Source organism: Streptococcus sp. 27098_8_186 (assembly GCF_041432055.1).
GTDB classification, from domain to species: Bacteria; Bacillota; Bacilli; order Lactobacillales; family Streptococcaceae; genus Streptococcus; species Streptococcus dentalis.
On record NZ_JAPVYV010000002.1, the window covers coordinates 229,014 to 280,758 of the forward strand.

Genomic DNA, 51,745 nt, shown 5'->3' on the forward strand with positions numbered 1-51,745 from the left:
GCACCCGCAGCAATCGGACCTTATGTTCAAGGGAAAATCGTAGGCAATCTTCTCTTTGCAAGTGGACAAGTTCCCTTGTCACCTGAAACAGGCGAAATCATTGGCGAAACCATCCAAGAACAAACAGAGCAAGTCTTAAAGAATATTGGGGCTATTTTGGAAGAGGCTGGGACAGACTTTGACCATGTGGTGAAAACCACTTGTTTCTTAAGTGATATGAATGACTTTGTACCTTTTAATGAGGTCTATAAAACAGTCTTTACTACAGAGTTTCCAGCTCGTTCTGCTGTTGAAGTAGCACGCCTGCCACGTGATGTGAAGGTAGAAATTGAAGTTATTGCGGAAATCAAGGCCTAATAACCATTCAAAGACAAAAAGACAGAGTGGAGAGCAGGAAACTGTAGGCCACTCTGTTTTATTTATGGGAGGAAAAAATGACAGAAAGTAAGATTCAACTGGTCATGGTAACAGGGATGAGCGGTGCTGGTAAGACCGTCGCCATCCAATCGTTTGAGGATTTGGGTTACTTTACCATCGACAATATGCCACCGGCGCTCTTGCTGAAATTTATTGAGCTCATGCGCCACAGCCCAGATAACAGTAAATTGGCGATCGTAGTAGATATGAGGAGCCGTTCATTTTTCAATGAAATCCGTACCGTCTTGGATGAATTGGATAACCAAGAAGATCTAGATTTTAAGGTCTTGTTCTTAGATGCTACTGACAGTGAGTTGGTAGCACGATACAAAGAAACTCGTCGTAGCCACCCACTAGCAGCAGATGGTCGTGTTTTAGATGGGATTACCTTAGAGAGAGAACTCCTGTCTCCATTAAAAAATATTAGTCAAAATGTAGTGGATACCACTGAATTGACGCCTCGTAATTTAAGAAAAACCATAGCAGAACAATTTGCCAGTCAAGACAATCAGCCAGATTTTCGGGTTGAGGTCATGTCATTTGGCTTTAAATATGGCCTTCCGATCGACGCTGACCTCGTGTTTGACGTGCGTTTTCTTCCAAATCCTTACTATAAATTGGAGTTGAGGAATTTAACTGGTCAAGATCCAGCTGTCTATGATTATGTTATGGACCACCCTGAATCAGAAGACTTTTACCGTCATCTCCATGACTTGATTGTTCCTATTTTACCGTCTTATAAACGCGAGGGTAAATCCGTTCTCACCATCGCAATGGGCTGTACCGGTGGACAACACCGTTCGGTAGCCTTTGCAGAGCGCTTGGCTCATGATTTAGAAAGTCATTGGCAGGTCAATTGCAGTCATAGAGACAAGGACAGACGGAAAGAAACGGTGAATCGCTCATGAGAAAACCTAAAGTAACTGTTATTGGAGGAGGAACAGGGATTTCTGTTATTCTCGATAGTCTGAGAAAGAAACCAGTCGATATCACTGCTATTGTAACCGTTGCCGATGATGGCGGGAGTTCAGGTGAATTGCGGAAGAACATCCAAAAATTGACACCACCTGGGGATCTTCGAAATGTGCTGGTTGCCATGTCAGATATGCCTCGTTTTTATGAGAAGGTCTTTCAATACCGCTTTGCAGACGATGATGGCCCTTTGGCCGGACACCCTTTGGGAAACTTGATCATTGCAGGAATTTCAGAGATGCAAGGCTCGACCTATAATGCCATGCAGTTGTTAACCAAGTTCTTTCATACGACCGGCAAGATCTATCCTTCCAGTGATAGTCCCTTGACTCTTCATGCCGTCTTTCAAGATGGAAAAGAAGTGGTAGGAGAAAGCCACATTGCCAACTACACCGGCATGATTGATCATGTCTATGTGACCAATACCTTTGATAAAGAGCGTCCAAAGGCTAGTAAAAAAGTGGTGGAAGCTATTCTTGAAAGTGATATGGTCGTCTTGGGTCCTGGCTCTCTCTTTACCTCGATTCTTCCTAATTTGATGATTGACGAGATTGGATCAGCCATCCTTGAAACCAAAGCTCAGATATCCTATGTTTGCAACATTATGACCCAAAGAGGAGAAACCGAGCATTTTACAGATAGTGACCACGTTTCTGTGCTCCATAAACACTTGGGAGAAAAGTTCATCGATACTGTCCTTGTCAATATTAATCAGGTTCCTGCAGCTTATATGAACAGCAATAAATTTGATGAATACTTGGTGCAGGTAGAGCACGATTTTAAGGGCCTCCACTCGCAAGTTCCCCAAGTGATTTCTTCGGATTTCTTGAAGCTGGTCAATGGAGGAGCCTTTCATGATGGTGAAAAAGTAGTCGAAGAGCTGATGCGGATTGTGCAGGTGAGAAAATGAGTTTTACGGTTCGTGTCAAAGAAGAATTATTGTCTCTCAAGCGATTTGAAAAAAGTGAATTGGCTGCCATTATCAAGATGTCTGGAAGTCTTGGGATTTCAATGGGGGGCTTGACGCTTTCGGTAACGACAGAAAATGCCAAGATCGCTCGTCATATCTATGAATTGTTGCATCATTTCTATGAGGCAAAATCAGATATTCGCCACCACCAAAAAACTAACTTAAAAAAAAATCGTGTCTACACAGTATTCTTGGATGAGAAGGTGGAAGAGATTCTAGCTGACTTGCATTTGGCAGATGCCTTCTTTGGGATTGAGACAGGCATTGATGCCAGTGTTTTAGAAGATGAAGCAGCTAGTCGTGCTTATCTTCGGGGTGCTTTTCTGTCGAGCGGTTCGATTAAAGATCCTGAAAAAGGGAAGTACCAGCTGGAAATTCATTCTGTTTATACAGACCACGCGGAAGGAATTGCCCTTCTTATGCAAGGATTTTTACTAGATGCAAAAACCATCGAGCGTAAAAAGGGTGTCGTAACCTATTTGCAAAGAGCGGAAGATATTATTGATTTTCTAATTGTGGTAGAGGCCATGCAAGCCATGCAGGAATTTGAGTCCATCAAGGTCATGAGAGAGACGCGCAATGACCTCAATCGGGCCAATAATGCCGAAATGGCCAATATCCAGCGCACAGTCACAGCCAGTATGAAAACCATAAATAATATCAGCAAAATTGTGGATACGGTCGGTCTAGGGAGTTTACCAAGCGACCTGCAAGAAGTTGCCTATATCCGGATGAATCATCCAGATTATTCCATCCAGCAGATCGCAGATAGTTTGCAACAACCTATTTCAAAAAGCGGTGTCAATCACCGCTTGCGTAAGATCAATAAGATAGCAGACGATTTAGACAAATAAAAAAGGCCAAAGGCCTTTCATAATGAGGATAAAATCTTTTTAAAAACTTTCCTTAGGTGAGTACGGACGTCAGCGAACTTCATAGAAGTTCCATGACTTAGTTTTGAGCCTAATGTCTTAAAACACCCGAGTGTCTGAAACGTATTGTTTCAGGCACTTTTCTCACAGCGGAAAGTTTTTTTATTTTCTTGACTTGTTCTAAAAATAGGGACTCATTTTTACTTCTTTGCAGAATCAATTAACTTATTTTATTATAAACTAGTTGAGTGCGTTGGTTGGACTTTCTTATCTGGATAGATGTAGTTGATGGCATTGTTTACAGCCGTCGGGGCTTCCCCCAGACCTGTAGCGATGAGATCGATCTTTCCTTCATAGAAGCAGCAGTCTCCACAAGCATAAATTCCAGGAAGGCTAGTTTCTTGTTTCTGATTCACCTTGATTTTATGGCGTTGCAATTCTACACCCCATTCTTTCAGGTTTCCAATAGAAGATTTAAAGCCATAGTTGACAAATAAGTGATCAATCGGAATGAGTTCTGTTTCATCGGATTTGACTTTTGTGATTTCAAGGTGAGTGGCATGACCATTTTCGCCAATCAAACGACTAGGAATAAATGGTGTTTTGATGCTAACAGAAGATTGTTTGAGTTCTTCTACACTATGTTCTAAAGCACGGAAGTTGTCCCGACGATGAATGATCGTAGTTGGAGCAATCTTGTCAAAAGCAAGAGCCCAGTCTACAGCAGAGTCTCCACCACCAAGGACGGTCACCTGCTGTCCTTCATATTGTTGGATGTTCGAAACATGATAGTGGACGTTATCAAAGTCTTCAGCTCCCTCAATGTCAAGGGCGCGTGGCTTAAAGGCACCACCGCCCATGGCAATAATGACTGCTTTAGACTGATGCACTTGGCGAGAAGTAGTGATGGTGAAGAGGTCTCCTTCTTTTCGAATATCCTCTACAGTTTCATTAAGAAAGATCGGTGTATCAAACCGTTTAACTTGCTCGATCAAGCGGTTGCTCAATTCTTCACCAGTCAAATTGGTAAATCCGGGTACATCGAGGATACTTTTTTCTGGATAGAGAATGGCTGGTTGCCCTCCAAGTTGAGGTAAGGAATCAATCAGTTTAACTTTAACTTGGCGCATATTGCCATAAAAAGCAGCAAACAGACCAACTGGTCCGCCCCCAACAATGGTAATATCATAAATTTCTGACATGGTATCTCCTTCATGGTTTTCTTTGTTTCCATTGTATCATAAAAAAAGTGAATTGAAAAAGTGATCATTGAAAAAGAACAGTGGAGGGAAAGAATAGAAAACTGTTAAAAGATCTTGACAGCGCCTTTAAAGTGTGATAAAATGATTAAGATTTTAGGCTTGAAGGGAGTGAAAAACATGTCAAAAACAGTAGTACGTAAGAATGAATCTCTTGACGATGCTCTTCGTCGTTTCAAACGTGCGGTTACTAAAGCTGGTACTCTTCAAGAAACACGCAAACGTGAATTCTATGAAAAACCTTCTGTAAAACGTAAACGTAAATCAGAAGCAGCTCGTAAACGTAAAAAATTCTAATTGAATACAGAAACAGACTTCGGTCTGTTTTTTGTTTTTTCTCATCCATCAAAGACAAAAAAACCGACCTTCTGACTAGAAGATCGGATCTTTTTATCTGATTATTTGTTTGCAAGCAAGTCGCGGATTTCAGCAAGCAACTCTTCTTGAGTAGGAGCAGCAGCAGCTTCTTCAGCAGCTTCTTCTTTTTTACCAAGGTTTTGAGCTTTCTCAGCAGCTTTCACTACGAAGAAAAGAACAGTACCGATAACAAGGAAGTTGATTACAGCGCTCAAGAAGCTACCGTATGCGACACCGTTCCAAGTCAATTCAGCAATCTTTTCAACACCAGCAGCTTTCAAAGCTGGGTTCAAAATAAGTGGAGTGATGACGTCGTTTACAAATGATGTAACGATAGCTCCAAATGCAGCCCCGATGATTACTGCAACAGCAAGGTCAACAACGTTTCCACGAAGGAGGAAAGCTTTCAATTCTTTTAACATATCCTATATATGTCCTTTCATAATAATTTTTTACTATGATAGTATAACGGAAAATAAACTGGCTGACAAGAAATATGCCTAAATCTTTTTAAATTAGTGATAAAGGTTGAAAATCTTTTCTTTTATGTGTGAAATCAGTAGGAAAAAATTTACTTTTACTAACTTTTAGTATAAAATATAAAGTGATAATCTATGGTAAAATGGAGGCACTGTTTATGGTTGATAAAGAGCTGATTGCAGAAATTAAAAACAGTGTAAACATTGTTGAAGTCATTGGAGAAGTTGTTTCTTTGACCAAGGCTGGCCGTAACTTTTTAGGCCTTTGTCCTTTTCATGGTGAAAAGACTCCTTCCTTTAATGTCGTTGAAGACAAGCAGTTTTACCATTGCTTCGGATGTGGTCGATCAGGGGATGTCTTCAAATTTATTGAAGAATACCGTGGTGTTGCTTTTATGGATGCGGTCCAGATCGTAGCTGACAAGGCTGGTATTACGCTTCAGTACCAAGCAAGGCCGGCTCAATCCACGTCTACCAATCCGAACCAAGAACTTTATGAGATTCATCAGGAAGCTAGTAAGTTCTATCAGGCGATTCTGATGACGACAAAGATGGGGGAAAAAGCACGGAACTATCTGCATGAACGTGGATTGACCGATGAAGTGATCCGACATTTTCAATTGGGCTTAGCACCAGCAGAAGGAAATTACCTCTATCGTAATCTCTCTGAGAAATTCTCCGAGAAGGTCATTACCGATTCGGGTTTGTTTACGATCTCAGATACTGGGACAGTTTTCGATGCCTTTCAGGATCGGATTATGTTTCCCTTGACGGATGATAGTGGACGTGTTATTGCTTTTTCTGGTAGATTGTGGAAAATGACGGAGGATGGCAGTCATCAAGCCAAGTACAAGAATAGTCGCAGTACGCGATTGTTTAATAAAAGTTATGAACTCTATCATTTGGATCAAGCCAAGACGAGCGCCAAAAAGCAACATGAAATGTATATCATGGAAGGCTTTATGGATGTCATTGCGGCATATCGAGCTGGGATTGGAAATGCGGTCGCCTCTATGGGGACAGCCTTGACACCAGAGCATGTCCAGCACCTGTCTCATTTTACCAAAAAAGTCATCCTGACCTATGATGGGGATAAGGCAGGACTTGAAGCGACAGCTAAGGCCTTGGATGTCTTGCAGGATTTAGAGTTAGAGATCGTCCGTATCCCTGATCAGATGGATCCCGATGAGTATCTTAAAAAGACCACACCAGAAGATCTAGCAGGACTCTTGAAGAATTCTCGGATCAGTAAAGTCGAGTTCTTGATGCAGTACTGGAAGCCTCAATACATTGAAAATTTGCAAGCGCAAATCGAATTTGTTGAGAAATTGGCCCCCATTATCGCACAGACACGATCCATTACAGCGCAAAATACCTATATTTATAAGTTGGCGGATATATTGCCGGACTTCGATTACTTGCAGATTGAGCAGATTGTCAATAATAGCCGCCTGCACCAACGACAAGAAGCGCAACAAGGTGGGCGAGCAAAAACGTCGAATGTTTCCATCAATCTCTTGCCGAATCGTGGGATAACGCGCTTGATCAAGGCGGAAAATCATTTGTTAAGTAGGATGAAAGATTTTCCAATGGTCCTCAATGATTACCGGTTACGACCTGATTTTGCCTTCGACACACCGGAATTACAGATCTTGTATCAATTGCTCTGTCAAAATGGAGAAGTCACCTCTCAGGATTTATCCGAGCAACCTGAAGGGGTCCAGCACGCCTGGTACCGGATGTTAGAAGAAGATTTACCAGAAGAGATAGCAGATGGTGAGTTAGAAGAAGTAGAAGATACACGTAATCGTGAGCTTCTTCGCAAAGAAAGTCAACAAATTGGAAATAAAGTGAAGGAAGCTTCCTCTATAGGGGATACGGAAAAAGCTTTATTGGAACTCGAGCGCTTGATCGCTCAAAAAAGAAGAATGGAGTAGGAATGGCTAAAGAACAAAAAGATATTACAACATTGGACGTTCAAATTGCAGAATTTATTCGCAGCCACAAGAAAAGCGGAACTGCAACAGATGATGAAATTAATGACCAGTTGGTTATTCCATTCACACTAGATGCAGAGGGGATTGAAGATCTTTTGCAACGCATTCAAGATGCAGGGATTTCAATCACTGATAAAGACGGCAACCCAAGTGCGCGTGTGTTGAACAATGAGGAAGATCCAGAGTTGTCAGATGAGGAATTGCTTGGAAGCAACTCTGCTAAGGTCAATGACCCAGTACGGATGTACTTGAAAGAAATTGGGGTTGTTCCTCTTTTGACCAATGAAGAAGAACAAGAATTGGCTATCTTAGTGGAACAAGGTGATTTGGAAGCCAAACAACGTCTAGCAGAGGCCAACCTTCGTTTGGTTGTATCTATTGCGAAACGTTACGTTGGTCGTGGAATGCAATTTTTGGATTTGATCCAAGAAGGAAACATGGGCTTGATGAAGGCGGTTGATAAGTTTGACTATACCAAAGGATTCAAGTTTTCTACCTATGCTACTTGGTGGATCCGTCAGGCCATCACCCGTGCTATTGCAGACCAAGCGCGTACCATTCGGATTCCTGTCCACATGGTGGAAACCATTAACAAGTTGGTGCGTGAACAACGCAATCTCTTGCAAGAATTGGGACAAGACCCAACGCCTGAACAAATCGCTGAACGCATGGATATGACGCCAGACAAGGTGCGTGAAATCTTGAAGATTGCCCAAGAGCCTGTTTCTTTGGAAACGCCAATTGGGGAAGAAGATGATAGCCATTTGGGAGATTTTATCGAAGACGAAGTGATTGAAAATCCTGTAGACTACACCACTCGTGTGGTACTACGCGAACAATTGGATGAAGTCCTCGATACTTTGACTGATCGAGAAGAAAATGTTTTGCGTCTTCGTTTTGGTCTCGATGATGGGAAAATGCGGACCTTGGAAGATGTGGGCAAAGTCTTCAACGTGACCCGTGAACGGATCCGTCAGATCGAAGCCAAAGCCCTCCGCAAACTCCGCCACCCAAGCAGAAGCAAACCATTGCGTGACTTTATAGAGGATTAAAAAGATCCTGCGGATCTTTTTAACCCGAGCCGAAAAATTCGGAAGCGAGGAAGGTCCAGTGGTCATTTTTAACCCGAGCCAAGAAATTCTATCGAGAGTAAAATAGCAAAAAAGGAAGTCATATGGCATATACAACTGAGCAAATTGAAGCAATTAAAAATAAAATCTTAAATGCTTTGGAAGAGGTAATCGATCCTGAGCTTGGGATTGACATTGTCAATTTAGGTCTTGTCTACGAGATCCATTTTGACGGTGAAACTGGAGCAACCATCATTGATATGACCCTAACGACCATGGGATGTCCATTAGCAGATCTTCTGACAGATCAGATTCATGATGTTTTAGCAGAAGTAGAAGAAGTGACATCAGTGGATGTGAAGTTAGTCTGGTACCCTGCTTGGACGGTTGAAAAGATGAGCCGTTATGCACGGATCGCACTTGGAATTAGTTAAACATTCTATGCATCAAAATAAATCGGAGGTTAGGGCTTTCCTAACCTCCGATTTGTCTATCCCTATTTTTTTGAACAACCATTTACAAATTCTTAGCAAATTTTCAGATAAAGTTGCAATCATCAAGGGGACAAGGTATAATAGCATAAATAGAAAATAAAGGAGATTTACATGAATCAGTATCCTTTGGTCTACTTGGACCATGTGACAAAGAATTATGGGCATGAAGTTGCTCTCATGGATGTTAGTTTGAACATCCAACCTGGCCGCATTATTGGCCTTTTGGGTCCCAATGGTAGTGGGAAAACAACCATCATTAAATTGATTAATGGTTTGTTGCAACCAAGCCTTGGGAATATCTATATTCATGGGCAATTACCATCCCCAGCTTCTAAAAAAGTGGTTTCCTATTTGCCAGATACAACCTATCTGAATGAAAATATGAAAATTATCGATGCAATTCGCTATTTCCAAGATTTTTATTCAGATTTTAATGTCCAACGCGCTTACCAATTGCTCAACGATTTGCATTTGCAGCCAAATCAAAAATTGAACAGCCTTTCAAAAGGGAATAAGGAAAAAGTGCAATTGATTTTGGTGATGAGTCGTGAAGCTGACTTGTATGTTCTTGATGAGCCAATCGGTGGGGTTGATCCAGCAGCACGTGATTATATTTTGCGGACCATCATTCAAAACAGACGTCCAAACTCTTCTGTCTTGATTTCTACTCACCTGATTGCGGATATTGAGCAAGTTTTGGATGAAGCTATTTTCATCAACCAAGGAAGAATTCTCTTGCATGAAAATACGACTGTTTTGCGCAATCAACACGGAAAATCTATCGATGAAATCTTCCGTGATCAATTCCGTGTTTATTAGGAGGACCTCATGTTTGGTAAATTATTAAAATACGAATTTAAGTCAACAAGTAAATGGTATCTTTTGATTACTTTGATCGCACTAGGTTTGTCAGTGATTACAGGTGTTATCGGTGGAAGTGCTACAAACGGTTTTGTGAATATGGAAACCAATAGTATGCAAATGATTACGGGGACTCTTGGGATTCTCATTTTTGGAGGAGTCATCGGTCTTTATCTGAGCAACTATTATATTATTATCCGTCGTTTCTATTCCAACTTATACGGACGTGAAGGTTACTTGACTTGGACCCTTCCAGCTAGCCCACATGCGATCATTTTGTCTAAATTTGTGGGAGCTTTAGTAGCGAGTCTTTACTGCCTATTCCTTCTATTTTTGAGTGGTTTTATCACAATTATTGTGATGGGCGCTGTCATTGGACAAGATCTCTCTCCTGTATTTAGTATTATTTCTAAGGCTTTTAGTCATTCTATTGCTTATTGGATGATCATCTGGTGGATTTTTACCACAGCTTCCGGAATCTTATTATTTTATGTATCGATCGCACTTGGTCAACTGTTCCAAAATCGTCGTGGATTTAAGGCTATTTTGTTTGGTTTTCTCTTGTGCCTTGTTTTAAGTATCATTGGTACAGCAGTCAATCCATTTAAAGATTCATATGCTGTCGTGTATGCATTGGTTTATGGAAATATTGATGAATTTGGAGCAAACTTCATTCCAGGTCTCATTTATGAAGTCATTAAGATTGTTTCTATGTACTTCACCATTCACTATATCAGCAAGTACAAGTTGAATCTTCAATAATAACAGCAAATTGAACAAGGAGCTTCCCGGTGGAAGCCTTCTTGTTCAATTTTTTTCTTTTGCATTTTTGGCTACATTTTGATATACTAATTGTATTCGTTTTGGGGTCGTTACGGATTCGACAGGCATTATGAGGCATATTTTGCAACTCATCTAGCGGATGTAAAACGCCAGTTAAATATAACTGCAAAAAATAATAATTCTTACGCTCTAGCTGCCTAAACACCAGCAGGCGTGACCCGATTCGAATTGCTCGTGTTTGATGACAGGTCTTAATTTTAGCGAGATACGATCTAGCTTGGTCTAGGAGTTAGATAAGAGATTGATAGACTCGCAGGTACAGGGCTTGAGTTATGTGTCATGTAGCTGTTAAAAGAAGACATAACCTATGGTTGTAGACAAATATGCTGGCAGGTGTTTGGACGTGGGTTCGACTCCCACCGGCTCCATATATACTTTCTAAAACTTCTTAAAACTTCCCAAAACATTGATAATTCAATGTTTTTTATTTTTATACTTTCTATTCTTTCCCATACCTTTTTGAAATGAACAGACCCAAAAACAGACCCTTTTTTGAAAAGAGTCTGTCCTGATAGCTGATGGGTTTAAAAATCTATATAATTAGCAAATTTCTCACCAATATCATCCTTGGCTTGCTTGGTGATATGTGTGTAGACATTCATGGTTGTCTTGAGATCACTGTGTCCTAGTCGATGCTGGACCTGCTTCAATGTCATTCCGGCTTCAAAGCATAGGCTGGCATGCGTATGCCTAAAACCGTGAATCTTGATAGGTCTGACCTCAGTCCCTTTGACAATCTGCAAAAGCCATTTTCTTGGTAGTGAACTTGGAATTGGCTTTCCTTCAGGACTTTCAAAAATGAAAGTGGTAGTAGGATTCATTTTTCTGTACTCTGATAGCAGATCAATTGTCCTTTGATCAAGGCTAATCAGTCGGACACTACTCTTGTTTTTAGTAGCCCCCACAGATTCGCCCTCAAATCCTCTTGTAATGGCCTTATTTATGTTCAAGGTGTTATCTATCCAGTCAGTCCATTTGAGAGCTAAAATCTCCCCTTTTCTGGCCCCTGTGAACGCAAAAAGACGGAACATGACTTTCTTTTTCAGATCATCCGTATCATCCACTAATTTCATGAATGATTTTAGCTCATCTTTATCATAAAAATCACTAGAAGAATCACTCTCTTTTTTGACAAGTGTGGTCACGCTATCAACAGGATTGGCTGAAATATAGCCATAACGGATGGCATACTTAAAAATGTTATTCATCAGACCTTTCAACTTGCGCCCATACACTAATTTTCTAGACCATTCATTGACCTGTTCCTGTAATTGAAGAGGGGTGATGGAAGCTATTTTCTGACTGCCAAAGACAGGATAGATGTGATTTTTGATATTTCTTTCAGTCTTGATGTAAGTGCTATCCTGAACAGTATCAGCATACTCTTTGAGCCACTTCTTTGCAATTTCCTTAACTGTGATTTCTTTTTTTGCTTGCTCCCCGTTCTCTAAATCGTCCTGAAGTTGTAAGAGTGCTGACCGTGCCTTTGCTTTGGATGTGAAGCCTTGACGCTTTACATACTTATCTTTTCCATTTTCCTTGCCTACATAGATCCTAAATCCGTAAGCAGTCTCACCATTTTTCTTCTTATATGTTTTGATTTGCATTTCATTCTCCTTTTTTGTGGAGAGTTTTTTATTTTAACCTTTTTAAAAGTTCAATTATTTCCTCATTTTGTTTGATCAAAATTTGATTCTGTTGTATTTGCACCTTTTCCAATGCGCCCGGACCACTTGCATTCATAATTGCTATAGCTTTACTGTCCATGACATTCCCAATGTAGGAAGCCTGATCTGGGTATTTTTCTAAAATGTTCAGCATATTATTTTTTTCAAAATAAGGATAAGCATCATTGTAGTATTTCTGTTTTTGAGCAACTTCTTTTTCATCATTATTTTTCCCAAAAATAGCCATTATTTTTCTCCTTTTTCAACTAATTAGTGAATTATATTCGTCTTTGACCATCGTTTCACTAGCGATGGTCTTTAGACTGTATTTTTCCATAAAATGCAGATAGTTGAAATCTCTTACATCATCCATTGACTTCAATTCTTCTTCAAGCAAGTGATGAATCATGCTTCTATCTGCTTGTAATTCGCAAAGCTCCCTGTTCAATTCGTATTGAAAAGGAGTGTGTTCTTTGTGACCAAGTTCATGAAGAGCAACTTGTTTTTGTTCATCGTTAGACAAATTTATATCTAATGCCAAAATGTTCAAAACAGGATTGAAAAATCCGGGGCTGTGCCACTCACTGCCATCAAAATAGCACAAGTTCACTCCCTCATTAGCACAAAGTTCTTTCACAGTCATAAAATGCACCTCTATTTATTTTTCAAGTGTGCCTCCAGAACTGCTGTAATGAAATCTATGTCATCTTCTGTCAATGGTTTCCCATCAAATAACATTGATTGTGCAGCAATATCTCTGAGGTCCAATGGTGCAGAAGCATCACCATCTTTTGCAATATTTGGATTTTCCGTGCGCCCTAGTAAGTAGTCGATGGACACATCAAAATAATCTGCAATTTGTTGCAATCTTTCAGCAGATGGCTGATTTCTTTTCAAGCCATACAAAGAATTTTTTCCAATCCCTAGTTTTTCTTCTAATTGATTTAGAGAAATTCCCCGCTTTTTAGCCAATTCTTTAATAATTTCAAATGTCGAAAACATTGAATTATCAACCTTTCTAATGAATTGACAAAAAATATTTAGTAAATACGCAAAAAAATGCTTGACAAATTCTTGCGTATACGCTAAAATAGTTTTTGTAAAGTTAAAGAGTTAGTTAAACAACATATAAAACACTTCTAAAAAAGATAGCTTTGGCGAGCGGTATCGTTTAGAAAGAAAATGTTTTTAAATATGTCTTTTTACTATGCCTTCATTTTAGCAGATACACTAAAACAAGTCAAGTAAATGCACAAAATAATTAACTAATTCTTTAACTGTTACAAAAAACAGAAAGGAGTTAGGCAGCATGAGCCAACAACACAAAAAATGGAATGAACTTGTAGAAGAAGAACTCCACAAGCGTGGATGGACTCGTTCTGATCTTGCAACTGTGGTCGGGGTTAGCCCAGCAATGATCACACAGATGTTCAAGAATGGAAAAGGCAGTGATGATTTGAAATTGCGAATAAATAAGAAATTGCGAATTTCTGAATCATGGGAAAAATTTGAGGAAAGATAGATGGTGTTGGAACTATTTGGCCCAGAGTTCAAAGATAAACTATTTGAAGAGCTGGTTCAATTAAATATCAAAGCATTAGATGAAGCTAAAAAAAGAACATCAAGACAGATCACATGGGTCTCCATTAAAGAACTTCAAGCGTCCACTGGTTGGGGAAGAACAAAACTTGAAGAATGGAGAGACCAAGGGAAATTTCAATTCCAACAATCCGGGAAAGGTGGGAAATACCTTTACAATCTGGAAGATGTTCAGCGGTTTTGTCGGTCAATGCAAAAATAAAAAGCACCCGAAAGAAATCAGGCGCTTAACAAAATTACTAAAACAATTATAACACAAGGAGGACGCACATGGCAATATCTAGAGATATGACAGCCACAGAAGCAAATATCCTTAACTACATCAAAAAATACGCAACAAACGAAATGCCAGTTACAGCAGTTCAGCTCAGAAAAAAATTCCACTGTGGCAAGAGAACGATAGAAAATATCATTGAAAGCTTGCGTGTAAATTTTGGGCATCCCATAGTTGCAAAGAAGAGAAAAACCCAATGGGTATTACCTTCCTAAAAATGATGAAGAACGGAATGAGGGATTGGCACCATATAAGCGCCAAATCTTGACAGAACAAAAGAACCTGGCAGCAATCATGGCTGTCAACTTGAACGAATACTGGAGGAATTAAAAATGTTACTAGAAATTATTATTGCTTTACTCATCATGGTGATCTTGCTTCAAATGATTATCATCAGCGCAATTAGTGAGCGATGCAAAGAATCAAAACGTGAACTCAAAAAAATGATTGAAGAACAACAACGGATCCAAGAGGCACGAGAAGCAATGCGCTTCGGTTATCGCAGATAGGAGCTATTAAATGGCAGAAAATATGAATGTACTGCCTCATGATCTATTAGCTGAACAAGCTGTGTTAGGTTCCATTTTTCTTGATCCTGATAAGATTCACATTGCTTCTGAATATCTAACTAAAGATAGTTTCTTCAAGCTATCTCATGGGATGCTCTTCAACATCATGCAAGAGTTATCAGACAAAGGGGACCCAATTGATCCTGTATCTGTAAAATCTGCCCTTGACTCTATTGGGCAATTTGAACAAATTGGGGGGATGCCATTTCTGGCAAGTCTGATCAACTCAGTCCCCACAAGCGCCCATATCGAACACTATTCAAAAGTAGTTGCTGAAAAATCAAGGGCCAGAAAGGTCATTGAAGATCTGAGCCATAGCATTTCAAGCGTTTATGATGGCCAGAAAGACTTGAATGAGATCCTTTCTCAAACTGAGCAGAATTTATCAACAATTTCAAACGAGGCGAAAAAAGGATTCAGGCCCATCATTGATGTGATTGATTCAACACAGTCTATTCTAGATGAACGCTCTCAGAAAGTTGGTGATGTGACCGGAACTTCAACAGGCTTCACTGATTTTGACCAAATCACAACAGGTCTTCATGAAGATAACTTGATCATTATTGCTGCAAGGCCTGCAATGGGGAAGACAGCATTCGCCCTGAACATCGCTCAGAACGTGGCCAAAAGTTCAGATAAAGCAGTAGCAATCTTCTCACTTGAGATGGGAGCAGAAAGTTTGGTGGAGCGTATGCTGTCAGCAGAAGGCTTTATTCCATCGTATCATGTCAGAACAGGGAATCTCTCTGAGAGCGAATGGCGCAGAATGATTTCAGCACAGGAACGACTAGCAAAAGGGAAGATCTTCATTGATGATACAGCAGGAATCAGAATTTCAGAAATTAGATCAAAGGCCAAAAGACTAGCTCAAGAGAATGGCGGTTTAGGATTGATTGTGATCGACTATCTTCAACTGATCGAAGGAAGAGGAAGAGAAAACAGACAACAGGAAGTCTCTGAAATTTCAAGACAATTGAAGATCATAGCCAAAGAATTGAAAGTCCCTGTCATCGCTCTCAGTCAGTTATCTCGTGGAGTTGATCAACGGAATGACAAGAGACCTATACTGTCAGACTTGAGGGAATCTGGATCAATTGAGCAGGATGCTGATATAGTAGCTTTTCTTTACAGAGAAGCTTACTACAAGCGTGATGAACAAGAAGAACCAGACAATGTGACAGAACTCATCCTTGAGAAGAACAGGCATGGAACCCTTGGGACTGTCCAGCTATACTTTCTCAAAGAATATGCAAAATTTGCAAACAAGGAGGCCTAATGGATGGTAACTGAGAACCGTAGATATTACTGGTTACAATTAAAAGATGACTTCTTCAATTCCAAAGAAATGAAGTTGATGAGAAAGCTTCCCGGTGGAGAAGAGATCACAATCATCTACTTGAAGATGATGCTTGCAAGTCTAGCTGAACAAGGGAAGCTGTATTTTGAAGGATTAGCTGAAGATCTAGCTGAAGAATTATCACTCATCATTGATGAGGATCCGGAAGCAATTAGATTGACATTGATGTTCTTAACTAAGAAGAAATTGTTGACAACATCAGACAATTACCAGTTCAATCTTGAACAAGTTCCTGAGATGGTAGGCAGTGAAACAGCAAGCACCCGTAGATCTCGTAAGCATCGGGAAACGCAAAAAGCGTTGCAATGCAACACCACTGCAACAAAAGGCAACGGAGATATAGATATAGATATAGATATAGATATAGATATAGATATAGATAAGGGGCAGAAGCCCCAATCAGATGTCTATGGAGAAATTATCAAATATCTGAATGAGAAAACTGGTTCACATTTTAAACCAACTAGCAAGTCAACTCAAAGGCTGATCAATGGAAGATTAAGTGAGAACTACACAATTGAAGACTTCAAATATGTGATTGATGTTAAGACAAACGAATGGAAGGACAACACAAAGATGTCTAAATACTTAACACCAGATACACTCTTCAATGCTAGTAAGTTTGAAAAATACCGCAATCAGCAAATGCCTAAACAGCCAAATGTTCAGAAGCAAGATGAAAGGTTGGGATTCTAATGAATGAAGAAATTGCATCTTGTGAAAAACATGGCTGTCAGATCCAGCATGCAAAAGTAAAGATCAGTGGATCAGAACAAATCATTGCAATTTGTCCTGAATGTGAAAAAGAAGAAATCCTGAAGATGGAATCTCTTTTGAGGCAGGAAGCGAAAATCAAAGCTCTCTTGTCTCATACTTATAAAGTATTTGAAAGAGAAAGCATCTATTCCCAAGAGTTGAGCGATAAGACATTAGAGAATTATACAGCAGACAATTCAACTAATGAGCAAGCTCTCAACTTCATAAAACGGATGCTGAGAGATTATCTGAAGTTTGAAACAGGGAATGTGATCCTAAGTGGACCGCCTGGAATCGGAAAGAGTCATCTGTCTATTGGATTAGCAAAAGCATTGAATGAGCAATCAAAAGAATGTGAGAATCCAAAAAGTGTGATCTTCATCTCAACATCAGCTCTCTTCAATAAGATTGAAGAAAGCTTCAATGGTCGAGGAGACTTCACAGAGAGCTACGCTGTTGACCTACTCAGCAAAGTTGACTTTCTCTTCTTGGACGATTTGGGGAAAGAAAGTAGCATGAGCGCCAATCTAAAAGAAGCGAATGAATGGAGACAGAGAGTGCTGTTTAAAATTTTAGACAACAGGCAAACAACATTCTTCAACACTAACTTGTCAAGTAATGACATCAAAAAAATCTACAATCAAGCACTTGCTGACCGAATCTTCAAGGGAGCAAGCAAGCACATTTATAAATTTCCTGAAAGCATGGAAAGTCGGAGGTATTAACGAATGGATAACAACAAACTAAAGGATCTAATTTCAAAAGTTCAAAAATGGTTTTATGACCGCAACTTACACACTCAAGAACCCAATAAGCAATTCCTGAAGCTCTATGAAGAAATCGGTGAGCTGTCGAGAGGAATTGCTGAAAAAGATGAAGAAGTGACTAAAGATAGTATTGGAGACATCACTGTTGTATTGATCGGCTTGACTCTTCAACTTGGAATCAACACAAAAGAAATTTTCCCAGAACAAGAGAAATTCATTTTCTCAGAAGCTGCAAAAACAGAAGATTATTTTGTATTGATGGTTGATCAAGCACTGGCATCTTATTTTAACCGTCAAGGCTACCAACTCAAAAGCGTAGTACATGAATTGATGCGAATTTCTCAAATGCTGAACTATGATTTTGTGGAGTGCTTAAATAAAGCCTATGAAGAAATCAAGGACCGCAAAGGAAAATTGGTTGACGGTATTTGGATTAAGGAGGAAAGACTAAAATGAAAGAACGGTCATTTGAACAAATTCTAGAAGAAATGAATGATTCAGTGAATAAGCCAAATCACTATTGTGGTGAATATGGTCTGGAATCCATTGATGTCATCCGGAACTTTGCAGGAAATCTGAAAGGGGTTCAGGGATTCTATTGGGGAAATGCTATCAAGTATCTATGTAGATTCCAGAAGAAGAATGGGCTTGAAGATTTGGATAAGGCTAAGAAATATCTTGAATGGCTCATTGAGGATTTGAAAAAAAGTCATGAACAGGAGTGACAGCATGAGAGATTACACGAGAAATCAGATGGATCACTTTCGTCAACAATTGCAATTGTTGATCCTTGGTAAAGGACTAACACGCAAAGAGCTGTCAATGAAATTGAATAGAAATCCAAATACAATTCAACAATGGATCACAAACAAAAATATAAAACCAGCTCATGTCCAAGAATTATGTAAATTCTTCAACATTGACGAGAAGGCACTGATGGGAGATCCAGAAGAATTGACAGATTATAGATTCTTTGATCAAGGAAAATACATCTGTACTGCTCCGATCAAAGAACTAAGCAAGATCACTGGCAAAGATGTGTCAATTCTCAAGTATTATATACACTTGAATGAACAAGGAAGAGAAGCTGGCCAGTATAGAATAGAAAGGGTAGTTGAAGATGAAAAGTAAAATCAATTGGCTGATTATCAATTTGATCTCATTGGCAGTTATTTCACTAGTCATTGCTATCAATCTCAATTCTAGATTAGTAGATCAAGAAAATAAGATCAAAGATATGGAATGGACTATTCAGGAGCATGAATTGAGCATTCAAAGAATGGCAGAACACAACACTGCAGAAGATGTCATCTTGAATAAATTAAATCAAGAATATCAAATGCAGGAACGAAAGAAAGCAGAAGCGCTCAAGGAAGCTGCTGAAATGAATAATGTCGGAGGATAATAATGATTAACAATGTGACTCTTATTGGTCGATTGACCAGAGATGCAGAACTACGCTATACATCTAGCAACATTGCAACTGCTCAATTCAATATTGCATGCAATCGCAATTTCAAGAATGCAAATGATGAGTATGATGCAGATTTTATCAATTGTGTGATGTGGCGAGAACAAGCAGAACGTTTCTGTAATTGGACGAAAAAAGGAATGCTTGTGGGAATTGTTGGACGAATCCAAACAAGAAATTACGAGAACCAGCAAGGACAACGTGTATATGTGACTGAAGTTGTCGCAGAAAGTTTTCAAGTTCTTGAAAAGCGTGACAATACCGCAAATCAAAACAGCATGACGGAACAGATGCCACCAAGTTTTGCAAGCCCAATGGACATCACAGATGACAAATTGCCATTCTAAAGAAATCAAATATTGAAGAGGAGGATTTATAAAATGGAGGATTGTACTAAAGTTTTAGTTTATGGTAGCTTTGACGGGTTTGCTTATTCTACAGATGATTCAATAGCAATTAGTGTAGTTCTTGACAGTGGCGAAAAAGTAGAAATACCAGAAGAGTTTATTGTAAGCGCAGATCAAATGATCAATAAATATAAAATTAAACTAAAAGATGTCATCGAACGAATTGAAAAGTTTGATATTGGAACTAAAGCAGTATGAATCAATGAAATTTTGAATAAACTTGGAAGTGAATATGGGTTTCATAAATATTGTGCAGGTTACAAGCAAGGTAAGTTTGATGGTGCTATGGAACGTGAGAGAGTCACAGTACCGCAGTATGTGGCTGATTTTATCACAGAACATAAAAAGCTAGGCCATACACTATCCTACTCAATAGATGCATGCATGTCTGATAGAGTTGCAGAATGGTATTGGGACAATTCCGAACTCTTTGCACGAGCTTGGCTTGACGGCTACGAGGTCGAGAAAGAAAAGCAGTATTATGTAAGATTTAAAGGGATGGAAAGTGATGATTTTAATTACTTAAACTTTATCAAATCTCAACAGGCTTGGGTATTATCGTCAATAAAACTAGATAAAAAATTTCGTACAGAACACACTCGCAAACAGCTTGAAGAAGCTGGATTTGGTTGGGTGTTTGATTGTGAGGGAATTGAGATTGAGGAGGTGGAATGATGATTATTAAAAATTATAAATACGATAATTCGAAAGATGGTATTCATTATACAGTCGACGTGGACGGTTACGAATTTGAAGTAAATCACACAAAAACAGATTACGGAAGTGTGCAACATGAAGATATAGATTGTTATTTGGACGAGATCGGAGAATATGACATTCAAGAAGCTGAGTTGATTGAAGACTTTGTGAGATTCCAAAGCTACCTGTTGATATATGGTATTGGATTTTCTCTTAAAAATGTTGAAGAGGTGGGAGAATGAACAATGAGGTATATGAAGAACTGGAAAAACTTATGAGCTTCTTTCCTGATTCATTTATAAATAGACAACTGGAACTAATTCTTATTCCAAAAACTAACACCTTCTTTTCTTTAAAAGACTGTTTTACCAAGAAAGATATCATCTCAAAAGTGTTGATGTGGTGTACTAGGGATATAGCTAAAGCCAGACCATATCAGCAACAAAAAAGGAATATTGCATTTTACGTAGACAATCGTATGCGTTTGGAAAAATATTTAGGTGCAGACATCAATGTAGATGTAGTTTATCATTGTCTAGGAAATGGGATTAACAAAGAATTGACACACAAGTTTATTGATAGTGGATTCAACATGGAAATTCTATATTTAGAAGTTTAGGAGGTAATAGAATGACACGGCCAAACCTATACCCTTACACAAAGAATCAATGGGAAAAAGAAATAACACTGGTATATTTTGGTGTTAACACTAGTTTAAAATTGAGAGCAGAAAGAAATAGAATCACAAAGGAGACAAGACATGTCATTGAATAAAGCGAGAAAACGACTGATTAGAAAGTACCGTGGATATTACAATGGCCGTCTTTTGGGATTAAAAATAAAAACGGCTGATGATAAGAAATGGACAATACTTTCTCCAACTGTCGAAGATTTTGATCCAGATAGTATGGTTATGGAAGCAGGGGTTATTGATGCCAGTGTACTAGTTAGTGGCGACATCACTTTAGCGAATAAGGAAATAACAGTCAGTTTTAATCTGCCCAAGAAAAGCGATAAAAAACTGAGAAAAATTTTGAGGTAGTGGGATGGACTTTCAAAACTTTATCTATTTACTATTCGCACTGGTCTGGCTCTCTGGTCTGATCTGGGCTAGCGTGATAGCTTTTAAAAGCAGGAGAAAGAAATGAAGATGCATGTTGTAAGAAAGTATCACGGTCATGCAAGCTGGATTGATCCTAAGCATTTAGCTGAATACACTGAAGCTGAATTTGAAACAAGACATGAAGCACTTGCTCACTGTGAGAAATTAAAAGGTAAGGGGATAGTTGAAATCTATCAAAGAGAGGTTACTGAATGAAAAAATTAAACAACAGAGAATTGTTTAACCTTGATCAAGAATTATTCAATTTTCGTGGAATTGACCGGGCAATTTGGACACGCAAAGCAGAATTGATGGCAAAGAACGGTGATGACCTTGTTGGGGGTGGTAAGTCTGGCATCAGCAAGCCAACAGAAAACACAGTGATGAAATTTGCTACAGATGTGACTCTGAAGAATCTTGAGCTGTTCAAAGAGACTGTTGAATCCTTCAAGAGACAATTGACAGGAGAACAGCTTGACATCTTCTATTTGAGATGGGGGCAAGCCAATCTAGATTGGGAAGAAATTGCAGAAAAGCAATTTGTCAGCAATGCTACAATTTACCGCAAGCGTGCTGGCATCTTGGAAACGTATGCCAGAATGAAAGGTGTACTATAAATTGAGAATATAAGTTATTGTATTCTCACACAAAATAAAATACTATAATCTTGTTCATGATAATCATATCATGGATGAGAGGGTCTCCTAATAGTGGTTAGGGAGTTAGCTCAAAAGGTTAGAGCATGCTGGCGGAAAACAGCAGATGCAGGTTCAATTCCTGTACTCCCAATTCCTTATGAAAATCAATTTTAATATAGAGAGAGGGAACCGTATGGAAGAGGTCTCACCCATTAAAGACACGGATGACATTCAAGCGATGAAAGACTATCTGAGAGAATGGAATGAAATGTATTACATGCTATTCATAACTGGTCTCAATACAGGCTTGCGTGTTGGTGATATCCTCACACTAAAAGTCAAAGATGTTCAGGGATGGCACATCAAGCTACGAGAAAGAAAAACTGGCAAACAGATTTCCCGTAGAATGACAAAAGAGTTGAAACGAGAAATGAGGAAGTATGTCGAAGGGAAGCCATTCCATCATTTCTTATTCAAGAGCAGGCAAGGAGGAAACAAGGCCATCACTCGTGAACGAGCCTACCAGATCATCCATGAAGCTGCTGAAGAATTGGGCATTGATAACGTGGGGACTCACACAATGCGCAAAACATTTGGATATAAATATTACAACAAAACAAAGGATGTAGGCACATTACAGAAGATGTTCAATCATTCATCTCCAGCCATAACGCTGAGATATATTGGAATTGAACAAGCTGAACTAGATGATGCCTTGAGAAACTTTGTTATTTAATTTTATAATTTTGACATTAACATAATGAGTTAGGCATAAGCTAAGAAAAGAGAAACGAATGAAACCCATATCCTAAAAGGATTTCAGAAATAAGGCGAGCTTAACAAAATATAAGATATGTGAAAGTGAGGAGGAAAAATGGCTACTGCAAAAAGGACATCAGACATAACTGTGGCACTTTATGAATGGAATAAATTGACAACCAGAGACATCTATGAAGACGATAAAGAAATATTCGGGGATGGATTTGATTCTGTTTGGGATGGTAAAACTCCAGAAATTGACGAGGAAGTTCTTGTATACAATCCAAAGACCCAAGAGATAACCACTGATATCTGGATTGATTTTGGGAACGGTGTTGGATTTGAAAACACTTATGAAGATACAGTGTTCTGGATGAGTTATCCAAAACCATCAAAGGAGACGGAAGAATGATTCTAAATTTTCAAGCATGGGACAAAAATGAACGATGTATAAAAGAGGTTTGTTTAGCTCCAAAAAATATTTCATTGGACGATATAGAACTTATGCAGTCAACAGGACTTGAAGATGCAAACGGTAATGAAATATTTGAAGCAGATATTTCGAGAAACAACGCACAAGGATATATTTTTCTTGTGAGATATGATCATGATAATTGCAGATGGTTTGGTGAAGGTATTACAATAAATACCAGAATAGACATAACAAGAAACATTCTCCAATACTACTCAAAGATTGGGAACCGTTGGGAAAGTCCTGAATTGTTAATAAAAGAGAAACGCTACAAAGTGAAAATAAAAGCATCCGGTCAATACATCATGAGAGATCCTGATGAAGATGCAATTTATTTTTACAGTAGTAAAGCTTATTCAAAACTTACAAAGAAGAAATTGGAACAAGCTGGATTTGGTTGGGTCTTTGATTGTGAAGGAATTGAAATAGAGGAGGTAGTGGAATGATTCCAAAATATAGAGCGTGGGATAGCGTAGAAAAGAAATTCGTAGAACATTTTTTTATCACAGATAACGGCTTGATTTGTAACATGGAAAAACCAACATCGGGCTACAACTCTCCTGTTCCTATCGAAAAGTCAGAATTGATCCTCATGCAATCAACAGGCCTAGTTGATAAGAATGGTAAAGAAATCTTTGAGGGGGATATCATCCGAACAAGTGCTTATGGCTGTATTGTAGGATTTGGGGAATATACATACTTTGAAGATGAAAACACACCAACAACAGAAATCGGATTTCACTTATCATTCCTAAACGTGACTCCTGCTACTTATGCGCCTTTTGATAAGTATTATTGGGATACTTGCGAAGTGATAGGAAATATTTATGAGAATGAATTGGATCTGATAATGTACGAAGTCTATAAATATAATAAAGAAACGAGTGAGGATAAATAATGACACGACCAAACAGATACCCATACACTAGAAGTCAGTGGGAAGAAGAATTCACATTGGTGTATTCTGGTGAAAGTTGTTGTTTTAAAATTAGAGTTGAAAGAAATCGAATTACAAACGAGGTGAAAAAAATGAGAAAATAAGCTCTTGTTTTCTCACATAAAATAAAATATTATGATAGCATAGCTTCAAGTATGAGAGGGACAGACCAAAGAGATTGGCTGTCCTTTTTGCATGAGGAGAATATATGTATAACAAAATAGTTAGACCATCCTTGAAGACAAGGAAGTGGGAGAAGTTCAGGGATAAGATTCTAAGGAAATATAATTATCTATGTCAAGAGAGTTTGAGATATGGAATATCAGAACCGGCTGAAATGGTTCATCATATTTTTCCAGTGTCCGAATATCCTGAACTAGAATTCCAAGAATGGAATTGTTTGCCTCTTACTAACAAGCGACACAATACTTTTCATGACAGAACCAATGATAAAGTTATTGGTCAAGGAATTTTTTGGCAAAAGAAACGAAAAAAGGAATTTTTGAATTTTTACAAAAAACGAAAAAACGAAATTTTGTAAAAATCAAATTTTTCATTTTTTAAATTTTTGAATTTTTTTGATTATCCCCCCCATCGAAAAAATTTTTTTTCGAGCGTCTGGGAACCGGTGAAGGGAACTTTTTCCAAGTCGGAGGTCTCCAGACAAAAAGGGGATAAAAACTAAAGGGATTTTGGGAAGGAGGCCTAGTTTTTGGCAAAACCAGTCACAGCTAAGTCAATCAAGTCAAAAGTCATCAAACAGATGAAAGAGCTTGGGACTTATCGCAAAGAATTTGACATGATCATTGACATCTTTTCAGGAATGCTATTTCAGTATCAGAAACTTGCTCAGGATTATGCTGATATGGGCTATCCTGTAACAGATGTCTACGTTAACAAGGCAGGAGCTGAGAATGAACGTAAGGTCCCCATCCTAACAGCGATGGAAATCCTACGGAAAGACATACTCAGTTATTCTAATCAATTGATGATGAATCCTAAGTCATTGGGTGAAGTTGTAGAGCAAGATAATGGATCAGTTCTCACAGAGGTTCTAAAGTTTAAGAATGAACTGAAAAAGAGGCGAGTGAAAGATGGATAAAGACTTTGAAAAACGTTTTGCCGATTTTCGCCACGCTACAACCAATCTTGGAAAAGCTAATGCCTATGTTGATTATGTCCTGAGCTATCAAGAGGAACATAACGAAGAACGGATTTTGGCTGCTGAACGCTTTTTGAGGGACTTAGAAAATCCAGCATATGAGCTTGATGAGGATATAGTTGATTTTGCAGTTCACTTCATTGAGAACTCTATTGTTCATCAGCAAGGAGATGACATGTTTGCTATGTCTATCCGTAATAAGCCTTTGATTTTGCAACCGTGGCAACATTTCACAGTTGTAAATCTCTTTGGGTTCTATCACGCTGGTACGAATGAGCGTAGGTTCAAGGAAGCCTTGATAATGCTGGCACGGAAAAACGGCAAGACCAGTTTTACTGCCGCTATTGCTCTGCTTTATCAGATTTTGGATGCCGATAGTGGTTCAAAATGCTATATCGTAGCCAACTCCGTCAAGCAAGCGCTGGAAGCCTTTAATTTTATCAAGTTCAACGTGGAACGATGGAATGACAAATCTATCCGTATCAAAGACAATAACCAAGAACACTCTATCACAGCTAATTTTGGAGATGATGGGTCATTCTATATTCAGGCTTTGGCCAACGATGAGAGCCGTTTGGACTCTCTCAATGGCAATGTCACGGTCATTGATGAAGCTCACACGATGAGGAATAGTAAGAAGTATGGTCTTATGAAGAAAACAATGTCAGCATACCGAAACAGTATGCTTTTTGTTATCTCAACGGCTGGTGATATTCCTACTGGATTTCTTGCAAACCGCTTGAAATACTGTCAGAAAGTGCTTAAGCAGTTGGTGCAGGATGAGGCTTTATTTATCTTTATTTGTAAAGCTAATCAGACAACGGATGGCGATGTTGGTGACTATCTTGATGATAATGTTTTGAAGATGGCAAATCCGTCTTGGGGTGTCACGGTGTCCATGCCTGCTTTGAGAGCTGAGGCAGAACAGGCCTTGAATGACCCACAGACCAGAAATGAGTTTTTCAACAAGACACTGAATGTCTTTACTAACTCAATGAACGCTTACTTCAATCCAGATGAGTTCATTGCCAGTGATGACTGCTACGACTGGACTATTGAGGAGCTTGCAAAACTTCCTATCCGATGGTATGGAGGAGCTGACCTTTCAAGACTGCATGACTTGACCGCTGCTGCTCTCTATGGTGTATATAACGATGGTGAAAAAGATGTTGATATCTGTATCACACACGCTTTCTTCCCTCGTGTCAATGCTCAGAAGAAAGCCAATGATGATGGCATCCCATTGTTTGGATGGCAATCAGATGGATGGCTGACAATGAGCAACACTCCAACCGTCCTTTATGATGACATTGTTAAATGGTTCATAGAAATGCGACAGAAAGGCTTCAAAATTGCTGCTGTCGGTATGGATAGGAAATTTGGTAGAGAGTTCATGCTCAAAATGAAACAAGCCAAATTCAAAATGATTGACCAACCTCAGCTATTCTATTTGAAATCAGAGGGATTCAGAAGAATTGAATTGAAAGTGAAGAATAAAGAATTTTATTATGTACATTCGGACGCTTATGAATACTGTGTCAGCAATGTCAGAGCCATCGAGAAAGTAGATGATGCTGTCCAGTATGAGAAATTGGACGGGGATGGCGGGACAGCAAGAATTGACTTGTTTGATGCGAGCGTTTTTGCTTGTATACAGGCACTTGCTAACCTCGGTAAGAATAAGAATGTGATGGCTTACTTTGATTAGATAGAAAGGAGGTGAGAAATATGGGAATCTTTGACAAATTATTCAAGCGTGGAAAGTCGCAGACGATGTTCACAAGCTTTGGGAATTCAGATCTTGGCATCATGTATGACGGTGATGGCTATATTCCACTGGCAAGAAATCCAGATGTGATCATGGCTGTCAATAAAATTGCTGATATGGTTTCAAACATGACGATCCAGCTCATGGAGAATACAGAATCCGGTGATGTACGAATCAAGGATGGGTTAGCCCGTAAGATCGACATCAATCCTTGCGATCACATGACAAGAAAATCATGGATCTTCAAGATCGTAAGGGACTTGCTCCTGTTTGGTGATGGGAATTCTGTGCTACATGTGGAATATGATCCAATGACTGACTATATCAGCAATCTCAGACCATTCCCAATGTCGGAAGTGTCGTTCATAAGCAATGATCTGACATACATGATCCATTTTAGGGACACTGATTTCAATCCAGATGAAGTGGTCCACTTCGCCATCAATCCTGATCCAGACCGGCCTTATATTGGGACCGGTTTTAGATTGGCCTTGAAAGACATTGTACGCAATTTGAACATGGCTACACAGACCAAGAAGGGCTTCATGAACGGAAAGAACGTTCCAAGCCTCATTGTGAAAGTGGACTCATCCAGTGAAGAGCTTGGAACTGTTGAGGGGCGGGAAAAAATCGCTAAGAAATACTTGACAACAAGCCAGTCAGGGGAACCTTGGATTGTTCCTGATGCCTTGATGGAAGTGGAACAAGTGAAGCCATTAAGTTTGAATGACATAGCTTTGAATGAGTCAGTAGAAATTGATAAGAAGACAGTAGCTGGAATGTTAGGTGTTCCGGCTTTTGTGTTAGGTGTGGGAGATTTCAACAAAGAAGAATACAACAACTTTGTGAATACCACAATAATGAGCATCGCAACAACGATTACTCAGACACTTACAAGAGATCTACTGACTTCAACAACACGCTACTTCAAATTCAATCCACGTTCACTGTATTCTTACGACATTACAGAGCTTTCAACTGTGGCCCAACAAATGACCAACAGTGCTGCAATGCGTAGAAACGAGTGGAGAGATTGGGTTGGTATGACTCCGGATCCTGAAATGGATGAAATTATTGTTCTTGAAAACTATCTGCCACAAGGCGAGTTAGGCAATCAGAGCAAACTAAATAAGGAAGGAGGAAATGCCAGTGAAGAAACGTAATTCCTACATCGCTACTCAATTTGAGACACGAGAAGAACAAGAATCTGGTGACTTGATTCTGAGTGGCTACTTCATCCGGTTCGATGAAGAAACTGAGCTGTGGCCAGGCTATTTTGAAGTGATTAAACGTGCAGGAGTGGAAGAAGCCATCAAAAATGCTGATATCCGTGCATTGTTTAACCACGATCATAACCTAGTTTTAGGGCGCACAGGGAACAGCACAGTGAGTCTCAAAGTTGATGACAAAGGTCTATATGGTGACATTATCATCAACAGGAATGATCCAGACGCTATGGGAGCTTATGCCCGTGTACAGCGTGGGGATATTGTTGGATGCAGTTTTGGATTTATGCCCATTAAGGTGGATACCATTGAGCGTGAAGATGGTTCCTATCTTGACACCGTGCTAGAGCTTGAAATCTTTGAGGTCAGTCCTTGCACATTCCCAGCATATCCACAGACTGAAATTGCTGCACGGAAGAAAGACTTTGAATGTCTGAAACGTGCCAATATTGAAGCGTTAAACAAACGCAAAATGAAAATTAAGGAGAAATACAATTTATGAACAAAGCATTGATTCTGGGCGCACGTATGCGCACAAAAGCAAATAAAGTTGTTGAATTGGAAGAAGCAATTGAAGAATTGAACAACCGTTCTGCAATCGAAGCAGAAAAATTGGACCGTGCTGAAACTGAAGAAGAAGTTTCAACGGTTGAAAAGAGCCTTGAAGAACTTCAAAAAGAATTAGAAGAGAAACAAGCAGAAAAAGCAAAACTTGAAGAAGAAATTGAAGATCTTCAAAAGCAAGTTGACGAACAAAATCGGAAAGCCCCAACATTCAAAGATGTTGAGCAACGTGGAGGAAAGAAATTGGAAGAACGTGACGCAATTGCTAAATTCATTCGTACTGGTCAAACTCGTGGCATTGAAGGTCTTAAAACAACTGACTCTGGAAGCGCTGCTTTGATCCCAACTGAAGTGTTAAAACCTCACTTCCTTGAAAAGACACGCAATCCACTCTTGGATCTTGTCCAACGTGTCAAAGTAAATAGTGGTTCTGGTAAATATCCAGTTATCAAGAAGACAGACAGCAAAATGGCTTCAACTGAAGAATTGAAAGCCAATCCTGAACTTGGAAAACCAAGCATCAGCGAAATTGATTACTCAATCAAGACTTACCGTGGGTACATTCCTGTATCTCAAGAAATGATTGATGATGCAGACTACGATATCATGTCAATCGTAGAAGATGAAGTATTCAATCAAGGTGAAAACACTGAATTGTCATTGGTCGCTACCATCCTCAAATCAGCAACTCAAGCAGATGCTGCTGGATTCGATGGCATCAAGGATATCTACAACAAGAAACTTAAATCAATCTACAAAGCAAGTATTGTTGTAACTCAATCAATGTTTGCAGCACTTGACAAAGTGAAAGACAAAAATGGTCGCTACATGCTCCAAACGGATGTTGCATCACCTACAGGCTACTCATTTGGCGGCAAAACAATCTATCCAGTAGATGATACAGTCTTTGGAGCTGAAGGAGACATGAAGTTCTTTATTGGCGATGTTTCAGAATTTGTAAAACTCTTTGACCGTTCTCAAGTATCTGTTAAATGGGTTAACAATGACATCTATGGCCAACTGCTTGGACTCTTCATCCGTTTGGATGTTAAGAAAGTAGATGCTGCTGCTGGATTCTTTGGCACATACACTGATGTTGTAGCATAAGGAGGTATCACATGCCCTATACAGTAATCCGTCCATTCAAGGACATGCGTGATGAAGAACAACATGAATATCAAATTGATGATGTCTTTCCACGCAAAGGCTATGAACCTGATCAAGAGTTTGTTAAAGGACTCTTGACAGGCTTTAATTCAGCAGGTTCAATCTTCATCACTGATGAAGTGGTAAAGAAAGCTACTAAGAAAGCAGAAGAGGTTGCTGAAGAGGTGGAAACAACTACTGAGGAAGTAGAAGAAACCTCTGAAGAGGTGAAAACAACTACTGAAGAAGTAGAAGAAGCCACTGAAGAGAAACCAAAGCGCAAGAAAGCAACTAAGAAAGAGGAAGAATAGCATGGACACTGGTCAGTTAGTGGAATTACTTAAAATCAAATTAGGAATTGCTTCAAATTTGCGAGATAAAACACTGGAGAAGATTGTCTCAAGCGTCATCAGCGAATTAACAAACAATCTGGGTGTTGAATTGGTTCCAGATCGTGCTGACCATGAAATGTTCATTGTTGACTTTGCTGCTTATCGCTATGAAGGTGGTGTTGATTTACCACGTCACCTTCAATGGCGCTTGCACAATCTGCAAATCTCTTCCAAGAAAGAGGTGTGAGATGTGGAATGATGAAATCACATTGATAGGTTTTAAAATTACAGGTAAGGACAAGCTCAAGCAAGATCTGACTGAGAAAGTAAAGACTACAATTTTTTGTAAAAAGAAATCTATTACACGGTCCGAATTTTACCAAGCCAATCAGGCCGGCATCCGGCCAAATCTGATTGTTGACATTCACAGTTTTGAATACAACAATCAGGAATTTGCTGAATTTGGCGGTAAAGAGTACCGGATTTTGAAGACATATCCAATCAACCTCAACATCCTTGAATTGACTTTAGTGGAGAAGATGACATGAGCCAAGATCTAGCCAGTCAAATTGCTAAAGCATTAGCAGAGTATTCCACTGAAGTTGAAGAAGAAGTGGATAAGATATCAGAAGAAACAGCAGAAGAGGCCGTCCAAGAATTAAAAACCACAAGTCCAAAAAGTCCAAGGGCGAAAGGTGGTAAGTATGCCAAATCGTGGAAAAAAACAAAAATGGGGAAAGGTAATTTTGTGGTGCATAACACAAATTATCGCCTCCCACATTTGCTTGAATTTGGCCACTTAAAGAGGAACGGGGGACGGGTTTCCGGCATCGTACACATCAAGCCGGCAGAAGATCATGCTATTGAGAATTTTGAAAAGAAATTGAAGGAGCTTGGAAGATGAAGCTGTCAGAGTTTGCAGATATTTTGGATCAGGCTGGCTTGCCAGTCACCTATAAGGCATTCAGGGAAGGAAATGTTCCCACGCTGCCTTATCTTGTCTATTTTGAAAGCTTGCCATCTATCACAGGGACAGACAATCAAGCATCATACAAGATCCGTTCTGTCACTGTAGAATTGGCCTTTGAAAGAAAAGATGAGGAACTAGAAGAACGATTAGAAGAGCTGTGGAATGGCCACAAGCTCTTTTATGATGTTCAGGAAGAAAATTTTATTGAATCAGAAAGACTATTTGTGAAGTCTTATGAAGTCTATCTATATTAAGGAGGAAAGAAATGACTGAAAACAAAGTTACATTTGGGCTTGAAAATGTCCATGTGGCACCAATCCAATCAATCAGCGAAGCAGGAGTGATCACTTATGGTCAAGTATTCCGCTTCCCTGGAGCGATGGAATTGACGCTGGACCCTAAAGGGGATTCAGGATCAGTGAAAGCTGATAACATTGATTATTACTTCGTCAACTCAAACGAAGGTTACGAAGGTAAATTCAAAGTCCCACACATCATTGAAGCATTCGCAACAAAAATTTTGGGCGACATCAAAGACTCTACAACAGGAGTGGTCACAGAAAAAGCAGATGCGAAGACAACCAACTTCGCACTTATGTTTGAATTTGCTGGCGATGCTAACAAGACACGCCATGTCATGTATTACTGTTCAGCAAGTCGCCCATCGAGCGGATCAGCTACCAAGAACGGAACCAACGTGAATGAACGTGAATTGAGCTTCAATGCCAGCCCTCGTCCCGGTGACCAAGTTGTGAAACGTTCCATCACATCAGCGGATGATCAAGAAGTTTATAAGAAATGGTTCGAAAAGGTCTATGAACCTAATCAAGCTTTGTAATTAAGGAGGCCTTAAATGCGTAAGAGTGTGACCATTAGTGAAAAGGAGTATGAGCTTGTAACCAATGCTTACACTCCTATCGCTTATAAGAGTGAGTTTGGGAAAGATTTCTTCCAAGATCTATTTGGAATGATCTCAAACCAGAATATCATGCAAATGGCTGAGAATGGCAACAATGAAGTTGACATCAACATGTTGGCTAATTTTGACATGACCTTCTTCAATCGCTTGTTTTGGGTGTTCACCAAATCAGGGAACCCACATATCAAGCCTTATGAACAATTTTTCATGGAAATGGAAGAATTTCCTTTGCAGGACATTGCTCCAATTCTAATGGAAATGATCAATGATACGATGACATCAAAAAAAAACCAGATGAGTCAGAATCAGCCAGTGATGAAATCTTTACAGTAGAATCTTATCTTTCTTGCTGTAAAGAAACTGGGCTTACAATTGATGATCTGAAGCACATTTCAATTGGAATGGCTCTGGACTATCAAACAGATTATGTGAATTTGCGTACTGAAAACAAATCAGAAACACGCAAGGCCACACAGTCAGATTTTGACTCATTCTAGTCTGAAATAGAGTGCTGAGAGGAAGAATCTGAGGTCAAGTTCATCGAATGAATGGACGATTGATCACAAGAATCCTTTAGGCGCTCTTTATATTTTTATGTGAAAGGAGGAAACATGGCCGGTAATATTAAAGGGATAAAAATTGAAATTGGCGGTGACACACAACCCCTTCAAAACGCCCTGAAAAAAGTAAATTCTGCCTCTATTGAAGCAGCAAAAGAATTGAAGAGCATTGACAAGGCTCTGAAATTTGACACAGGGAACGTGACCCTATTGGCTCAAAAGCAAGAAGTCCTTCAAAAGCAAGTCTCAACTACCAAGGAAAAACTGGAAACATTGAGACAGGCACAAGCACAAGTTGAAGCTCAATTCAAAAGTGGTGACATTGGAGCTGATCAATACCGTGCATTTCAACGGGAAGTGGTCCAGACAGAGAACATCCTGAAGGGCTATGAGAATAAGCTTGAGAATGTAAATAAGGCATTAGATGGAAATGGGAATGCTACCAAGTCCAACCGTGAACAACTGAAAGAGCTTCAAAACGAGCAACAGCGCCTTGCAAGTGAAGGTGACAAAGTTGTCAGCTCATTCAAGCTGCAAGAAAGCCAAATGGGTTCCAATGCTAGTGAAGCAGATAAGCTGGCACTTGCTGAACAGAAAATTGGGAAGCAAAGCGAGATTGTCGCCCAACAGGTTGAGAATCTTGAGAAACAGCTTGCTCTTGCAAAACAAGAGTATGGTGAGAACTCGACAGAAGTCAATAAGCTAGAAACTCAACTGAATGAGTCCAAGGCTGCCTTCAACGGGCTTTCCAATGAAATGGAGAATCTTGGTGAGTCAGGGAAGAAAGCTAGTAGCGGTCTTGAAGAGACAAATAAGCTTCTGAAAGCTGAATTGCTGAATCAATTCTCTGAGAAGTTATCTGAAATCAGTCAAAAGTTGGTTGATTTTGGGAAAAGCGCTCTGGACGCATTCCGGGAAATTGATGAAGGAATGGACACTATTGTCACCAAGACTGGTGCAAGTGGAAAGTCCCTTGAGCAGATGCAAGGAATTGCCAATGGCATAGCCACTGAAATGCCTACTGATTTCAGCAAAATCGGGAATGCAGTCGGTGAAGTTAACACCCAATTCGGCCTAACAGGGGATGCGCTCAAAACCACATCTGTTGACATGCTCAAGTTTGCAGAAATCAACGGATCTGACATCACGAATGCAACAATTCAGTCCAAGCAAGCCTTGGAAGCCTACGGATATTCTGTTGATTACCTATCTGATGTACTGGATAGCACCACTTATGTGGCACAATCCACAGGGGTTTCTGTTGATGACTTGATGAAGAAAGCAACAGATGGAGCGCCACAAATCAAGATGCTTGGTCTTGAATTTGATGAAGCTGTCACATTGATTGGTCAACTTGAACAGCATGGGGTTGATTCATCAGCAGCATTGTCAGGAATGACAAAGGCAGCAGGGGTCTACACCAAGCAAGGAAAGACCATGAAAGAAGGTCTCAAAGAGACCATTGAAGCAATCAAGAACAGTAAATCAGAGACTGAAGCAATGGGGATCGCTATGGAGATCTTTGGTGCCAAAAAGGCTCCTCAAATGGTCGATGCCATCAAGCGTGGAGCTTTGAGCTTTGATGAACTTGGAAAAACATCTAAAGAGTCAGCAGGGTTAGTTTCACAAACTTATGAAAGCACTCTAGATCCTATTGATAAATTCACGACAGCACAAAATGGCTTGAAAATTGTCATGGCTGAGGTCGGTGGAGCAATCGCTGAAACATTCGCTCCCGCCCTTGACATCATTGTGGATGTCTTCAAGAAAGTGGCAGAATGGATCAACAACTTACCTGGGCCCATCAAAAACTTTGTTGTAGTCTTTGGAACAATTGTAACAGTGGCCGGTGTACTTGCCCCAATCTTCCTCGCCCTTCAGGCGGCTGCTGTTGCTGTAGGAGCAAGTATAGGAGGGCTGATAGCTGCTGCATTGCCAATCATTGGAGTGATAGCCGCTGTTATTGCAGCAGTCACAGGAATAGTCTTGGTTATCAAGCACTTGTGGGAAACCAATGAGGGATTCAGGACCGCTGTTGAAACAGTCTGGAATGCTATCATGTCAGTCATCAACACTGTTGTCCAAGCCATTTCAAGCTTTGTTATGGAGATTTGGGGGACATTGACAACATGGTGGAATGATAATCAACAACTGATCAGACAGACAGCAGAGACCGTCTGGAATGCCATTTCAGCAGTAGTAACGACAGTCATGAATGTTCTTGGACCATTCATTGAGACTGCTTGGAACAATATTTCAACCATTGTTTCTACAGTATGGGACACCATCAAAACTGTTGTTGAAACAGCCATCAACGTGGTTTTAGGCATCATCAAGACTGTGATGCAGATCATCAACGGGGATTGGTCTGGGGCTTGGGAGACCATCAAGGGTATTGGTGAAAATATCTGGAACGGGATCAAAAGTATCTGTGAATCTGTATTCAATGCAATGGCTCAAATTTTATCTGGAATTTGGGACACAATTTCCGGTACGGCTTCAACTGTTTGGAACGGGATCAGCTCAACTCTATCTGGGATTTGGGATGGAATCACAGGAACAGTTTCAACTGTATTCAATGGGATTTCTAGCACAATTTCAGGAGTTTGGAATGATATCAGCTCAACCGCTTCAAGCATTTGGAATGGGATCAAAGACACAATTGACACAGCTATCAATGGAGCAAAAGATCTCGTAGGAAGAGCCATTGACGGAATTAAAGGTTTCTTCAATTTCCAATTCAAATGGCCACACATCCCATTACCTCACTTCAAGGCCAGCGGATCGCTGAATCCGATGGACTGGCTGAAAGGTAAAGGGATTCCAAGTATTGGAATTGACTGGTATGCCAAAGGTGGGATCTTAACCAAGCCCACAGCATTTGGCATGAACGGGAATAGCCTGATGGTTGGTGGGGAAGCTGGAAAAGAAGCAGTCCTACCACTGAATGAACGTAACTTGAGCGCCATTGGTCGGGGCATTGCCCAAACAATGGACCCACAAGGAACCGTGATCAATATCAACATCTCTGACAATATCATCAGAGAAGAAGCTGACATTGAGAAGATCGCTAATAAGGTATCTCAGAAGATAGCTGCTGAATTGAGAAGACAGAAAGAATTGAGAGGAGCGCCTGCATGGTAAAATACAACGAATTGATCATTGATGGAGTTGGAACTTCATCATTTCCATTTGATGTGATTGTGCTGGAAGGTCCTACAATTCAAGTTGGTCTCTCAAAGGATAAGCTGTTGAGCCATGATGGAGTTAGTGGATATATTGTTCAGTCGAATCCTCACAGAGAAGCGTTTGAAAAGAAATACACTCTTCAACTCATCAACCCAACAGAATTGCAAGTCCTTGAATTTGTCCAATTCCTTTCCAAAAGAAACTTCTGGCTTGAGAATCAACAGAACAAGCTCACAAGATGGTTCTGTTATCAGACAAAGGTGTCTGACACTCAGAGAGATAAAACTAAAATGTATTCTTTAGAGGTGACATTCATTTGTCACCCTACAAAATACATGAAGAACAACGATGTTCAAACTCTTACCTCAAATGGTGTTCTCAGGCTGCAAGGTAGCTCACTTGCGTTCCCTAAAATCACAATTAGAGGGACCAGCTCATCTGAGACTAGCTTCACGGTTGGGAAACAAACCATCAAGCTTGAGCAACTATCTGATAGCGCTGTGATGGTGAATGATCCACAGAATCCAAGTTTCCTTGACAAGAAAGGGAATCTGGTGAAGTGGTCAGGAGACTTCATCACAATTGACGCTAACCAAGGCCAGAAGACTGTTGGTGTGGTTTTAGGGCCAGGTATTCAATCACTTGTCTTCGAAACTAATTGGGGGTGGTTATAATTCTATATCTATTAGACAGAAATGTTCAAACAGTGAAATGGAATGGGCAACCACTCCATGAAGCAACAAAAGCAGAAGTTGAAGAAGTAACCAATGAGAGCTACACACTCAAGGTTGACTATCCAATCACAGACACTGAAATTTATAAGAAATTTCAGGAAGACATGCTCATCATCGCCCCAACTCCTGTCACTGGCCGGCAATTGTTCCGGATCAAGGAAATCAGCGAGCAAGATGACACAGTGAACCTGACTTGCCAGCACATCACAGAAGACATCTTCAAGCGCTCTGTTCGTCCTATCAAGGTTTCAAACTCAACCTGTCAAATCGCCTTGAATGCTATGATTTCAGCAGTCAAGACACCACTTGGAAAATTTTCATTCACAAGTAACATTATGGACAATAGAACCTTCAACACCACAGAGGATGAAACGCTCTATAAGATCCTGATGGATGGAAAACATTCCATTGTAGGTGCTTGGGAAGGTGAGATGATCCGTGACAACTTCCTGATTGACATTCCAAAGAGTCGGGGAATTGATCGTGGTGTGGTTATTACTACGCATCAAAACTTGAAGCAGTATGAACGGAATAAGAGCAGTTCAAGCATCATCACAAGACTGCATCTGAAATCAACCTTCAAGCCAGAGGGAGCAGAAGAAGACACGGTTCTGAAAGTCACTGTGGACAGCCCCCTCATTGGCAATTATCCTTATATCAATGAAGCTGAGTATGAGAACAATGATCTTACTACAGAGGAAGAATTGAGAAAATGGGGTGAAGCCAAATTCAAGAATGGTGACATTGACAAGTCCACTGATCAGATCAAAGTTGAAGCTTATGAGCTAGATGGTCAAACTGTGCATCTTGGTGACACAGTGACCATCATGAGCTTGAAGCATGATGTCATGTTGAAGAAAAAAGCTGTGGGCTATGTCTTTGATGCTCTGTCAGAAGAGTATATCTCTCTTACATTCGATGACAAGGCTGGCCACGGTGGAGGCATGTCAGGCTCAAATGGAATTTCTGATGTAGCATCTGAAATCCTTGATACAGTCCAAAAAACTCAAGAGGATGATGAATACTACAAGAAATTGAAAGTATTGGTTGATAATGCCAACAGGGTCTTTGAAGACAAAGCAGGAGCCTTGAAACAAGAGATCACAGATGGCATTGAGGAAGCCAAGGCTCAGGCTGAAGTAGTCAAAGAAGAAATCTCAGCGCAAGTCACTGAGAAGATCAATGCTGCTAACCAGAAGAACAAAACTGAAATTGTAGAAGAGTTCAAAGCTCAATACAATGGCATTGAAGTGACGATGGAAGGCTTAAAGACTACAACTGAAAAGCTCATTGAAAAAGATGTTGAAGTCAAAGAGCTAGTTGATAAATTCAAACAGTCTACAGAAAGCCAATTCACTGACTTAAAAGGCGCACAATCACGCTTTGAGCAGACAACTGAAAAAGCTATCTCTGACCTGACCAATGTCACAGCTGGCAAAGCAGATCGCTCTTATGTCGAGCAGACAGTAAATGGTATCAAAGAAGAGTTCACAAGTCTGAAAGTAGGTTCAAGAAACTACGCTGAAGACTATGATTTCACTCGTGGTTTGTGGTTTTTTGCTCACGGTGATTCAAGTGATTCAACTGGTACATCAGAGAATGGTGTTTATACCATCACAGGCAATACAAACACTTGGAAGCAAGCGCAGCTATTCTCTAGCACTGCACCAAGTTGGGCTACTTCAAAAACAACTGCTCTGGATTATCTAGAAAAAGGTGAGCCTTACACGCTTTCGTTCTATGCTAAAAGAAATAGTGGATCTGGAACAATGTGGGCTTCCTTGCGTGAGAATAGAAAAGCTGGCGACAATCCAGAAAGAATCTATGCCCAATTTCAATTGACTGATGAATGGAAATTGTACAAAGTTTCTGTTCCAGCGCTAGAAAAAAGCGATGAGTTTGATTTCTGGCGCATCATTATTGGCTATAGTGAAGCAGGCTCAATTTCATTCAAGAGGGTAGAGCTAACACAAAGCAATACCAGAACAGATGCAGGACCTGCTCCAGAAGATCAAGAAGCTATTGTCACAAACGCTTCAGCATCATTTGAACGTACCGCAAAAGGACTTAAAACACAAATCACAGCACTTGAACAGTACACTGGAGAGAGTGGAATCCTTGAATCTAGGCTAAAACGCTATACAGAAGAGCAAACAAGCAATACCCTGAAGACAATTCGTGAGAATCTATCTGAGAATTACATTTCTAAGAATAAGTACACAGAAGATTCTGAGGGGATCACAAGAAGGATCGAAGCTCTAGGAAGTCAGATTGACCAAGAAAACCTTGTGAAATTAGCTGACAGCTTAACTGAATATACAGCACCCAACAATGGCACAACCAGAATTACGTCCGTAGAAAACGGGATTTTCAAAATGAAAGTTTCCGGATCTCCTGCAAATTCTTATACATTTGCAGGTCCAACATTCCCACTGTATATCAATAAGATGACTCAAGGTGAATACTATTCATTAGGTTTTGAATATCAAGTGAGAAGTGATGTTGAATGTGATAAAGGAATAGCAGTTACACTCAAACGACATTCAAATAATAAGCAAGTATTTGGGAAGAGTTTTGCAGATAAAACAACAGCAAAAAACACATGGCTGAAAGCTGAGTTCACATTCCTAGCAACTGATTTTGAATTTGATACCTCTGGAAGTTTTCCACTATACTTCTATGCAGTCAACAATGCACACTTTTGGATTCGCAAACCAATATTGGTCAAAGGGCCAAAAGTACCTCCATACAAGCCTAACAGCTTGGACACAATCAACTCACGAATTGAGAGCAAACTTGCTGAATACAAGCAGACTGTTGATGGTCAATTCTCAACATTCTCAACTGAGTTTGGGAATAATCTGAGATATGCAACAGAAGGTCTAAACAATAAGCTTGCAACTCAGGAACAGTCACTTACAACCAAAATTGAAGAGCAAGCACACTCAACAGATGTCAAACTGGCAACTCAAGCAGATGAGACAAACAAGAAATTATCTAGTCAAAATTCTGTCCTCAATGACAAGTTAGATGATTTCAAGGACAGCATCAACGGGCGCTTTGCTAACTATCAGCAAACAGTCAACGGGCAAATATCAACAATTGTCAGCCAATTCGATGGAGTTCTCAAGAAAACAGACATTAATATCACAGATGGTCAAATTTCGTTTGGTACAGGTAAGAGCATCAACGGAAGGACCATCAGTTCATTGCTTGTACAAGAACCAGAAGCCATTGCCTTGATCGCTCAATTGATCAAGGTTAAAGGTGACATGGTAGTTGATGGATCCATCACAAGCAGGCATCTGGCTTCTCAGAGCGTCCGAACTGGTCACATGGAATCTGGATCAGTAACCACTCAAATTCTGGCCAGCAATGCAGTCACAGCAGATAAGTTGTTAGTAGATTCAGCCATGATCAACAAATTTGTATCAAATCAAGCTTTTATTAGAGAACTGATTTCACAACAGGCTTTTATTACTGAGTTGAATTCCATCAAGATTGCTGCTGAAAGAATTCAAGGTGGACGATTGAGTGCCAACAACGGGGCTACAGTATTTGACTTAGATAACGGGACTATCAATCTATTTTCAAATACTGGCACAATTCGAAGAATCGATGATACAAGCTCCTCACAATTTATCAAATTTAACCAAGTTGGTCTTATTGGTGAGTATCTAAGAGACAATAAGGCTGCCAGAATCGTCATAGGAACAAATCAAGACAAAACTGAAAATACAGAAAATGGAACATTTGCTGGGATGCGCTTGTGGTCAGGAGCGAAGAATGATGTAAAAGAATCTTTGTACGAACTTGTTGGTGATCGAATCATATTCTATGCAAATGGTCAGTATAGAAGTCCTTGGATTATTCACAATAATACTAAAGATGGAAATAGCTATTTGATTCCAATGAATGAAAAAGGCGTTAAACATAATTTAGGGCGTGGCGATAAACATTTTAGCAAAGCTTATATAGATGATCTATTTATTGGGAAAGGATCACAAAATGTAGGAGGCTATCTATGGGATATCTTGACTTGTTTTGGTATTCTCGCTCGTTATGGTTGGGATCTAAAAAATGGAGCTGTTCAAAATCATATAAAATCAAATCTCATCAATAAATATGGCTTTAAATAGAAAGGAAATTAACATGAACGAAAATATTCTACTAGCTATGATTGCTGAATTAAACAAGCAATTAGGCGACAAAACACTCGGAGAGATTGAGTTTAAAGCTCGATGTACTTACCTACAAGAAAAACTAGATCAGCTCACACAAGAGCTAGAAATCTATCGCTCTGTCCTAGAATCTGACAAAGATTTGAAGGACCTATTTGAAGAAGTTAAGAATAAAAATGAGGTAAATGCTTAATGAATTATAAAGTACAGTTCAAATCCTATGATCCAGTAGCTAATGCCACAAAGGTTTCCATCAAGCAAGATTACCCTTACCGGGTATTTGAAGAATCCCTTCCAAATAACCGCATGGGAGATGAAGAATCAACCCTTGTGGAAGCTGTTCTAAACCTTGTACGGATGGAACTAGACCCTTCCGGAGCTATCGTGGCACTCAAGAAAGAGCTTGACAAGTCTGTTGATGCCAATAAGAACGCTATTCAGAAGATTCAAGAACTCACTCAAGAGAACGAAAAGAAAGATGTCCTAATTCAAAATAACAAAGCTCTTGCTGATTGGTCTGTCCTTGTAGCTGTGACCAATCAAGACAATCCACTTGATCCAACTCTCTACAAGCGAGCGCTTGAGCTTGTGGAAGCTGCTCAAGTAGGCAAGACCTACAAGCAACATGACATCTTCACCTTGATTGATCCAGACCACACTGAAAAATTCAGTGAAGGGAAACGTGTTCTTGTTCAAGTCAACTATGATTTCACCTACAATGGCGAATCCATCAAAGACTTGAAAGGCCCACTTCTCCAAAATGGGAAACTGGCAATCTACAATTGGGAAGTTCCCAAAGAAGAGAAGCAAAACAAGCCATCAGGAGACCTTGAGACTCAACCAGTAGCACAGCCTGAATCTTAATTGATAGGAGTGTGATTGATGTATCAAGAACCAGATGGAATCTTTGGAATTATTGAAGTAGTACGTGATTTTTATGATCACGGAATTGATGAACACATGATTGTATTTCTCTTGATGGCCATTGTGGCTCTAGATATCGTTTTAGGTGTAGCTAGAGCATGGGCCTATCATGAGTTCTCAAGTAGAAAATGGAGGAAAGGGCTAGTAAGTCACACAGCTATGATTTTAATTACAGCCATTGGATATCCATTCGCTTTATATATGAATCTTGGCCCTGTAGTTGATGCCTTCATTGTCGCAATGATGGCAGCATACGGTTCCAGCATTCTTGCCAGCCTTTCAGCTTTAGGGGTTGAAATACCTGGTCTAGATCGTCTTGTGAAACAAAATATTGATCATGAGAAATTTCAGTTAAAAGATGGCTTGGAAGAGCCTAGTAAGCTAATCAAAAAAGGAGAAAAGAAAAATGAATCAAATCACTGATATTGTAACAAGTAGCGCAATGAGCATTCTTGTAATTTTGGTCGGAATTGTTGTTCAGGCAATCAAGAAGTATCTCTTAACTCGTGGAGGAAAGAAAGCTCTTGAAGTTGCTGAAATCCTTGCAAATAACGCTGTGAATGCCACTGAACAAGTTGCAGGAACATTGGACATTCATGGCAAGGACAAGATGGAGCATGCTAAAACTAGCTTGATTGAGGGACTAGAAGCATATAACATCAATTTGACTAATGACCAATTAAACACATTCATTGAGGCTGCTGTCAAAAAAGCAAATGAACAATGGAAGAAATGAGGTTCTAAAATGGCAACACTAAATGACATTCTAAATTATGCAGAATCTTTGGCAAATCAAGGTGTGGGAGCTGATGCAGATGGTGCATACGGAACCCAATGTGTGGACCTACCAAATTCAATTTCTATCAACTTCTTTGGGAAAGCTCTCTGGGGCAATGCTATTGACCTACTTAATTCAGCCGCTGGGTTAGGATATGAAGTAGTATACGATGCAATAGGAGTCAACCCACGAGCAGGAGCCATCTTTGTCATGGATACAACTTACCTATATGGCCATCCTTATGGTCACACAGGAATTGTAATTGAGGACAGCGATGGAGTCACTATGAAAACCATTGAACAGAACATTGATGGAAATGCTGACTCTCTGTATGTAGGAGGTCCAGCCCGATACAACACACGCAATTTTGATGGAATTGTTGGATGGTTCTATTTCCCAACTGATGACACATCTGTGACATTTGAACAACCAGAGCCATCAGAACCATTGACAATTGAATCAAATGGATTCAATCCAGAAACAGGAACATTCACTGTTGAAGTATCTGCTCTAAATGTGCGAGCTGAAGCCGGCCTTGGAGCTGAGATTGTAGCTGTGTATAGTGTAGGTCAAGAAATCAATTATGATGGATGGATTGACAATGATGGCTACATTTGGATCTCTTACATTGGCGGTTCCGGAAATCGTAGATATGTAGCTGTAGGACAATCCGAAAACGGGCAACGCATCACAGACTTTGGATCTTTTAAATAGATCTCTGTGATTTGTAGAATAAGAGGATTTAGATGATCGGAAAAAATTCAACTAATCTGAAACAGACAAAAGGTGGGGAAGTCATCAAACAAGGTGACTCCTCATCTATATTTGAATATGAATTATTAGACTACGGTGGCAACAAAGTCAACTCTCTTGATGGTAAAAATGCTAAGATAAAAATAGCAAACGCAAAAGGGAAAAAGACAATTGATGCTGTTGTAGAAAAATTCTAAAATTCAGTTCAAACTTGAAAAAATTCTACCAGCCGGCATCTATCAAGTTGAGGTTGAATGTGATGGCTTTATTTTCCCTAGTGACAAGAGCGCTAAAATAGATATAATTCAATCAATTGAAAATTATCAAGTAAGCAACATTATTGAAATTGATAAAGTCAACATTCAGGAAGAAATAGCTAAATACATGGCTACACATCAAATTCAACCAACCAACGACAGCCAAATCATCAAGAGAATTGAAGCACTAGAAAACAGGCCTCAAACACATTCAGGGACGGTTGACCTAACTAATTATTTGACATCAGATCAATCGTATCAAACATTTGTGACTTATAGTGCCCTTCAATCTCAGATGACAACTAACATCAAGGATAAACATCTAGAACTTGGAATTGATGACCTGATAGATGAAAAACTAAAAAATGGCGGTGATTCATTCATCACTGGCCATCAAGCAGAAAATATTTTCGCTTCAAAAGAAGAGCTTGCAGCTATCGTTTCACGAGTTCAAGCGCTAGAAAATAAAGCATAGTTTTCACCCTCCAAAATGGAGGGTTTTTTCTGTTATAACAGACATTTCAAATATTGTCTGTTATAACCTCAAACAACTATCAAAAAAATCTTTTCCTATTAAATGACTTCCTTTTATGTCTAAGATGAAAAATAAAACTTGAACTTTCTTGGAAGCTATGCTAAACTAACAATGTGAGAAATGAACTTGTGGAGTTTTAGAAGTCAGTACCTAAAACAGACCCTAAAACCTAAAAAAAGCTATATAATTGAGTTTTAGAAACTCCCACCGGCTCCATATTTTTTATTCATGGAAGATTACTCAAGAGGCTTAAGAGGCCGTGTTGGAAACGCGGTAGGCGTGTAAAAGCGTGCGTGGGTTCGAATCCCATGTCTTCCGTTGTTGAGACATCATTGTGTAGCAGTGGTGTTTTTTTGTACAAAAAGAGTCCCAAAAATAGACAAGTGAGGGAGGAGAAAAAGTGATTGCACAGCTAGATACCAAATCAGTCTATACTTTTATGGAAAGCCTTGTGACCATAAAAGACTATGTCCAAGTGGCTAAAAGTATGGGTTATGACGTATTGGGAATCATGGATGTAGATAATTTGTATGGTGCTTATGAATTTATCGAAGCCTGTCAGGCCCACAAGCTCAGCCCCTTGGTCGGTTTAGAAATTGGACTAGAGGTAGACAATGAAACAATTCCGTTTCGGATGATCGCCTTGTCAACGAAGGGCTACCAAAATCTGATGAAGATGTCGACCGTCAAAATGATGGGGAAGAGCAATTGGGAAGATGTGAAGCACCTTACAGAAGGAGTAGCAGTCATTGTCCCAGCTCCTTTTGCTAGTGGAGACTTTTCTCTTGGTCTAGATTACTTCATCGGAGTTTTTGCGGATACGCCGGTCCAAGAGTTTAGCCACCCTGTGCTCCCTCTTCATACTGTACGTTTTTTTGAGGCTGGGGATGTGGAAGCCATGCAGATGCTGGCAGCCATCAAGGACAATCAAAGCTTGACAGAAACAGGGCAAATTGATCCTACAACAGTTCTAAAAACTCCTCAGGATTTAAAGAATGATTTTGCAGAGCGATTTCCGCAAGCCATCACAAATCTGGAAAAACTTGTCCAAGGGATTCAATATGATATTGACACCCAGTTGAAATTGCCTCGCTTCAATCCCCAGAAACCAGCTGTTGAGGAACTGAAAGAATTAGCTCAAGCGGGTCTCCTTCGAAAGAACTTGACCAGTCCGGTCTATCAAGAACGTCTGGAGCATGAATTAGACATTATTCACCAAATGGGCTTTGATGATTATTTCTTGATTGTCTGGGACCTTCTTCGTTTCGGACGGAGTCAAGGCTATTATATGGGAATGGGACGTGGGTCTGCTGTAGGCTCACTGGTAGCCTATGCCCTAGGAATTACAGGTATTGATCCTGTGGAGAAGAACCTCCTCTTTGAGCGCTTTTTAAATGTGGAGCGCTACACCATGCCGGATATTGATATTGATATTCCTGATATCTATCGTCCAGAATTTATCCGCTATGTGCGAGACCGTTACGGGAGTTATCATGCAGCTCAGATCGTGACCTTTTCAACCTTTGGGGCCAAACAAGCCATTCGAGATGTCTTTAAACGTTTTGGGGTACCAGAGTACGAATTGACCTCCATTACCAAGCGGATTGGGTTTAGGGATACACTGACGACAGCTTATGAACAGAATCTAGCTTTTCGACAAGTGATTCATAGCCGAGTAGAATTTGAGCGTGGCTTTGAAATTGCTAAAAGAATTGAAGGCCAACCAAGACAGACATCGATCCACGCGGCTGGGGTTGTGATGAGTGACCAGGATTTGACGGATCACATTCCTCTCAAGTACGGTGAAGATATGTTTGTCACCCAGTATGATGCCCATGCGGTTGAAGCCAATGGTCTGTTGAAGATGGACTTTTTGGGTCTGCGAAATTTAACCTTTGTTCAGAAAATGAAGGAAGCCGTCTATGAAAAGTACCAAGAAGAGATCGTGATTGAAGCCATTGATTTAGAAGATCCAGAAACCTTAGCCTTGTTTGCTGCTGGGGATACCAAGGGGATTTTCCAATTCGAACAGGCTGGAGCCATTCGCCTCTTGAGACGTGTGAGACCCAATCATTTCGAAGAAGTGGTAGCGACCACCTCTCTCAATCGTCCAGGCGCTAGTGATTACATTGATAATTTTGTCAAAAGAAAGCACGGCCAGGAAAAAGTTGAGATTTTGGATCCAGCTATTGAAGAAATCTTAAGCCCTACTTATGGGATCATGCTCTACCAAGAGCAGGTCATGCAGGTTGCCCAGCGTTTTGCAGGCTTTAGTCTAGGGAAAGCCGATATTTTACGTCGGGCCATGGGCAAAAAAAATGCGGCTGAAATGCATAAGATGGAAGACGATTTTGTCGCAGGTGCGCTTAAACTTGGTCATACGGAAGAAAAAGCCAAAGAGGTCTTTGCAATCATGGAAAAATTCGCAGGCTATGGGTTTAACCGTTCCCATGCCTATGCCTATTCTGCCTTGGCCTTTCAGATGGCCTATTTCAAGGTCCATTATCCAGATGTTTTCTTTGATGTCATGCTCAATTATTCGAGCAGCGATTATCTGGCAGATGCTCTCCAGTTTGATTTTAAAGTCGCGCCATTATCCATCAATACCATCCCTTACAGAGATAAGTTCCAGGATCGAAAAATCTACCGGGGAATGAAAAATATCAAGGGACTCCCAAGAGATTTAGCGTATTGGATCATTGATAATCGTCCCTTTGAAAGTGTCGAAGATTTCATTTTACGACTCCCCAATCAGTATCATAAATTGCCTTTGTTAACACCTTTAGTGGAGCTTGGATTATTCGACATTTTTGAAAAAAATAGGCGCAAGGTGCTTCACAATTTGCCGAATTTGTTTGTCTTTGCTGATGAGCTAGGAAGTTTGTTTGGGGATTCTAACTATTCCTGGACAGAAGCGGAAGACTTTAGCCAGGCTGAAAAATATGAGAAGGAAGAGGCCATTATTGGGATCGGGCTCAGTACTCACCCATTGGTTGCGATTGGTCAAACGAGTCCCTACGAGATCCAACCAATTTCACAATTAGTTCAAGGAGAGCAGGCACGCATTCTCATTGAGGTACAAAACATTCGAACCATTCGAACCAAGTCGGGCGATCTCATGGCTTTCTTACAAGTCAGTGATACCAAGAAAAAATTGGATGTGACCCTTTTCCCTGAAACCTACAATCGATTCTCCTCCTTGATAAAAGAAGGTGGCTTTTATTACTTGACAGGGAAAATACAAGAGCGTGATGGGCGCTTGCAGATGATTCTAGCAGAGGCGCAACTGGCAACCAATGAAAAGTTCTGGATCCAGTTGCTCGATCATCGTCAGGATAAAACGATTCTTTCTATCTTGAAAAAATATCCGGGCCCATATCCTGTGATATTACGCTATGAAGACGAGAAAAAAACTCTTCAATTGAAGGGCTATACAGTCCAGAAAAACAAAGAATTGGAAGATGAACTAAAGAATCTCGTTATGAAAACGATTTATCGGTAAAAACTGCGAAAAATACGAGAATTTTAGTCTTCTTTGTGTTATAATTACTTAGAATGTAAAAGAAAAAAAGGAGCAAAAACGAAATGAAACGTATTGCTGTTTTAACTAGTGGTGGAGATGCCCCTGGTATGAACGCTGCCATCCGTGCAGTTGTTCGTCAAGCAATTTCAGAAGGAATGGAAGTTTTCGGTATCTATGATGGATATGCGGGAATGGTTGCTGGTAAAATTCAGCCCCTTGACGCCTCATCTGTTGGAGATATTATTTCCCGTGGTGGTACCTTCCTTCATTCAGCTCGTTACCCTGAATTCGCACAACGCGAAGGTCAATTAAAAGGGATCGAGCAATTGAAGAAACACGGGATCGAAGGTGTTGTCGTTATTGGTGGAGATGGTTCTTACCATGGTGCGATGCGCTTGACTGAGCTTGGATTCCCAGCTGTTGGTCTTCCTGGTACGATCGACAACGATATCGTCGGAACTGACTTTACAATTGGTTTTGATACGGCAGTCACAACTGCAATGGACGCGATCGATAAGATCCGTGATACATCATCTAGTCACCACCGTACTTTCGTTATCGAAGTGATGGGACGTAACGCTGGAGATATCGCTCTTTGGGCAGGGATTGCATCTGGTGCAGATGAAATCATCATTCCTGAAGAAGGATTCAAGATCGAAGATGTTGTTGAGAGCATCAAAGAAGGTTACGCAAAAGGTCGTACCCACAACATCATCATCTTGGCTGAAGGCGTGATGTCTGCAGATGAATTTGGTAAAGCTTTGAAAGCGGCTGGTGATGAAAGCGACCTTCGTGTAACTGAGCTTGGTCACATCCAACGTGGTGGTTCACCTACTGCGCGTGACCGTGTTCTTGCTTCACGTATGGGAGCACACGCTGTTAAATTGCTGAAACAAGGAATCGGTGGTGTAGCCGTTGGTATCCGTAATGAAAAAATGGTTGAAAACCCAATCCTTGGTAAAGCAGAAGAAGGAGCCCTCTTTAGCTTGACAGAAGATGGTAAGATTGTAGTAAACAATCCACATAAAGCTGATCTTGGTCTTGCCGAGTTGAACCGTAGCTTGTCTTCAATCTAATTGTATTTTATAAATTCGTTAACCTTGTCTTAAAAAGACAGATATATTTAAAAAGGAGTCATATATATCATGAACAAACGTGTAAAAATCGTTGCAACTTTGGGTCCTGCGGTAGAAATCCGTGGTGGTAAAAAATTTGGTGAAGATGGATACTGGGGTGAAAAACTTGACGTTGAAGCTTCAGCTAAAAACATTGCTAAATTAATTGAAGCAGGAGCTAACACTTTCCGTTTCAACTTCTCACACGGTGACCACCAAGAACAAGGTGAACGTATGGCAACTGTTAAACTTGCAGAAAAACTTGCAGGTAAAAAAGTTGGTTTCCTTCTTGATACTAAAGGACCAGAAATCCGTACTGAATTGTTCGAAGGTGAAGCTAAAGAGTATTCATACAAAACTGGTGAAAAAATCCGTGTTGCAACTAAACAAGGAATCAAATCTACTCGTGAAGTGATTGCTTTGAATGTTGCTGGTGGACTTGACATCTTTGATGACGTTGAAGTTGGACACCAAGTATTGGTTGACGATGGTAAATTGGGTCTTCGCGTTGTAGAAAAAGACGCTGCAAAACGTGAATTTGTCGTTGAAGTTGAAAACGATGGTATCATCGCTAAACAAAAAGGTGTCAACATCCCTAACACTAAAATTCCTTTCCCGGCACTTGCTGAACGTGATAACGCTGATATCCGCTTCGGTCTTGAACAAGGTATCAACTTCATCGCGATCTCATTCGTACGTACTGCAAAAGACGTAAATGAAGTTCGTGCAATCTGTGAAGAAACTGGTAACGGTCACGTTCAATTGTTTGCGAAGATCGAAAACCAACAAGGTATCGATAACTTGGACGAAATCATTGAAGCTGCTGATGGTATCATGATTGCTCGTGGTGACATGGGTATCGAAGTGCCATTTGAAATGGTTCCAGTTTACCAAAAAATGATCATCACTAAAGTAAACGCTGCTGGTAAAGTTGTTATCACTGCAACAAACATGCTTGAAACAATGACTGAAAAACCACGTGCAACTCGTTCAGAAGTATCAGACGTATTCAACGCTGTTATCGACGGAACTGACGCTACAATGCTTTCAGGTGAGTCTGCAAATGGTAAATACCCACTTGAGTCAGTTACAACAATGGCTACAATCGATAAGAACGCTCAAACTCTTCTTAACGAATACGGACGTTTGAACTCAGATTCATTTGAACGTAACTCTAAGACAGAAGTTATGGCTTCAGCAGTTAAAGATGCTACAAACTCAATGGACATCAAATTGGTTGTAACTCTTACTAAGACTGGTCACACAGCACGTTTGATTTCTAAATACCGTCCAAATGCTGATATCTTGGCATTGACATTTGACGAATTAACAGAACGTGGATTGATGTTGAACTGGGGTGTTATCCCAATGTTGACAGAAGCTCCATCATCAACTGATGACATGTTTGAAATTGCTGAACGTAAAGCAGTTGAAGCAGGTCTTGTACAATCTGGTGACGATATCGTTATCGTTGCAGGTGTGCCACTTGGAGAAGCTGTTCGTACTAACACAATGCGTATCCGTACAGTACGTTAATAGACAATTTGATCTGAAAGCCTTGCTGGTTGGTCCGAAAGGATTGACCACGAGGTTTTTCTTTTTTTGTTTAGTGTGTTGACAAGAATTCTCACTAACGCTTACTTTCTCTTTTTTAAAGATTAAAAACATGGTATAATAAATAAAAAGGAAGGGAGACATACATGCCAAGGAGAGATTTAATTAGAAATGTCATCATCGTCGGTGTACTGGTTTTAGCACTGGTTTTGCTTCGAATCTTTGTATTCCATCCATTTAATATCAATGATAAGATGGCCAATGCTTCTGTGAAAAATGGAGATCTTGTGGTCGCGACTAGAAATGCTCAGGTAGATCGCAGTGATTTGGTCTTATACAAGGTCGGTGGAAAAGAATACCTTGGTCGTGTCATTGCTAAAGAAAACGACGAAGTCAGCTACGTAGATGATGTCCTCTATTTAAATGGACAGGCAACACCAGAACCTTACCTAAATAAAATGCTGAATAAACACTTAGCGGCTCCAACGAGCAATGGGTATTATACGGATGATTTCTTTTTATCAGAGTTAAAAGGGACCAAGGCTGGTCGTGTACCATCCGATACTTATCTAGTCTTAAATGATAACCGTGGAGATACAGAAGATAGTCGTGAGTTTGGTTATATCCATAAAAATCAGATCGAAGGAGTCGTAAATCTGCGTCTCTATCCTCTTAATAAATTTGGATTTATAAAAGTAGAAGAATAGCCGAAAGGCTATTTTTTCTTACAAAAAAAACTACTGCAGAAAGGAATTGCAGTAGCTTTTTATTCTGGTTAGATTGAGATAGAGGGTTCTATTTTTCCTGTTTACTAGTAATTTGGTGAAAGACCTTTTGCCAGTGTTCATGACGCCGCCAGAGACAGGTATGAATCTGATTATTTAACTCATAGCGAATCAATTTGGTCTTTTGACTGATAGATTCGATCTCGAAATTCTTAAAGGGAATTTGGTGCTCTTCTTGCAAACGGACTAGTTCCTCTTTGTGGCTTTCTTGGCCGAATTCATTAATGAGAATGAAGTTGTCTGCAAGAAGGGTTGAATATTCCTGCTGAGCTTGCAAGCGTTCTTCATAGGTCTTTAATTTGAGAAGGACATTATCCAAAATTTCATCTTCTGGGATAGAACTTGGCTCCACATGGATATCGATATCAAAGACGCCAAACTGTTCCTTGAGAAGGCGCTCGACCTCTTCGGTAATGGCATGGCTCTCATAAACAGAGAGGTCTGGATTCATTTCGATGACGACATCTAGGTAAATGTTGCTTCCGTAGGTCCGTCCCCGTTGGGATTTGACCCGGCTGACCTTTGGCAATTCCAGAATAGCCGCCTTGTATTTATCCAGGAGACTTTCATCAAAACCATCGGAGAGGCTGAAGGAGGATTCGATGAAAATATCGTAGGCGGTTTTTAGGATAAAGAAGGTGATGACAATGGCCACCAATTGGTCTACAATGGGGTAGTTGAGAGCGCTAGCCCCAATCGCAACAG

67 protein-coding genes, 2 tRNA genes and 1 other RNA gene (1 of these 70 running past the window's edge) are annotated in these 51,745 nt (G+C 40.0%); 63 read left to right on the plus strand and 7 right to left on the minus strand.

Going from position 1 to position 51,745, the window contains the following annotated elements; translation table 11 throughout:
* From O3602_RS03860 to whiA, 4 genes are all read left to right on the plus strand, one after another.
* Positions 1 to 357, plus strand: partial view of a RidA family protein gene (locus O3602_RS03860; RefSeq protein ID WP_003006514.1) — the 3' portion only. Its footprint begins 27 nt before the window's first position; the window shows 357 of its 384 coding nt (coding positions 28–384); its start codon lies off the left edge, out of view; the stop codon is at positions 355 to 357.
* Between the two features lie 77 nt (positions 358 to 434).
* Positions 435 to 1,325, plus strand: a complete 891-nt coding sequence (gene rapZ, locus O3602_RS03865; RefSeq protein WP_004219661.1) for an RNase adapter RapZ — start codon at positions 435 to 437, stop codon at positions 1,323 to 1,325.
* Positions 1,322 to 2,299, plus strand: a complete 978-nt coding sequence (locus tag O3602_RS03870; protein WP_371611175.1) for a YvcK family protein — start codon at positions 1,322 to 1,324, stop codon at positions 2,297 to 2,299. Before rapZ ends, O3602_RS03870 begins: the two co-directional genes overlap by 4 nt.
* Positions 2,296 to 3,213, plus strand: a complete 918-nt coding sequence (gene whiA / locus O3602_RS03875; RefSeq protein ID WP_049474808.1) for a DNA-binding protein WhiA — start codon at positions 2,296 to 2,298, stop codon at positions 3,211 to 3,213. The genes O3602_RS03870 and whiA overlap by 4 nt, the downstream gene beginning before the upstream one ends.
* 251 nt (positions 3,214 to 3,464) lie before the next feature.
* Here whiA and O3602_RS03880 read toward each other — a convergent pair whose 3' ends face one another.
* Positions 3,465 to 4,433 (minus strand): NAD(P)/FAD-dependent oxidoreductase, encoded by a 969-nt coding sequence (locus O3602_RS03880; RefSeq protein WP_272106490.1) that lies wholly within the window; start codon positions 4,431 to 4,433, stop codon positions 3,465 to 3,467.
* Between the two features lie 177 nt (positions 4,434 to 4,610).
* Between O3602_RS03880 and rpsU the strand changes: the two genes are divergently transcribed.
* Positions 4,611 to 4,787 carry a 30S ribosomal protein S21 gene (gene rpsU / locus O3602_RS03885; protein ID WP_000048054.1) on the plus strand — a complete coding sequence of 59 codons (177 nt, stop codon included), beginning with the start codon at positions 4,611 to 4,613 and terminating at the stop codon, positions 4,785 to 4,787.
* 101 nt (positions 4,788 to 4,888) lie between these two features.
* On the opposite strand, the gene mscL is transcribed toward rpsU, so the two are convergent.
* A complete protein-coding gene (mscL, locus tag O3602_RS03890) occupies positions 4,889 to 5,269 on the minus strand; it encodes a large conductance mechanosensitive channel protein MscL (RefSeq protein ID WP_270298645.1) in 381 nt (126 codons plus the stop codon).
* Positions 5,270 to 5,484: 215 nt separating this feature from the next.
* On the opposite strand from mscL, the gene dnaG reads away from it, so the two are divergent.
* The 6 genes from dnaG to ssrA all read left to right on the plus strand — a co-directional run bounded on the left by dnaG (position 5,485) and on the right by ssrA (position 10,962).
* Positions 5,485 to 7,263, plus strand: a complete 1,779-nt coding sequence (gene dnaG, locus O3602_RS03895; RefSeq protein WP_371611176.1) for a DNA primase — start codon at positions 5,485 to 5,487, stop codon at positions 7,261 to 7,263.
* A 2-nt stretch (positions 7,264 to 7,265) separates the two neighbouring features.
* Positions 7,266 to 8,375, plus strand: coding sequence for an RNA polymerase sigma factor RpoD (gene rpoD / locus O3602_RS03900; RefSeq protein ID WP_003011610.1), 1,110 nt, complete (start codon positions 7,266 to 7,268; stop codon positions 8,373 to 8,375).
* Between the two features lie 122 nt (positions 8,376 to 8,497).
* Positions 8,498 to 8,827 (plus strand): metal-sulfur cluster assembly factor, encoded by a 330-nt coding sequence (locus O3602_RS03905; RefSeq protein WP_003003687.1) that lies wholly within the window; start codon positions 8,498 to 8,500, stop codon positions 8,825 to 8,827.
* 171 nt (positions 8,828 to 8,998) lie between these two features.
* Positions 8,999 to 9,706, plus strand: a complete 708-nt coding sequence (locus tag O3602_RS03910) for an ABC transporter ATP-binding protein (RefSeq protein ID WP_003012014.1) — start codon at positions 8,999 to 9,001, stop codon at positions 9,704 to 9,706.
* Positions 9,707 to 9,715: 9 nt separating this feature from the next.
* On the plus strand, positions 9,716 to 10,510 hold the full coding sequence (locus O3602_RS03915; protein ID WP_003011872.1) for a hypothetical protein: 795 nt from the start codon (positions 9,716 to 9,718) through the stop codon (positions 10,508 to 10,510).
* Between the two features lie 103 nt (positions 10,511 to 10,613).
* Positions 10,614 to 10,962, plus strand: a transfer-messenger RNA (tmRNA) gene (gene ssrA / locus O3602_RS03920).
* A gap of 153 nt (positions 10,963 to 11,115) precedes the next feature.
* Here ssrA and O3602_RS03925 read toward each other — a convergent pair.
* From O3602_RS03925 to O3602_RS03940, 4 genes are read right to left on the minus strand one after another with little or no spacing between them, the layout of a single operon-like run.
* A complete protein-coding gene (locus O3602_RS03925) occupies positions 11,116 to 12,198 on the minus strand; it encodes a tyrosine-type recombinase/integrase (RefSeq protein ID WP_371611177.1) in 1,083 nt (360 codons plus the stop codon).
* Between the two features lie 28 nt (positions 12,199 to 12,226).
* Entirely contained in the window at positions 12,227 to 12,505 is a 279-nt protein-coding gene (locus O3602_RS03930; RefSeq protein WP_129824241.1) for a hypothetical protein, read from the minus strand.
* Between the two features lie 15 nt (positions 12,506 to 12,520).
* Positions 12,521 to 12,901, minus strand: coding sequence for an ImmA/IrrE family metallo-endopeptidase (locus O3602_RS03935; RefSeq protein ID WP_347087768.1), 381 nt, complete (start codon positions 12,899 to 12,901; stop codon positions 12,521 to 12,523).
* 11 nt (positions 12,902 to 12,912) lie between these two features.
* Entirely contained in the window at positions 12,913 to 13,260 is a 348-nt protein-coding gene (locus O3602_RS03940) for a helix-turn-helix domain-containing protein (protein ID WP_342983869.1), read from the minus strand.
* Between the two features lie 307 nt (positions 13,261 to 13,567).
* Here O3602_RS03940 and O3602_RS03945 point away from each other — a divergent pair, with 307 nt between their 5' ends.
* The 52 genes from O3602_RS03945 to lepB all read left to right on the plus strand — a co-directional run bounded on the left by O3602_RS03945 (position 13,568) and on the right by lepB (position 50,962).
* Entirely contained in the window at positions 13,568 to 13,780 is a 213-nt protein-coding gene (locus tag O3602_RS03945) for a helix-turn-helix transcriptional regulator (protein ID WP_254728867.1), read from the plus strand.
* Positions 13,781 to 14,059 carry a MerR family transcriptional regulator gene (locus O3602_RS03950; protein WP_129824238.1) on the plus strand — a complete coding sequence of 93 codons (279 nt, stop codon included), beginning with the start codon at positions 13,781 to 13,783 and terminating at the stop codon, positions 14,057 to 14,059.
* A 68-nt stretch (positions 14,060 to 14,127) separates the two neighbouring features.
* Entirely contained in the window at positions 14,128 to 14,346 is a 219-nt protein-coding gene (locus O3602_RS03955; RefSeq protein ID WP_371611178.1) for a hypothetical protein, read from the plus strand.
* 117 nt (positions 14,347 to 14,463) lie between these two features.
* The gene (locus O3602_RS03960) at positions 14,464 to 14,640 is read left to right on the plus strand and encodes a hypothetical protein (RefSeq protein ID WP_155167829.1); all 177 of its coding nucleotides are present in this window, start codon (positions 14,464 to 14,466) and stop codon (positions 14,638 to 14,640) included.
* 10 nt (positions 14,641 to 14,650) lie between these two features.
* Complete coding sequence (dnaB, locus tag O3602_RS03965) at positions 14,651 to 15,976, plus strand: replicative DNA helicase (protein ID WP_371611179.1); 1,326 nt, start codon at positions 14,651 to 14,653, stop codon at positions 15,974 to 15,976.
* A 3-nt stretch (positions 15,977 to 15,979) separates the two neighbouring features.
* Positions 15,980 to 16,753 (plus strand): conserved phage C-terminal domain-containing protein, encoded by a 774-nt coding sequence (locus O3602_RS03970; protein WP_371611180.1) that lies wholly within the window; start codon positions 15,980 to 15,982, stop codon positions 16,751 to 16,753.
* A complete protein-coding gene (locus O3602_RS03975) occupies positions 16,753 to 17,538 on the plus strand; it encodes an ATP-binding protein (protein ID WP_371611181.1) in 786 nt (261 codons plus the stop codon). The genes O3602_RS03970 and O3602_RS03975 overlap by 1 nt, the downstream gene beginning before the upstream one ends.
* A 3-nt stretch (positions 17,539 to 17,541) precedes the next feature.
* Positions 17,542 to 18,036, plus strand: coding sequence for a MazG-like family protein (locus tag O3602_RS03980; protein WP_371611182.1), 495 nt, complete (start codon positions 17,542 to 17,544; stop codon positions 18,034 to 18,036).
* On the plus strand, positions 18,033 to 18,305 hold the full coding sequence (locus tag O3602_RS03985) for a DUF3310 domain-containing protein (protein ID WP_049496636.1): 273 nt from the start codon (positions 18,033 to 18,035) through the stop codon (positions 18,303 to 18,305). Before O3602_RS03980 ends, O3602_RS03985 begins: the two co-directional genes overlap by 4 nt.
* A gap of 4 nt (positions 18,306 to 18,309) precedes the next feature.
* Entirely contained in the window at positions 18,310 to 18,711 is a 402-nt protein-coding gene (locus O3602_RS03990; protein ID WP_049496633.1) for a helix-turn-helix domain-containing protein, read from the plus strand.
* Positions 18,701 to 18,985 carry a hypothetical protein gene (locus O3602_RS03995; protein WP_371611183.1) on the plus strand — a complete coding sequence of 95 codons (285 nt, stop codon included), beginning with the start codon at positions 18,701 to 18,703 and terminating at the stop codon, positions 18,983 to 18,985. Before O3602_RS03990 ends, O3602_RS03995 begins: the two co-directional genes overlap by 11 nt.
* Before the next feature lie 2 nt (positions 18,986 to 18,987).
* Positions 18,988 to 19,398, plus strand: a complete 411-nt coding sequence (gene ssb, locus O3602_RS04000; protein ID WP_371611184.1) for a single-stranded DNA-binding protein — start codon at positions 18,988 to 18,990, stop codon at positions 19,396 to 19,398.
* Between the two features lie 33 nt (positions 19,399 to 19,431).
* Positions 19,432 to 19,656, plus strand: coding sequence for a hypothetical protein (locus O3602_RS04005; protein ID WP_371611185.1), 225 nt, complete (start codon positions 19,432 to 19,434; stop codon positions 19,654 to 19,656).
* A gap of 12 nt (positions 19,657 to 19,668) precedes the next feature.
* Complete coding sequence (locus O3602_RS04010) at positions 19,669 to 20,133, plus strand: DUF1642 domain-containing protein (RefSeq protein WP_371611186.1); 465 nt, start codon at positions 19,669 to 19,671, stop codon at positions 20,131 to 20,133.
* Positions 20,130 to 20,399 carry a hypothetical protein gene (locus tag O3602_RS04015; protein WP_371611187.1) on the plus strand — a complete coding sequence of 90 codons (270 nt, stop codon included), beginning with the start codon at positions 20,130 to 20,132 and terminating at the stop codon, positions 20,397 to 20,399. Before O3602_RS04010 ends, O3602_RS04015 begins: the two co-directional genes overlap by 4 nt.
* Positions 20,396 to 20,776 (plus strand): hypothetical protein, encoded by a 381-nt coding sequence (locus O3602_RS04020; protein ID WP_371611188.1) that lies wholly within the window; start codon positions 20,396 to 20,398, stop codon positions 20,774 to 20,776. The genes O3602_RS04015 and O3602_RS04020 overlap by 4 nt, the downstream gene beginning before the upstream one ends.
* A 141-nt stretch (positions 20,777 to 20,917) precedes the next feature.
* Positions 20,918 to 21,199 (plus strand): hypothetical protein, encoded by a 282-nt coding sequence (locus O3602_RS04025; protein WP_129824226.1) that lies wholly within the window; start codon positions 20,918 to 20,920, stop codon positions 21,197 to 21,199.
* 102 nt (positions 21,200 to 21,301) lie between these two features.
* Positions 21,302 to 21,475 carry a hypothetical protein gene (locus tag O3602_RS04030; protein ID WP_371611189.1) on the plus strand — a complete coding sequence of 58 codons (174 nt, stop codon included), beginning with the start codon at positions 21,302 to 21,304 and terminating at the stop codon, positions 21,473 to 21,475.
* Entirely contained in the window at positions 21,472 to 21,876 is a 405-nt protein-coding gene (locus tag O3602_RS04035; RefSeq protein ID WP_371611190.1) for a transcriptional regulator, read from the plus strand. The genes O3602_RS04030 and O3602_RS04035 overlap by 4 nt, the downstream gene beginning before the upstream one ends.
* Positions 21,877 to 21,975: 99 nt before the next feature.
* Positions 21,976 to 22,048, plus strand: a tRNA-OTHER gene (locus O3602_RS04040).
* Positions 22,049 to 22,090: 42 nt separating this feature from the next.
* Complete coding sequence (locus O3602_RS04045; protein WP_049483908.1) at positions 22,091 to 22,633, plus strand: site-specific integrase; 543 nt, start codon at positions 22,091 to 22,093, stop codon at positions 22,631 to 22,633.
* 138 nt (positions 22,634 to 22,771) lie between these two features.
* Positions 22,772 to 23,068 carry a hypothetical protein gene (locus O3602_RS04050; RefSeq protein WP_371611191.1) on the plus strand — a complete coding sequence of 99 codons (297 nt, stop codon included), beginning with the start codon at positions 22,772 to 22,774 and terminating at the stop codon, positions 23,066 to 23,068.
* A complete protein-coding gene (locus O3602_RS04055) occupies positions 23,065 to 23,574 on the plus strand; it encodes a YopX family protein (protein ID WP_371611192.1) in 510 nt (169 codons plus the stop codon). Before O3602_RS04050 ends, O3602_RS04055 begins: the two co-directional genes overlap by 4 nt.
* Positions 23,571 to 24,026 carry a YopX family protein gene (locus O3602_RS04060; protein ID WP_371611193.1) on the plus strand — a complete coding sequence of 152 codons (456 nt, stop codon included), beginning with the start codon at positions 23,571 to 23,573 and terminating at the stop codon, positions 24,024 to 24,026. The genes O3602_RS04055 and O3602_RS04060 overlap by 4 nt, the downstream gene beginning before the upstream one ends.
* Before the next feature lie 247 nt (positions 24,027 to 24,273).
* The gene (locus tag O3602_RS04065; RefSeq protein WP_371611194.1) at positions 24,274 to 24,606 is read left to right on the plus strand and encodes an HNH endonuclease; all 333 of its coding nucleotides are present in this window, start codon (positions 24,274 to 24,276) and stop codon (positions 24,604 to 24,606) included.
* A 171-nt stretch (positions 24,607 to 24,777) separates the two neighbouring features.
* Positions 24,778 to 25,167 carry a P27 family phage terminase small subunit gene (locus O3602_RS04070; RefSeq protein ID WP_021152929.1) on the plus strand — a complete coding sequence of 130 codons (390 nt, stop codon included), beginning with the start codon at positions 24,778 to 24,780 and terminating at the stop codon, positions 25,165 to 25,167.
* Positions 25,160 to 26,935, plus strand: a complete 1,776-nt coding sequence (locus tag O3602_RS04075) for a terminase large subunit (protein ID WP_371611195.1) — start codon at positions 25,160 to 25,162, stop codon at positions 26,933 to 26,935. Before O3602_RS04070 ends, O3602_RS04075 begins: the two co-directional genes overlap by 8 nt.
* Before the next feature lie 20 nt (positions 26,936 to 26,955).
* Positions 26,956 to 28,158, plus strand: coding sequence for a phage portal protein (locus tag O3602_RS04080; RefSeq protein WP_049522673.1), 1,203 nt, complete (start codon positions 26,956 to 26,958; stop codon positions 28,156 to 28,158).
* Entirely contained in the window at positions 28,145 to 28,723 is a 579-nt protein-coding gene (locus O3602_RS04085) for an HK97 family phage prohead protease (RefSeq protein WP_371611196.1), read from the plus strand. Before O3602_RS04080 ends, O3602_RS04085 begins: the two co-directional genes overlap by 14 nt.
* On the plus strand, positions 28,720 to 29,892 hold the full coding sequence (locus tag O3602_RS04090) for a phage major capsid protein (RefSeq protein WP_371611197.1): 1,173 nt from the start codon (positions 28,720 to 28,722) through the stop codon (positions 29,890 to 29,892). The genes O3602_RS04085 and O3602_RS04090 overlap by 4 nt, the downstream gene beginning before the upstream one ends.
* 11 nt (positions 29,893 to 29,903) lie before the next feature.
* Positions 29,904 to 30,242, plus strand: coding sequence for a hypothetical protein (locus O3602_RS04095; protein WP_371611198.1), 339 nt, complete (start codon positions 29,904 to 29,906; stop codon positions 30,240 to 30,242).
* Between the two features lies 1 nt (position 30,243).
* Complete coding sequence (locus O3602_RS04100; protein ID WP_049522677.1) at positions 30,244 to 30,510, plus strand: hypothetical protein; 267 nt, start codon at positions 30,244 to 30,246, stop codon at positions 30,508 to 30,510.
* A gap of 1 nt (position 30,511) precedes the next feature.
* Positions 30,512 to 30,811: a phage head closure protein gene (locus O3602_RS04105; protein WP_070594920.1), complete on the plus strand. Its 300-nt coding sequence runs from the start codon at positions 30,512 to 30,514 to the stop codon at positions 30,809 to 30,811.
* Complete coding sequence (locus tag O3602_RS04110; protein WP_342986897.1) at positions 30,808 to 31,167, plus strand: HK97 gp10 family phage protein; 360 nt, start codon at positions 30,808 to 30,810, stop codon at positions 31,165 to 31,167. Before O3602_RS04105 ends, O3602_RS04110 begins: the two co-directional genes overlap by 4 nt.
* Positions 31,164 to 31,487, plus strand: coding sequence for a hypothetical protein (locus tag O3602_RS04115; protein ID WP_342986896.1), 324 nt, complete (start codon positions 31,164 to 31,166; stop codon positions 31,485 to 31,487). The genes O3602_RS04110 and O3602_RS04115 overlap by 4 nt, the downstream gene beginning before the upstream one ends.
* A gap of 11 nt (positions 31,488 to 31,498) precedes the next feature.
* Positions 31,499 to 32,071: a major tail protein gene (locus tag O3602_RS04120; protein WP_070666171.1), complete on the plus strand. Its 573-nt coding sequence runs from the start codon at positions 31,499 to 31,501 to the stop codon at positions 32,069 to 32,071.
* A gap of 15 nt (positions 32,072 to 32,086) precedes the next feature.
* Positions 32,087 to 32,485 (plus strand): hypothetical protein, encoded by a 399-nt coding sequence (locus O3602_RS04125; RefSeq protein ID WP_195422997.1) that lies wholly within the window; start codon positions 32,087 to 32,089, stop codon positions 32,483 to 32,485.
* Between the two features lie 278 nt (positions 32,486 to 32,763).
* The gene (locus O3602_RS04130) at positions 32,764 to 35,856 is read left to right on the plus strand and encodes a phage tail tape measure protein (RefSeq protein ID WP_070666165.1); all 3,093 of its coding nucleotides are present in this window, start codon (positions 32,764 to 32,766) and stop codon (positions 35,854 to 35,856) included.
* Positions 35,850 to 36,575: a phage tail protein gene (locus O3602_RS04135; RefSeq protein ID WP_070666163.1), complete on the plus strand. Its 726-nt coding sequence runs from the start codon at positions 35,850 to 35,852 to the stop codon at positions 36,573 to 36,575. Before O3602_RS04130 ends, O3602_RS04135 begins: the two co-directional genes overlap by 7 nt.
* A gap of 32 nt (positions 36,576 to 36,607) precedes the next feature.
* Positions 36,608 to 40,774, plus strand: a complete 4,167-nt coding sequence (locus O3602_RS04140; RefSeq protein WP_371611199.1) for a phage tail spike protein — start codon at positions 36,608 to 36,610, stop codon at positions 40,772 to 40,774.
* Between the two features lie 13 nt (positions 40,775 to 40,787).
* Positions 40,788 to 41,009: a hypothetical protein gene (locus tag O3602_RS04145; RefSeq protein WP_070666157.1), complete on the plus strand. Its 222-nt coding sequence runs from the start codon at positions 40,788 to 40,790 to the stop codon at positions 41,007 to 41,009.
* Positions 41,009 to 41,680, plus strand: coding sequence for a hypothetical protein (locus O3602_RS04150; protein WP_371611200.1), 672 nt, complete (start codon positions 41,009 to 41,011; stop codon positions 41,678 to 41,680). Before O3602_RS04145 ends, O3602_RS04150 begins: the two co-directional genes overlap by 1 nt.
* Positions 41,681 to 41,698: 18 nt before the next feature.
* The gene (locus O3602_RS04155; RefSeq protein WP_021152947.1) at positions 41,699 to 42,163 is read left to right on the plus strand and encodes a phage holin family protein; all 465 of its coding nucleotides are present in this window, start codon (positions 41,699 to 41,701) and stop codon (positions 42,161 to 42,163) included.
* Positions 42,147 to 42,476, plus strand: coding sequence for a phage holin (locus O3602_RS04160; protein ID WP_371611201.1), 330 nt, complete (start codon positions 42,147 to 42,149; stop codon positions 42,474 to 42,476). The genes O3602_RS04155 and O3602_RS04160 overlap by 17 nt, the downstream gene beginning before the upstream one ends.
* Positions 42,477 to 42,485: 9 nt before the next feature.
* Positions 42,486 to 43,232, plus strand: a complete 747-nt coding sequence (locus O3602_RS04165; RefSeq protein ID WP_371611202.1) for a CHAP domain-containing protein — start codon at positions 42,486 to 42,488, stop codon at positions 43,230 to 43,232.
* Positions 43,233 to 43,264: 32 nt separating this feature from the next.
* Positions 43,265 to 43,468, plus strand: a complete 204-nt coding sequence (locus tag O3602_RS04170; protein WP_371611203.1) for a hypothetical protein — start codon at positions 43,265 to 43,267, stop codon at positions 43,466 to 43,468.
* A gap of 187 nt (positions 43,469 to 43,655) precedes the next feature.
* The gene (locus O3602_RS04175; protein ID WP_371611204.1) at positions 43,656 to 44,003 is read left to right on the plus strand and encodes a hypothetical protein; all 348 of its coding nucleotides are present in this window, start codon (positions 43,656 to 43,658) and stop codon (positions 44,001 to 44,003) included.
* Between the two features lie 290 nt (positions 44,004 to 44,293).
* Positions 44,294 to 44,381 (plus strand) — tRNA-Ser (locus O3602_RS04180).
* Between the two features lie 82 nt (positions 44,382 to 44,463).
* Positions 44,464 to 47,565 (plus strand): DNA polymerase III subunit alpha, encoded by a 3,102-nt coding sequence (locus O3602_RS04185; RefSeq protein ID WP_371611205.1) that lies wholly within the window; start codon positions 44,464 to 44,466, stop codon positions 47,563 to 47,565.
* Between the two features lie 83 nt (positions 47,566 to 47,648).
* A complete protein-coding gene (pfkA, locus tag O3602_RS04190; protein ID WP_003003668.1) occupies positions 47,649 to 48,662 on the plus strand; it encodes a 6-phosphofructokinase in 1,014 nt (337 codons plus the stop codon).
* Positions 48,663 to 48,731: 69 nt separating this feature from the next.
* On the plus strand, positions 48,732 to 50,237 hold the full coding sequence (gene pyk / locus O3602_RS04195; RefSeq protein ID WP_003003616.1) for a pyruvate kinase: 1,506 nt from the start codon (positions 48,732 to 48,734) through the stop codon (positions 50,235 to 50,237).
* Between the two features lie 164 nt (positions 50,238 to 50,401).
* A complete protein-coding gene (lepB, locus tag O3602_RS04200) occupies positions 50,402 to 50,962 on the plus strand; it encodes a signal peptidase I (protein ID WP_155125693.1) in 561 nt (186 codons plus the stop codon).
* 88 nt (positions 50,963 to 51,050) lie between these two features.
* Here the strand turns inward: lepB and O3602_RS04205 are convergent.
* Positions 51,051 to 51,745 (minus strand): cation transporter dimerization domain-containing protein (locus O3602_RS04205; protein WP_371611206.1); only part of this gene is annotated, 695 nt, incomplete at its 5' end.

Excerpts from the sequence above, each read along its gene's own strand:
- O3602_RS03970 (WP_371611180.1), top strand. The coding sequence starts at position 15,980 with ATGGTAACTGAGAACCGTAGATATTACTGGTTACAATTAAAAGATGAC.
- O3602_RS04160 (WP_371611201.1), top strand. The coding sequence starts at position 42,147 with ATGAATCAAATCACTGATATTGTAACAAGTAGCGCAATGAGCATTCTT.
- O3602_RS03990 (WP_049496633.1), top strand. The coding sequence starts at position 18,310 with ATGAGAGATTACACGAGAAATCAGATGGATCACTTTCGTCAACAATTG.
- whiA (WP_049474808.1), top strand. The coding sequence starts at position 2,296 with ATGAGTTTTACGGTTCGTGTCAAAGAAGAATTATTGTCTCTCAAGCGA.
- O3602_RS04035 (WP_371611190.1), top strand. The coding sequence starts at position 21,472 with ATGAAAAAATTAAACAACAGAGAATTGTTTAACCTTGATCAAGAATTA.
- O3602_RS04055 (WP_371611192.1), top strand. The coding sequence starts at position 23,065 with ATGATTCTAAATTTTCAAGCATGGGACAAAAATGAACGATGTATAAAA.
- O3602_RS04120 (WP_070666171.1), top strand. The coding sequence starts at position 31,499 with ATGACTGAAAACAAAGTTACATTTGGGCTTGAAAATGTCCATGTGGCA.
- O3602_RS03975 (WP_371611181.1), top strand. The coding sequence starts at position 16,753 with ATGAATGAAGAAATTGCATCTTGTGAAAAACATGGCTGTCAGATCCAG.
- O3602_RS04030 (WP_371611189.1), top strand. The coding sequence starts at position 21,302 with ATGAAGATGCATGTTGTAAGAAAGTATCACGGTCATGCAAGCTGGATT.
- O3602_RS03950 (WP_129824238.1), top strand. The coding sequence starts at position 13,781 with ATGGTGTTGGAACTATTTGGCCCAGAGTTCAAAGATAAACTATTTGAA.
- O3602_RS04145 (WP_070666157.1), top strand. The coding sequence starts at position 40,788 with ATGAACGAAAATATTCTACTAGCTATGATTGCTGAATTAAACAAGCAA.
- O3602_RS04015 (WP_371611187.1), top strand. The coding sequence starts at position 20,130 with ATGATGATTATTAAAAATTATAAATACGATAATTCGAAAGATGGTATT.
- dnaG (WP_371611176.1), top strand. The coding sequence starts at position 5,485 with ATGGTTGATAAAGAGCTGATTGCAGAAATTAAAAACAGTGTAAACATT.
- O3602_RS03940 (WP_342983869.1), bottom strand. The coding sequence starts at position 13,260 with ATGTTTTCGACATTTGAAATTATTAAAGAATTGGCTAAAAAGCGGGGA.
- O3602_RS03955 (WP_371611178.1), top strand. The coding sequence starts at position 14,128 with ATGGCAATATCTAGAGATATGACAGCCACAGAAGCAAATATCCTTAAC.
- O3602_RS04130 (WP_070666165.1), top strand. The coding sequence starts at position 32,764 with ATGGCCGGTAATATTAAAGGGATAAAAATTGAAATTGGCGGTGACACA.
- pfkA (WP_003003668.1), top strand. The coding sequence starts at position 47,649 with ATGAAACGTATTGCTGTTTTAACTAGTGGTGGAGATGCCCCTGGTATG.
- O3602_RS04090 (WP_371611197.1), top strand. The coding sequence starts at position 28,720 with ATGAACAAAGCATTGATTCTGGGCGCACGTATGCGCACAAAAGCAAAT.
- O3602_RS04155 (WP_021152947.1), top strand. The coding sequence starts at position 41,699 with ATGTATCAAGAACCAGATGGAATCTTTGGAATTATTGAAGTAGTACGT.
- O3602_RS04095 (WP_371611198.1), top strand. The coding sequence starts at position 29,904 with ATGCCCTATACAGTAATCCGTCCATTCAAGGACATGCGTGATGAAGAA.
- ssb (WP_371611184.1), top strand. The coding sequence starts at position 18,988 with ATGATTAACAATGTGACTCTTATTGGTCGATTGACCAGAGATGCAGAA.
- O3602_RS03930 (WP_129824241.1), bottom strand. The coding sequence starts at position 12,505 with ATGGCTATTTTTGGGAAAAATAATGATGAAAAAGAAGTTGCTCAAAAA.
- rpoD (WP_003011610.1), top strand. The coding sequence starts at position 7,266 with ATGGCTAAAGAACAAAAAGATATTACAACATTGGACGTTCAAATTGCA.
- O3602_RS04065 (WP_371611194.1), top strand. The coding sequence starts at position 24,274 with ATGTATAACAAAATAGTTAGACCATCCTTGAAGACAAGGAAGTGGGAG.
- O3602_RS03925 (WP_371611177.1), bottom strand. The coding sequence starts at position 12,198 with ATGCAAATCAAAACATATAAGAAGAAAAATGGTGAGACTGCTTACGGA.
- O3602_RS04075 (WP_371611195.1), top strand. The coding sequence starts at position 25,160 with ATGGATAAAGACTTTGAAAAACGTTTTGCCGATTTTCGCCACGCTACA.
- O3602_RS03995 (WP_371611183.1), top strand. The coding sequence starts at position 18,701 with ATGAAAAGTAAAATCAATTGGCTGATTATCAATTTGATCTCATTGGCA.
- O3602_RS03915 (WP_003011872.1), top strand. The coding sequence starts at position 9,716 with ATGTTTGGTAAATTATTAAAATACGAATTTAAGTCAACAAGTAAATGG.
- O3602_RS04080 (WP_049522673.1), top strand. The coding sequence starts at position 26,956 with ATGGGAATCTTTGACAAATTATTCAAGCGTGGAAAGTCGCAGACGATG.
- O3602_RS03945 (WP_254728867.1), top strand. The coding sequence starts at position 13,568 with ATGAGCCAACAACACAAAAAATGGAATGAACTTGTAGAAGAAGAACTC.
- O3602_RS04150 (WP_371611200.1), top strand. The coding sequence starts at position 41,009 with ATGAATTATAAAGTACAGTTCAAATCCTATGATCCAGTAGCTAATGCC.
- O3602_RS04105 (WP_070594920.1), top strand. The coding sequence starts at position 30,512 with ATGTGGAATGATGAAATCACATTGATAGGTTTTAAAATTACAGGTAAG.
- O3602_RS04170 (WP_371611203.1), top strand. The coding sequence starts at position 43,265 with ATGATCGGAAAAAATTCAACTAATCTGAAACAGACAAAAGGTGGGGAA.
- rpsU (WP_000048054.1), top strand. The coding sequence starts at position 4,611 with ATGTCAAAAACAGTAGTACGTAAGAATGAATCTCTTGACGATGCTCTT.
- mscL (WP_270298645.1), bottom strand. The coding sequence starts at position 5,269 with ATGTTAAAAGAATTGAAAGCTTTCCTCCTTCGTGGAAACGTTGTTGAC.
- O3602_RS04175 (WP_371611204.1), top strand. The coding sequence starts at position 43,656 with ATGGCTACACATCAAATTCAACCAACCAACGACAGCCAAATCATCAAG.
- O3602_RS04115 (WP_342986896.1), top strand. The coding sequence starts at position 31,164 with ATGAAGCTGTCAGAGTTTGCAGATATTTTGGATCAGGCTGGCTTGCCA.
- O3602_RS03905 (WP_003003687.1), top strand. The coding sequence starts at position 8,498 with ATGGCATATACAACTGAGCAAATTGAAGCAATTAAAAATAAAATCTTA.
- O3602_RS04135 (WP_070666163.1), top strand. The coding sequence starts at position 35,850 with ATGGTAAAATACAACGAATTGATCATTGATGGAGTTGGAACTTCATCA.
- dnaB (WP_371611179.1), top strand. The coding sequence starts at position 14,651 with ATGGCAGAAAATATGAATGTACTGCCTCATGATCTATTAGCTGAACAA.
- rapZ (WP_004219661.1), top strand. The coding sequence starts at position 435 with ATGACAGAAAGTAAGATTCAACTGGTCATGGTAACAGGGATGAGCGGT.
- O3602_RS04020 (WP_371611188.1), top strand. The coding sequence starts at position 20,396 with ATGAACAATGAGGTATATGAAGAACTGGAAAAACTTATGAGCTTCTTT.
- O3602_RS04060 (WP_371611193.1), top strand. The coding sequence starts at position 23,571 with ATGATTCCAAAATATAGAGCGTGGGATAGCGTAGAAAAGAAATTCGTA.
- O3602_RS03870 (WP_371611175.1), top strand. The coding sequence starts at position 1,322 with ATGAGAAAACCTAAAGTAACTGTTATTGGAGGAGGAACAGGGATTTCT.
- O3602_RS04110 (WP_342986897.1), top strand. The coding sequence starts at position 30,808 with ATGAGCCAAGATCTAGCCAGTCAAATTGCTAAAGCATTAGCAGAGTAT.
- O3602_RS04165 (WP_371611202.1), top strand. The coding sequence starts at position 42,486 with ATGGCAACACTAAATGACATTCTAAATTATGCAGAATCTTTGGCAAAT.
- O3602_RS03910 (WP_003012014.1), top strand. The coding sequence starts at position 8,999 with ATGAATCAGTATCCTTTGGTCTACTTGGACCATGTGACAAAGAATTAT.
- O3602_RS04050 (WP_371611191.1), top strand. The coding sequence starts at position 22,772 with ATGGCTACTGCAAAAAGGACATCAGACATAACTGTGGCACTTTATGAA.
- O3602_RS03985 (WP_049496636.1), top strand. The coding sequence starts at position 18,033 with ATGAAAGAACGGTCATTTGAACAAATTCTAGAAGAAATGAATGATTCA.
- O3602_RS04025 (WP_129824226.1), top strand. The coding sequence starts at position 20,918 with ATGTCATTGAATAAAGCGAGAAAACGACTGATTAGAAAGTACCGTGGA.
- O3602_RS03880 (WP_272106490.1), bottom strand. The coding sequence starts at position 4,433 with ATGTCAGAAATTTATGATATTACCATTGTTGGGGGCGGACCAGTTGGT.
- O3602_RS03960 (WP_155167829.1), top strand. The coding sequence starts at position 14,464 with ATGTTACTAGAAATTATTATTGCTTTACTCATCATGGTGATCTTGCTT.
- pyk (WP_003003616.1), top strand. The coding sequence starts at position 48,732 with ATGAACAAACGTGTAAAAATCGTTGCAACTTTGGGTCCTGCGGTAGAA.
- O3602_RS03935 (WP_347087768.1), bottom strand. The coding sequence starts at position 12,901 with ATGACTGTGAAAGAACTTTGTGCTAATGAGGGAGTGAACTTGTGCTAT.
- O3602_RS04005 (WP_371611185.1), top strand. The coding sequence starts at position 19,432 with ATGGAGGATTGTACTAAAGTTTTAGTTTATGGTAGCTTTGACGGGTTT.
- O3602_RS03980 (WP_371611182.1), top strand. The coding sequence starts at position 17,542 with ATGGATAACAACAAACTAAAGGATCTAATTTCAAAAGTTCAAAAATGG.
- O3602_RS04045 (WP_049483908.1), top strand. The coding sequence starts at position 22,091 with ATGGAAGAGGTCTCACCCATTAAAGACACGGATGACATTCAAGCGATG.
- lepB (WP_155125693.1), top strand. The coding sequence starts at position 50,402 with ATGCCAAGGAGAGATTTAATTAGAAATGTCATCATCGTCGGTGTACTG.
- O3602_RS04125 (WP_195422997.1), top strand. The coding sequence starts at position 32,087 with ATGCGTAAGAGTGTGACCATTAGTGAAAAGGAGTATGAGCTTGTAACC.
- O3602_RS04100 (WP_049522677.1), top strand. The coding sequence starts at position 30,244 with ATGGACACTGGTCAGTTAGTGGAATTACTTAAAATCAAATTAGGAATT.